Source organism: Paraburkholderia sp. GV068 (assembly GCF_003058125.1).
GTDB lineage: Bacteria > Pseudomonadota > Gammaproteobacteria > Burkholderiales > Burkholderiaceae > Paraburkholderia > Paraburkholderia graminis.
Window position 1 is genome coordinate 1 of the sequence record NZ_QBUB01000022.1, and the last position, 57671, is coordinate 57671.

Consider the following 57671-nt stretch of genomic DNA (forward strand, 5'->3'; position numbering starts at 1 on the left):
CGGTAATGCAGATCGTTGCCGGTCTTGCCGACCGTGCACAGCGCCGTGTTGCCCGCGGTCACGCCGGACAGCGCGACGGATTTTTTCGGTTTGAACGCGCCGGCGTTGGTGGTGCTGGTGCTGTTGTCTGCTTCGCTCATCGTTGTCTCCAGATGCGTTAGGGATTCTCGAACGCGGCCTTAAATGCAAGGAACGGGCCATCGTCGCAGGCTTGCGCTAAGTGCCTGATTTATCACGGCGGACCGCTTTGCGCGAAACGGCGCACGTTTCGACAATGAAATCATGAAATTTCATTTTTGAAACCGACGCGCGCATAATAGCCGGACCCTGCCACTCACCTCGCGCGAGCCGCAACTTGAGCACTCCATCGTTCGATACAGCCCGACGCCCGCGCATCTGGGCGCTCAGCATCAGCCGTCTGCGCGACCTGTTTATCGACATCGCGGGCGAATACGTGGAACGCGCGGATCTGCGCATCGTCGCCCAAGGTTTCGAAGATGCCGTGCGCGAAATCGACGCCGCCGGCGCGGGTCGTCCCGACGTTGTGATCGCGGGCGGCTCCAACGGCGCTTACCTGAAAACGCGCGTCGCGGTGCCGGTCGTGATGATCACGCCGACGGGCTTCGACGTCATGCACGCGCTCGCCCGCGCGCGCCGCGACGGCGCAAAGGTCGCGCTGGTCACGCACGGCAACACGCCCGACGAAGTGCGCCGCTTCGTCACGGCGTTCGGGCTCGACGTGACGTTCGCCTCGCATCAATCCGCGCAGGACGCCGAAAGCGTCGTGCTGGACCTGCGCGATCGCGGCATCGACGTGGTGGTCGGTCCCGGACTCGTCACCGATCTCGCCGCGCACGCCGGCATGGGCGCGGTGTTTCTGTACTCGCGCGATTCGGTGCGCGCCGGCTTCGACACGGCGCTCGAAGTCGCGCAGGCGACGCGGCGCGAAACGATACGCCGTCAACGGCTCGATAATCTGCTGCAACACTTGCGCGACGGCGTCGTCGCGCTCGACGCCGAAGGACGCGTCGAGGCGATGAACCAGCGTCTTGCCGCCGTGCTCGGCGTCGACGCCGCGAATGCAGCCGGCCGCGCGCTGCTCGAACTCGCGCCGGATCTCGCCGGCAGCCTGCCCGACTCCGACGGCGACGCGTTCTGCACCGTGCGCGGCGCGAGCTACGTCGTGCATCGCGGGCCGCTTGCGAGCGGCGGCGCGGCCGCGGGCACCGTGCTGACGTTTCAGGAATCGCGTGCGGTCGAACGGCTGGACCGCACGCTGCGTTCGCGTCAACGCGTGCAGCAGTTCAGCGCGCGTTACCGCCTGGAAGATATGGTCGGCGCGGCGGAATCCATGCAACGCGTGCGCGCGCTCGTGCAGCGTTACGCGAGGTCGGACGCGACCGTGCTGATTCTCGGCGAAAGCGGCACAGGCAAGGAAATGGTCGCGCAGAGCATGCATCAGTTGAGCGCGCGGCGCGACTTCGCCTTCGTCGCAATCAATTGCGGCGCGTTTCCCGAGGCGTTGCTCGAAAGCGAACTGTTCGGCTACGAGGAAGGCGCGTTCACCGGCGCGCGCAAAGGCGGCAAGGCGGGGCTCATCGAAGTCGCGCACCGCGGCACCTTGTTTCTCGATGAAATCGGCGAGATGCCGTTGTCGTTGCAGAGCCGTTTGCTGCGCGTATTGCAGGAGCGCGAAGTCGTGCGGCTCGGTTCGACGGAACCGACGCGCGTCGACATTCGCGTGGTTGCCGCGACGCACCGCGCGTTGACCGAGGGTATCGAAGCAGGCCGCTTTCGCGCCGATCTTTACTACCGGCTCAACATTCTCAGCATTGCGCTGCCGCCGCTGCGCGAGCGTCCAACCGATCTGCTGCCGCTTGCCGCCGAACTGCTGTTGCAAGCCGCGGCGCGTGAGCCGAGGCTCGCCGCGCGCCTGCCCGACGCCGCTGCCGCCGAACGCATTCTGGCCGCGCTCGCCGAGCCGTTGCGGCGTTACGCGTGGCCGGGGAATGTGCGCGAGTTGCAGAACGTGATCGAGCGGATTGCAGTGGAGCTTGCCGAGATGGAGTCAGACGCCGACTCGCCGGCGGAGACGCAACCGCTCATCACGCGAGACATGCTGCGGACCATCGCGCCGGAAATCGTCGAACCGCAGCAACCGCGCGCTCACAAAACGGCGCTGACGTTGCGCGAACGCAGCCGTCATGTCGAAGCCGATGAAATCCGCGCCGCGCTGGCTGCGCACGACGGCGACCGCGATGCGGTGTGCGACGCGCTCGGCATCAGCAAGACGACGTTATGGCGGAAGCTGAACGGGGCGCGCTAACTTTTGCGATGCTCGCGGCGGCGCCGTGCTTGCCCGCATTAACCGCCGCGCGCTGCTGGATGAACATGCTCGGCGTCATGCCGCAGCATCGCTTGAAATGCCGGCCAAAATGGCTCTGATCGAAGAAGCCGACCTCGGTCGCGACCACCGAACCAGGCACGCCTTCGAGCAACAGCATCTGTGCCCGCTGAATCCGCACGCCGCACAAATAGCGATACGGCGACGAGCCGTACTGCTGCCGGAACACGGTCGCAAAGCGCGACACGCTGAGCGCGGACAGCGCCGCGAGTTGCGCGAGCGTCACCGGCTCGTTGAAATGCGCTTCGATAAAAGCCCGCGCGGCGTTGAGGCTGAGGGACTGTTTCATGACGTCGCGATGGGCTCTTTTGCAAAACGCTGGATGGAGAACCTGTCGAGCGGAATCGGCGTGCTGCCCGTATCGACGAGTTCCGCCATCGTCTCGCCGACGCCCGGCCCGATCTGAAAGCCCGAACCGCTGAAGCCGAACGCGTAGAAGAGTCCGTCGACCTTGCTGCTCGGGCCGATCACCGGTTCGCTGTCAGGCAGATAACTTTCCACGCCGCTCCACACGCGGATCACATGCAACGGCGCGAGCGCGGGCACGAGCCGCCGCATCTGCGCGAGCTGGCGCACCGTGTTCTGCGGCAGCACCGACGCGCGGCTCGTCGCGGCATCGGCCGGACCCGCGGGACCGCCGCCGACGATGATATTGCCGCGCGGAATCTGCCGGAAGTAAATGCCCTCCTGCTTGATCGACGTGAACACGCCCATCGACGATTTGAAGACGTACGGCACCGGCTCCGTCACGCACATTTGCGGTCCGCTTACGACGAGCGGCGCGCTTTCGCCGAACTGTTCGGTCAGACGCGTGGCCCATGCGCCCGCGCAGATCACGAGTTGAGCCGCGCGATACACGTCGCCGCGCGCGCTTTCCACGCGAAAGCGATCGCCCTCTTTTTCGACGCGCACGATCTCCGTGTTCTCGATCACCTGCGCGCCGAGCCGCGCGGCCGCGCGTCCGAACGCGGGCGCGGCGAGCCGCGGATTCGCGTGGCCGTCGAGCGGCGAACTGGACGCCGCCAGCACTTCGCGGCTCAGAAACGGAAAGCGCCGGAACAACGCGTCGCCATGCAGCACTTCGAGTTCGAGCCCGTAGGCGCGCGCGTCGATTGCATACTGATCGAAATTCTCGACGTCCTTCTGGTGATAGCACACGCGCGTGTGGCCGACCGGCAAAAATTCGACGTCCTCGCCGAGCAGTTCCGCCGAACGCTGCCAGGTGCGCAGCGCGCGATTGGCCATCGCGAGTTGCGGCAATGCGCGGCCTTGCCGCCGCACGCCGCCGAAGTTCACGCCGCTCGCCTGCTGCCCGGTCAGCCCGCGTTCCAGCAGAATCACCGAGCGATTGCGCTGGCGCAAAAAGAACGTGGTCGTCGTACCCATGATGCCGCCGCCGATCACGATGACATCCGCTTCGTTGCGAGTCGCGCTCATTGCGCTGCCTCCTCGGTGAGCGCCACTGGCAGCGGCTTGACCGGCGCCTGGCCGCGCAGGCGTCCCACGGAAGCGAGCGGCACGCACGCCGCCGCGGCAATGACTTCCGCGCCCGCATGTCCGCAATAACGCCCTTGGCAACGTCCCATGCCGACGCGCGAAAACGCCTTCGCGCGATTGGCTTCCTGCGCGCCGGTTTCGCGAACGACGCGGCGCAATTCGCCCGCCGTGATCGCTTCGCAGCGGCACACAATCGTCTCGTCCGGCAACGCGGCGGCGAATTGCGCGGGCCACGGAAACGCTTCACGCAAGCCCGCGGCAAAGCGCGAGAAGCGCGCGAGCTCGTCGCGCAAACGCTGCATATCGCCGATGCCCGCCGCTTGGACGCCGTGATCCTGCAGCGCGGCGAGCGCGGCGAGGCGGCCCGACCGTTCGGCTGCGTCCGCGCCGCGCACGCGCGCGCCATCGCCCGCGAGATAGACGCCCTTGACGCTGCTGCGGCCATCGCTGTCGATTTGCGCGAGCCACTGCTGCGCGGCGTCGTCGAAGATAAAACGGCAGCCGGCGAGATCCGCGAGCTGCGTTTCCGGGCGCAAGTGATAGCCGAGCGCAACGGCGTCGCACGCGAACTCGATGCGCTTGCCGCCGGCCAATGCGACTTCGACGCCGCTCACACCCGTTTGCGGCGAACCTTTGATTTCGATGGGCTGCACGCCGCGATAAACCGGCACGCCCGCCTTCGACAACACGCGCGTCAACGCAATGCCTTTTTTCAGCGCGGCGGGAATCGCCAAGAGACGCGGCAACGCGGCGATGCGCTGCATGAACGTCGACGTATCGAGCACCGCCGCGATCTGCGCGCCGGCCTTCACGTATTGCGCGGACACGAGGTAGAGCAGCGGCCCGCTGCCCATCATCACGATGCGCGAACCGATCGCGCAGCCCTGCGATTTCAGCGCGACCTGCGCGCCGCCGAGACTATAGGTGCCCGCCTGATGCCAACCCTTGACGGGCATGAGCCGATCGGTCGCGCCGCTGCACACGATGAGCGCGTCGAACGGCAGCGTGCCGTAACGCGTGCCGCTCACCGTATGCACCGCGTTCGCCGAAATATTCCAGACCAGCGTTTCGGGCAAATAGTCGATGCTGCGTTTCAGCGCATCGAAGCTCGTATGCAATGAAGCCGCGCGCTCGGCCTCCGTGCCGTACAGCGTGTCGTAGCTGCGCGAAAAGCCTTCCGGTTGACGCCGGTAGATCTGTCCGCCGTCGCGCCGGCCTTCGTCGATCACAGTCGGGCGCAGACCCGCTTCGACGCATGCCTGAGCGGCGCGCACGCCCGCCGGCCCCGCACCGATGACGACTACACGCGGGGCCATACGCCCTCCCCGGCTTCAGCGAGACTCGTGACGATCGACATGCCCGGCGCCGCCGGCGTGCTGCACGCGCGCACGCGCTCGCCTTGCGCGGTCCACACCCAGCAATCCTGGCACGCGCCCATCAGACAGAAACCGGCGCGGCGGCCGTCGCCGAATTCGGAGTCGCGCAGCGTGGTGCCGTTGGTGAGCAGCGCGACCATCAGCGTGTCGTCTTCGGCGGCCTCGCGCACTACGCCGTCGACGGTAATCGGAAAGGTCTTGCGACCGGTTTCCGCGAGCCGCACAAATCGCTGGTTCATGCCGGGATCGTCTCCACGTTTTGCAAACGGCTCAACTCGGCCGCCGAGTGATGACAAAGAATCTCCGCGCCCGAAGGCAGTTTCTTCAGCGACGGCGGCGTCATGTTGCAGATACCGTCGATGCGCACGGGACAGCGCGAGCGGAACGAACACAGCTCGGGCACGGCGGCGCTCTCGCCCATCGCGGGCAACTTGCAGGCGGCGACGTGGCGGCGCGCATCGAGCCAGCCCGGTTTTAGTTCGGGTACCGAATCAACCAGCAATCCCGTGTACGGGTGATACGGCGGCGCCGCGAGCACGTCGCGCTGTCCGGCTTCGACACGCTGCCCGGCGTACAGCACGATCACTTCGTCGCAGATCGCGCGCACCGTCGAAATGTCGTGGCTAATGAACATGTACGAGACGCCCAGTTCGCGCCGCAATTCCGCGAGCAGATCGAGAATCGCGGCGCCCACTACCGTATCGAGCGCGGACGTGACTTCGTCGCAGAGAATGAGCGCGGGATCGGCGGCAAGCGCGCGCGCGAGGTTCACGCGCTGCTTCTGGCCGCCCGACAGGCCCGCGGGGGTGCGCGTTGCAATCGAAGCCGGCAGTTTCACCAGATCGAGCAACGCGAGCATGCGCTTCTTCGCCGCCGCGCCACGCAGATGGTGATAAAACGCGAGCGGCCGGCCGAGAATATCCGCGATCGAATGGCTCGGATTCAGCGCCGTATCCGCATTCTGGAACACGATCTGAATCTGCCGATACTGCTCCGGCGTGCGGCGCGATAGCTGCGCGGGCAACGGCTCGCCGTTGAACAGCACATCGCCGCGCGCACGGTCGACGAGACCCGCGACCACGCGTGCCAGCGTCGTCTTGCCCGAGCCCGATTCGCCGATCACGCCGAGCGCGCTGCCGCGAGCAATGCTGAGGCTCACGTCGTCGAGCACGCGCACGGCGGGCACGCCGTCACGGCCGATGCGTCCATAGCCCGCCGAGAGGCCGCGAATCTGCAGCAGCGGCGGCACCTGTCCCGCGCCATCCTGCAACGCGGCCGAGGGCGCTTCCGGGCGGCGCGTCGCGGCGAGCAACTGGCGCGTGTAGGCATCCACGGGCGCATCGAGCACTTGCGCGACCGCGCCGTTTTCCTTCACGGCGCCGCCGTTCAGCACGACGATGCGGTCGGCCATCTGCGCGACGACGGCAAGATCGTGCGACACGTACACCGCCGTCGTGCCGAGTTCGCGCACCACCTTCTTGAAGGCCGCGAGCACTTCGATCTGCGTGGTGACATCGAGCGCGGTGGTCGGCTCATCGAACACGACGACCGCCGGATCGGTGATCAACGCCATCGCCGCCATCAGACGCTGCAATTGCCCGCCGGAAACCTGATGCGGATAACGCTCGCCAATCGTATCCGGCGCGGGCAGCGCGAGCGCGCGAAACAGTGCGATCGCTTTGGCGCGCGCGGCGTCTTTCGTCATCAACTGATGCAGCAGCGCGGGCTCGGTCACCTGATCCATGATCGTGCGCGCCGGGTTGAAGCCCGCCGCCGCGCTCTGCGCGACATACGCGACCGTGCGCGCGCGCAACGCGCGGCGTCCTTTGGCATCGAGCGAGAGCACTTCCACCTCGCCGATGCGCACCGAGCCGCCGCTGATCGAACAGCCCGCGCGTGCATAGCCGAGCAGCGACAGCGCAATCGTCGTCTTGCCCGAACCGGATTCGCCGATCAGCGCGAGCACCTCGCCCTTCTTCACCGAAAAGCTGACGCCCTTGACGATCTCCGTCACCGGCCCGTGCGCCGCGCCCGCGACGACACGCAGCCCTTTCACTTCAATCATGTCCCGGTCGGTCATCATGCGTCTCCGTGGCTACGGCTGCGACGCCGCAAGTTGTCGATCAGCAGATTCATGCCGATGGTCAGCGTGGCAATCGCGACGGCCGGCATCAGCACCGCAGGCGCGCCTTCCGATAAGCCGCCGATGTTCTCGCGCACGAGCGAACCCCAGTCGGCGTTCGGCGGCTGCACGCCGAGGCCGAGGAAACTCAGCCCGCTCAGCAGCAGGACGATGAACACGAAGCGCAGGCCGAAATCGGCGAGCATCGGATGGATCATGTTCGGCAATACCTCGACACGCGCGATATATAAGAGCCCTTCGCCGCGAGCCCGCGCAACCTGCACGTATTCGAGTCCCATCAGGTTCAACGCGAGCGAACGCGAGATGCGAAACGCGCCGGGAATGTAGGCGAGCGCCGCGACCGTCGTCAGCATCGGGATCGACGATCCGAATGCCGCGATCACGACGAGCGCAAGCACCTTGCTCGGAATCGAAATGAGCGCGTCGAACAGGCGGCTCAGCACTTCATCGACCCACTTGCCCGACACCGCGGCAAGCAGACCGAAGAACGTGCCGATCACGCTCGCGAGCACGGCCGCCGCGAGCGCGAGGCCGACCGTATAGCGTGCGCCGTAGAGAATGCGGCTCAGCATGTCGCGGCCGAGGTAGTCGGTGCCAAGCGGATACGCCGCGCTGTAACGCCCGAAAATTTCCGTCGACGTCAGCGCGCCGCCCTGGTACGGCGCGACGAGCGGCCCGACGAACGCGACCAGCAGCCAGAACAGCACCATCACGAGGCCGAGCAGGCCGAGCACCGAAAAGCGGTGGACGAGGCGTTGCAGCGGGTTGTACTTCGCCGGTGCGCTCGTGGTTGCGGTATCGGCGGCCAGCGTTTCAGCCGCCATGTCAGCCGGTATATCGGCGACGAGTTCGTCGCGGCTCACGCCGTACAGTTCGGTGCCCGCGTGAGGGACGTGGTGATCAGGTTGGCTCATCATCGACGTAGCCTCGGGTTGGATACGATTTGACACAGGTCCGCGATCAGCACGAGCGCGAGATACGCGGCGCAGAACACCATCACGCAGCCTTGCACGAGCGGCATGTCGCGGTTCGTCACGGCGTCGACCATCAGGCTCGCTAGGCCCGGATAGTTGAAGATGGATTCGACGATCACCACGCCGCCGAACAGGTACGACAGGCTCAGCGCGACCGCATTCGCAATCGGCCCGATGGTGTTCGGCAGCACGTGCCGCAGCACGACGCGCACGGGCGACGCGCCCTTGAGCATCGCCATTTCCACATACGACGAATTGAGCTGGTCGAGTACCGCGGCACGCGTCATGCGAGCCATCTGCGCGACGATCACGCAGCACAGCGTCATGACGGGCATTGCATAGATACGCAATAACGCGCCGAACGAATTCACTTCGGACAGGTAAGACAGCGCGGGCAGCCAGCGCAGCTTCACGGCGAAGATCAGCACGGCGATGGTCGCGACGAGAAACTCGGGTACCGCTACCGTGGAAAGCGTCAGCACATTCAATGTGCGATCGAGCAGCGAGCCGCGGAACATCGCGGACGAAATGCCGATCAGCAGCGCGAGCGGCACCGAGACCACCGCGGTCAAACCGGCGAGCACGAGCGAGTTCGGCAGACGCGTCGCGATCAACTGACTAACGGGCAGATTGTTCGACATCGACGTGCCGAAGTTGCCGGTGACGATATGAAAGAGCCACTGGCCGTAGCGCTGAAGCGCCGGCTGATCGAGCCCGAACTGATGCCGCAATGCGGCGACGGCCTCCGGCGTGGCGGCCTGGCCGAGCGCCTCTTGCGCGGCGTCGCCAGGCAGCAGCCCTGTCACGCCGAACACGATGGCCGACACCAGCAGCAGCGTGAGCAGCGCGAGGCCGAGGCGCGCGGCGATGAGTCGTTGCGCGTGTGCTTTCATTGAAAGTCGCCTCCAGTTGATGCATGCGCGCGGCGTCGCGGCGCCGCGCCAGTGCATGTATTGCGTGTATTGCGCGCAGGTGCGAAGTCGTAGCGCTCCGGCTCAACGAGCCGGAGCGCCTTCGCGTTACGCCTCTAGCCAGACGTTTTCCGCGAATGCAAAACCCATCAGACCGGCAAGCGGAATCGAACCGAGTCCCTTCAGCTTACTCGTATAGCCATCGAGCGAGCTATGAAAGAGCGGAATACCGATGCCGCCGTTTTCATGCACGAGCACCTGCATGTCGCCGTAGATCTTCTTGCGCTTCGCGTCGTCCGGTTCGCCGCGCGCGGCGACGAGCATCTGGTCGAACTTCGGGTTCTTCCAGTTGGCTTCGTTCCACGGCGCATCGGACTTGAAGAACTGCGTGAACAGCACGTCCGCGCTCGGGCGCGCATTGATGTTGCCGAAGCCGAGCGGATGCTTCATCCAGTGATTCGACCAGAAGCCGTCCGAGGGCACGCGGCTTACCTGCAGATTGAGGCCCGCGCGCGGCGCAGCCTGTTGCAGCAGCATCGCCATTTCGACGGAACCGTCCGCAGCCGGAGACGCGAACACTTGCAGCGGCGCCGAGCCGAGCTTGGCCTTCTGGAAATAGAACTTCGCCTTGTCGGGATCGAAGCCGCGTTGCGGCAGGCCGGCGAGATAGTATTTGTTGGTCGGGTCGATCGGCTGATCGTTGCCGATCGCGCCGTAGCCGCGAAACACCGAGCGGCGGATCTGCTCGCGATCCATCAGGTACATCATGCCGCGGCGGAAATCGTCGTTGCCGGTAATGCCGCCCTCGTCGCGAACGATCAGGTCCGTGTAGCCGCCGGTCTTCGTCTCCAGCACCTTGAAACCCGGCGCGGTCTTCAGGCGTTCAGCCGAATTCGGCGTAAGGCCGTTGATCAGTTGCACGTCGCCCGACAGCAACGCGTTCACGCGCGCCGATTCGTCGCCGATACCGATCAACTCGATCTCGTCGAGATACGGCATGCCCGGCTTCCAGTACTTGTCGTTGCGCACGCCGACCGTGCGCACGCCCGGCGAGAATTCCTTGACCTTGTACGGACCCGTGCCGACGGCCGTTTTGAAATCGCTCGTGCCGTCCTTGATGATGAGGAAGTGCGACGTGGCGAGAATCACCGGCAAGTCGGCGTTCGCGCCGTCGAGCGTGATCGTCACTTCGTTCGGGCCGGTGGCCTTCACTTCCTTGATCTGATCGGCGATCGTCTTCGCCTTCGAAGCGGTGGCCGGATCCTTGTGGCGCATGATCGAATACACGACGTCGGCGGGCGCGAGCGACTTGCCGTCGTGGAATTGCACGCCGTTGCGCAGCTTCACAACCCATACGGTCGCGTCCTTCGTCTCGATGGATTCGGCGAGCGCCATCTTTGCGCCGAGATGGGAATCGAGTTCGGTCAGGCCGTTGTAGAACATGTTGCAGCGAACATAGTCGGTGCTGAGCGCGCCCTTCGCCGGATCGAGCGTGTCGGCCGCGGAGGCCGACTGCGTCGCCACGCGAATCTTGCCGCCCTGCTTCGGCTTCGCTTGCGCGAGCGCGGAACCGCTTGCGGCCATCAGCCCGGCGCCCGTCAGCGACATCATCCCGGCCGCGGTCAGCGCGCGCAGCACGTCGCGCCGCGACGCGCCTCTCGCTGTCAATTGCTCGAGCCCGTTGTCGAGGCCAGGAGCGCCGTGGGGTGAGTTTTCCTTATTCATCGAACTTCTCCGCGAGGTAAGGCAGTTGTGGGGGCTGCGTGGGTTTGTAGTTGTCGACTGCAACAGCGGGTGCAACAGCGGGGACTTCAACAGCGGGTGCAACAGCGGGACTTCAGTAGAAGATGTCCTTGATACGGTAGTACGTGCCGACCAGCGGCAAGAACCAGGGCTTGCCGGTGTGCCCAGGAATCGCGGCCCATTCGGACTCGTCCCACGGGTTGCGCTCCGCGCGGCCGTCCATCACATCGGCCATCACCTGACCCATGTGCGTCGACATCTGCGTGCCGTGGCCGCTGTAGCCCATCGAAAAATAGATGCCGTCGTGCTGCCCGGCATGCGGCAGGCGATCGGCGCTGATGTCGACGAGACCGCCCCAGCAATAGTCGATGCGCGCACTCGCGAGCATCGGAAACATCGCGGCGAGACCTTGCTGCAGGATGCGCCCGCTCTTGGCATCGGATGGCCGCTCGGACGCCGTGAAGCGCGCGCGTCCGCCGAACAGCAAGCGCGAATCGGGCGTCACGCGAAAGTAGTTGTGCATCAGCCGCGTGGTCGTGTACGCACGCCGGTTCGGCAACGTCTGCACTAGCAAGGCGGGCGGCAGCGGCTCAGTCACGACGATGAACGAGCCGACCGGCGCAAGCCGCCGCCGATACCAGCCGAACGGTCCATGCCGCGACGGCCCGGTTGCGATCAGCACCTGCTTTGCGCGCACTTCGCCGCGCGCGGTGACGACACGATGCGCGCCGCCGTCTTTCACGATCGACGTAACCGGCGCGTGCTCATACAGTTTTGCTCCGCGCCGAACCGCGGCTTCAGCGAGCCCGACCGCGAACTTGCCCATATGCATCTGGCCGCCGTGACGATGCAGCAGCCCGCCGTAAAAACTGTCCGACTGCACTTCGCCGCGAATCCGCTCGCCGTCGATCAGTTCGATGTCGGGATCCACCGCGCGACGGATCAGATCCGCCGTCTTCTCCAGATGCGCGAAATGATGCGGCTTCGACGCGAGCTTGAGCTTGCCGGTCGCGGCGTAATCGCAGTCGATCTGTTCTTCGTCGATCAGACGCTCGACCGTATCGACCGCATCCGAATACGCGCGATAGCACGCGCTCGCACGCTCGAGGCCGAGTTGCGCAGCGAGCGCGACGAAGTCTTGCGCGACGCCCGTGTTCACCTGGCCGCCGTTGCGGCCCGACGCGCCGCCGCCCACGCGTCCCGCGTCGACCACCACGACCGACGCGCCGCGTTTGCCGAGCGCCAGAGCCGCCGACAAACCCGTGAAGCCCGCGCCGATCACCACCACGTCGGCGTCACCGTCGAGCGGGCCTTCGCACGCCGAGACGAACGGCGGCGCAGTGTCGAGCCAGTAAGAGTCGAGCTTCAAATCGAGCTTCATCCTGTGCGGGTCCATGATTGCAATCAGCGAGGCAACGTGGCGGGCGGCGGGTTCGTCGCGCGCTTACAGGCCGAGTTCGGCGGCCAGTTCCGGAATGCCCTTCACTTCGTAGTACTGGTAGTACGGCGTCGACGGTTCATGGCCGCGGTTGATGAACGCCTTGTGCTTGACGCCCATGTCGTGCACGGTCATCAGGTCGTAGCGCAGGCTCGACGACACATGCAGCACGTCTTCCGGATTGCAGCCGAGCTTGTCGAACATGTACTCGAAGCCTGGCATGCGCGGCTTGTACGACTGCGCCTGCTCGGCGGTGAACACCGCATGGAACGGCGCGCCGAGTTTGTCGACGTTGCTCTGGATCTGATCGTTCGACGCATTCGACAGAATCACGAGCTTGTACTTCTTCGCGAGCCGCGACAGACCTTCGGGCACGTCGGGATGCGGGCCCCACGTCGGCACCGCTTCATAGATCTTTTGCGCGCCGGCTTCGTTGAATTCGACGTTCATGCGCGCGCACGCACGGCGCAGCGCATTGACCACGACGTCGCGATACGGCTTCCATGCACCCAGCACTTCGTCGCGGCGATAGCCGGCGTAGAACGCGACCAGCTTTTCGAGGTCGTCGCTCTTCAGAATGTGGCCGTACAGTTCGCGCGTCATGTCCGCCATGCGGAACTTGGTCAGCGTGCCGTAGCAGTCGAAGGTGATGTATTTCGGTTCGAATTCGATCATGGTGCAGTCGTCCTATCGTGGTAAGGAACTCGGCGTCGAGCTCATTGGCGAAAAGTAAAAGCTGATTCCTGTAAAAGATTTAATCAGCGCAAAAACATAGATGTTCCTGATTCGCGCGCTGCCTGTGACACAAACCATGCGTTTTGAGGCCGTTGCGCAGCAGAGTCTGCCGTGATCCGGCGCAACCCTTAGCCGGCGTGGGTTTGCGGCGTTCTGAAGGGAATCTGTAGGCGTCGGTCAGGCTGCAGGGCGGCTGCAACACCGCCCCTGCATCACTGCCGCAAATCGATCAGCACGCTCTTGAAGCGCAGGTTCGCCTCGTAAGCCTGGCGGCCGAGATCCTTGCCGATGCCGGAGCGCTTGTAGCCGCCCGTCGGGATCATGAAGTCGGACGTGCGGCCATAGCGGTTGACCCACACGGTGCCCGCTTCCAGCGCGCGCACGAAGCGCAGCGCGCGGCCGAGATCGGCGGTATGCACGCCCGCGGCAAGCCCGTACTCGGGATGCTGCGCGAGCGCGAGCGCTTCTTCTTCGCTGTCGAAGGTTTGCAGCGTGAGCACCGGACCGAAGACTTCCTCGCGCACCGCCTCGGACTGAGCGGTGACATCGGTGAGCAAGGTCGGCGTATAGAACGCGCCCGCCGATGCGCCGCGAACCTCGGCACGCTTGCCGCCGTGGCGCAAGGTCGCGCCCGCGTCGAGCGTGCGCCCCACGATACTTTCGATGCGCGCCGCCTGCGGCTCGGAGATGATCGGCGAGAGCGTCGTGCCCGCGGCCCACGTCGCGCCCGGCGTCAGCTCCGCGAAAATTCTGCCGATGCGTTCGGCCAGCGGCTCGGCAAGACTGCGCTCGACCAGCAGCCGCGAGCCCGCGACGCACACCTGCCCCGCGTTGCCGGTGATCGCGCCCGCGATGCGGCGCGCCACATCGTCCAGACGCGGCGCGTCGGCGAAAACGATTTGCGGGCTTTTGCCGCCAAGCTCAAGCGTGACCGGCTTGGTGCCGCTCGCCGCGCAGGCCGCCATGATCGCGGCGCCCGTGCGCGTCGATCCGGTGAACGTGACCTTGCTGATCTTCGGATGACGCACGAGTTCGTCGCCGGTCGTGCGTCCGTCGCCCTGAATCACATTGAAGATGCCGGCGGGCACGCCGGCCTCGACAGCCAGTTCCGCGAGGCGCAGCACGGAGAACGGCGTCATCTCCGAAGGCTTGAGGACGACCGCGTTGCCCGCGGCGAGCGCCGGGGCGATCTTCCACGAAGCCATCACGAGCGGGAAATTCCACGGCGCGATGGCGCCGATCACGCCGTACGGCTCGGCGATCGTCATGCCGAGATGATCGTGGTCGGTGGCCGCGACGTCGCCGCCCAGCTTGTCGGCGAACTCCGCGTAAAAGCGGATGCCCTCGGCGGTGAACGGCACGTCCCACGACACGGCCTGGGCAACCGGCCGCGTCGAGCCGAGTGCTTCCAGGCGGCCGAGCGCGGGTGCGTCGGCTTCGACCAGATCGGCGAAGCGCCGCATGATCCTCGCGCGCTCGCGCGGCGCCATGCGCGCCCAGCCGCTCGTGCGAAACGCCTGCCAGGCGTTCTCGACCGCGCGATCCACCATGTCCGCGTCGGCGACCGGCACGCTCGCGTAGACGACGCCGTCGGACGGGCGCGCCACATCCATGCGGCGCGTGCCCTGCCCGCTGCCTTGCACCCACTCGCCGCCGATGAAATGGCCGCTGCGAATCGCGACGTCGTCCGGATTGAAGCTGTCCATGAGAAAGTGTCCTAGTGAATGACGCTGATGGAAACCGCCTGCGCCGCGCCGTCGCCGCGACGCCCGCCATAAGTAAAATCGTAGAGCCGCGCGCCTGGCATATGTCGCCGACAAAAATCGCCGCGCAGCAGAACCCGCCTGTAATGCGGGCGCATACGGCATGTTTTGCATCGAATTGCGATGCGGCCTTGCGCGGCGCGCCGGATAGAAAGATCGTCCTAGTCACACCGCGCCGTGGATGACACAGTGACGCGTAAGCCTTTAGCCATTCAGGAGCACGGCGTGCCCGATTCGAAGACAGATCCGATAGCTGATCCGATCACATACAGACGCTTCACCCTCGACGACGTTGCCGCGGCGCATGCGTTGACGGTCGAACTCAAATGGCCGCATCGCGCGGACGACTGGAAGTTCGTCGCGCAACTGGGCGTGGGTTTCGTCGCCGAAGATGCGAGCGGCGTGATCGGCACCGCGCTTTGCTGGAAGTACGGCGCGGATTGCGCGTCGCTCGGCATGGTGATCGTGTCGCCGGCGCGGCAAGGGCTCGGCATCGGCAGAAAGCTGATGGAACTGCTGCTCGAGGAACTCGGCGGCCGCATCACCTTCCTGCACGCGACCGCCGCCGGTCAGCCGCTCTATGAAAAGCTCGGCTTTCGCGCGACGGGCACGCTCGATCAGCATCAAGGCGCGGCGTTCCAGCCGCCGCTCGTGTCGTTGCCGGCGGGCGAACGCTTGCGGCCGCTAGGGTCGAGCGACACGGCACGGCTCGTCGAACTGGCCTCACAGGCAAGCGGCCTCGATCGCGGCGAAGTGCTGCCCGCGCTGCTGGAAAACGCCGATGGCATCGCGCTCGACCGCGACGGCGAACTCGTCGGCTTCGCGCTCTTTCGCCGCTTCGGACGCGGCTTTGCGATCGGCCCGGTGGTCGCGCCTGCTTCGGAAGATTCGAGCCGCGCGAAGGCGCTGATCAGCCACTGGCTTGCGCTCAACGAAGGCGTGTTCGTGCGCGTCGACACGCCGGGCGACAGCGGCCTGACCGAATGGCTCGAACAGCTCGGGCTGCCGCGCGTGGACACGGTCGTCAGAATGGTGCGCAGTGCGCAACCGCAGAGCGTGGCGGCCAACGCGACACCTTATGTGCAATACGGCATCATCAATCAGGCGATTTTCTGACCCGTCATGGCCCTACTCTATAAAGCCGACCCGGCGCGCGGCCTGCAATGGGCGAGGCTCTTCGCCGAAAAGGCGCCCGGTTTGCCGTTCCATATCTGGCCCGATCACGGCGATCCCGCTGCGATCCGCTATCTGGTCGCATGGCAGCCGCCCGAAGACCCGACCCGCACGTTTCCCAATCTGGAAGTGGTGTTCTCGGTGGGCGCGGGCGTCGATCAATTCGATCTGTCCGGCGTGCCTGAGCATGTGCCGGTTGTGCGGATGATCGAACCGGGGCTCGTCGAAGGCATGGTCGAATACGTGACGCAGGCGGCGCTCACGATTCACCGCGATCTGTTCGACTACGGGCTTCAGCAGCAACAGCAGGTATGGCGCGAACTGCCGCTGAAGCCGGCCGCGCAACGACGCATCGGCGTGCTCGGGCTCGGCGTGCTCGGCACCGCGGTATTGGAGCGGCTGCGTCTCTTCGGCTTTGCGTGCGCGGGCTGGAGCCGCTCGCCGCGCGAGATCGAAGGCGTCGAATGCTATGCGGGCGAAAGCTCGCTCGATGCTTTCCTCGCCCGCACCGACATCCTGGTTTGCCTGCTGCCGCTCACGCCGGCCACGCGCGGCCTGCTCGATGGACGCCTGTTCGCGAAGCTGCCGCGCGGCGCCTCGCTGATTCAAACGGGCCGCGGCGCGCATCTGAATCAGCAGGACTTGCTGACGGCGCTCGACAGCGGCCAATTGCAGAACGCGATTCTCGATGTGACCGATCCCGAGCCGTTGCCCGCCGGTCATCCGCTGTGGACGCATCCGCGCGTGCGCATCACGCCGCATATCGCCAGCGCCACGCGGCCCGACACCGCCGTCGACGTCGTGCTCGATAACCTGCGCCGCCATCGCGAAGGCCTGCCGATGCTCGGCCAGGTCGACCGCACGCGCGGCTATTGAGCGCTCCCGCATTCCACCGGATACGCGCGCGCCACGGCTTTTCAACGTCCGCAGCACAAAATGCTAAGGGCATGCATCAAAACGCGTCGCGCGCGCTTTTCAGGCAATTGTTTAGGTAAGCGGACCATCGCCGTGGATCAGTAGTATGGAACCGTCAACAGCCCTTTCGCGACGAGAACCCACCATGCCGATCCAATCGCTCATTGAAGCCGACCGCCAGCACCTGATCCATCCTGTCATCAACTACCGTGCGCACGAGGCGCGCGGCGTCACGGTGCTCGAATCCGCGAGCGGCGCCTTTCTGCGCGACGCGGCGGGCAACGAACTGCTCGACGCCTTCTCCGGCTTGTGGTGCGTGAACGTGGGCTACGGCCAGCAGAGCATTGTCGAGGCGGCCACCGCGCAGATGCAGAAACTGCCCTACGCGACGAGCTATTTCCATTTCGGCTGCGAGCCGGCTATCGAACTCGCGCAAAAACTCGCGCAGGTCGCGCCGGCTTCGCTGCAACACGTGTACTTCACGCTCGGCGGCTCGGACGCGGTCGACTCGGCGATCCGCTTCATCACACATTACTTCAATGCGACGGGCCGTCCGTCGAAGAAGCACATCATCGCGCTGCAACGCGGCTATCACGGCTCGTCGAGCATGGGCGCGGGGCTGACCGCGCTGCCCGCGTTCCACCGCAACTTCGATCTGCCGCTGCCGAACCAGCATCACCTGCCGTCGCCGTATGCGTACCGCAATAATTTCGCCGACGACGCCGCGTTGATCGCCGCCTCCGTCGCCGCGCTCGAAGCGAAGGTGGCGGAACTCGGCGCGGATAACGTCGCCGCGTTTTTCTGCGAACCGATTCAGGGCTCGGGCGGCGTGATCGTGCCGCCGGTCGGCTGGCTGAAGGCGATGCGCGAGCGTTGCCGCAAGCTCGGCATTCTGTTTGTCGCCGACGAAGTCATCACCGGCTTTGGCCGCACCGGCCCGCTGTTCGCATGTCAGGGCGAGAACGTCGAGCCGGATCTGATGACGGTCGCCAAGGGTTTGACCGCCGGCTACGCGCCGATGGGCGCCGTGCTGATGTCTGACGAAATCTATCAGGGCATCGCCGATGGCGACGCCGAGGCGATTGTCGGCCACGGTCATACGTATTCGGCGCACCCGGTGAGCGCGGCGATCGGTCTGGAAGTGCTGCGCCTTTATCACGAAGGCGGCTTGCTGGCGAACGGCGTCGCGCGCGCGCCGCGTTTCGCGCGCGGCCTTGATGCATTGCTCGCGCATCCGCTCGTGGGCGATTCGCGTCACCGCGGCCTGCTCGGCGCGCTCGAACTCGTCACCGACAAGGACACCAAGGCGCAGTTCGACCCCGCGCTGAAACTGTCGGAGCGCATTGCCGTCGCGGCCTATGAAAACCGCCTGATTTTCCGTGCGTTCGGCGACAATATTCTCGGCTTTGCGCCCGCGCTTTCGTACACGGAATCGGACTTCGACCTGATGTTCGAGCGGCTCGAGAAAACCCTGGACGACGTGCTTGCACAAGCCGACGTGCGGGCCGCGCTGCGCGGCAAAACCACGGCTAAGCACCAGGCCAAAAGTACCGCCGCTGCATGCTAGAGTAGAGGGCCGCCTGAGTCCCTTTTCTCAACCGCCGGAGCCACAACGTTACGATGAGCAGCGACTGCAAGCTAGACCGTATCGACCTGCGCATACTTTCGCAGTTGCAAAAGAAAGGCCGTATCACCAACGTCGAGCTTGCCGATGCGGTCGGCCTTTCGCCGAGCCCCTGCCTGATTCGCGTCAAGCGGCTGGAAAAGGCCGGCTACATCGTCGGCTATGGCGCGCAGATCCAGCTCGAAAAGCTCGGTGACGTGCAGATCGTTTTCACCGAAGTCACGCTCGCCGATCATCGGCGGGAAGACTTCGTGAAGTTCGTGAATGCGATTCGCGACGTGGACGAAATCGTCGAATGCCATCTGGCGAGCGGCGGCTACGATTACCTGCTGAAGTTCGTCACGCGCAGCGTGAGCCATTATCAGAGCATTATTGAAGGCTTACTGGAACGCGACATCGGCATCGAAAAGTACTTTAGCTACGTGATCATCAAGTCGCCGTTCGTGAAGAGCCACTATCCGCTCGAAACGCTGTTCTCGCAGAATCACCACTAAGCAGTAACCACTAACGGCTAGGCGGTGTCGTCCGGCGGGTTCCACTGCGCGAATTCTTCGCTGAGAAAGTCCACGCAAACCCGCACTTTCGCCGACTGCGCGAGTCGCGCCGGATACACCGCCCACAGGTTCGCCGGCTGCGTCACCTCCGGCAACACCTGCTGCAACTGGCCGCTTTCCAGCAGCGGCCGCACGTCCCACATCGAACGCAGCACGATGCCGCGCCCGGCCAACGCCCATTGCACCGCGACCTCGCCGTGATTGGTCGACAACGGTCCCGTGACCTTGATCGACGCCGCCTCGCCGCGCACGGTCAAACGCCACAAACCGAACGGATGATCGCGCTCCTTGATCGCGAGGCACGCATGCGCCGACAGATCCGCCAGTTGACGCGGCGCGCCTTCTCGCGCGAGATAATCGGGCGACGCGCACAGCACGCGATGATTCGACGCGAGCCGCCGCGCGATCAGATGCGGCGCGATGTCGTCGCCGATGCGAATGTCCAGATCGAAACCTTCGCCGGCGACATCGACGAGACGGTCGAACAGATCGAGCCGCACGCTCAATTGCGGATAACGTTCGGAAAAGCGCGCAAGCGCGGGCGCGACGAAGCGCCGGCCGAAACCGAAGCTGCTCGAAATGCGCAGCTTGCCGCCCGGAATGCGGCGCGTGGTGGACACGTCTTCAACGAGCTGATCGACGTCGTCGAGAATTTTTTCGGCCCACGTGTAGACGCGCTCGCCCGCCTCGGTGATCGCGACGCGGCGCGTGGACCGGTGCAGCAGGCGCGTGCCGAGCGTAGTCTCGAGCACGTTGATACGCTTGCTGACATACGCCGCGGACACCGACAGCGATTCGGCCGCCGCGCTGAAACTGGCTTTGCGCGCGACTTCGCAAAACACGCGCAGGTCGCCGAGATCGGGTGACGGGACGGCGTTCATAGGTCTCTCGATGAGGCTCTGTGGCGTTCCGCTTTGTACACGAATCGTGCACAGTGGCTTAACTAAAGCGACCATTTTATGGCCAAACAGCAGGAATAAAATAACTGTTATCGGATCGGTACAAGCCCTAATGGAGGAGCACAGCATGTCGAAGAAATATCGGATCGCAGTCATTCCCGGCGACGGCATCGGCGTCGAAGTCATGCCCGAGGCGCTGCGCGTGCTCGACGCGGTGAAGACGCGCTTTGGTCTCGAGCTCGAGTATCAGCACATCGAGTGGGCGAGCTGCGACTACTACGCGAAGCACGGCCAGATGATGCCGGACGACTGGAAAGCGCAACTGCAATCGGCCGACGCCATTCTGTTCGGCGCAGTGGGCTGGCCCGACACCGTGCCCGACCACGTTTCGCTGTGGGGATCGCTGCTCAAATTCCGCCGCGAATTCGATCAGTACATCAACCTGCGTCCGGCGCGCCTCTTTGCCGGCGTGCCTTCGCCGCTCGCGGGCCGCAAGGCGGGCGACATCGACTTCTGGATCGTGCGCGAGAACACCGAGGGCGAGTATTCGTCGGTGGGCGGCGTGATGTTCGAAGGCACCGAGCGCGAGTTCGTGTTGCAGGAATCGGTATTCACGCGCCACGGCAGCGAGCGCGTGCTGAAGTTCGCGTTCGATCTCGCGCAGCGCCGCGAGCGCAAGAAGATCACCGTCGCGACCAAGAGCAACGGCATCGCGATCAGCATGCCGTGGTGGGACAAATGCGCGGCCGGCATCGCCGCGCAATATCCCGATGTGACGTGGGACAAGCAGCACATCGACATTCTGTGCGCGCGCTTCGTGCTGAATCCCGATCGCTTCGACGTGGTGGTCGCGACCAATCTGTTCGGCGACATTCTTTCCGACCTCGGCCCTGCATGTACCGGCACGATCGGCCTCGCGCCGTCGGGCAATCTGAATCCGGACCGCAAGTTTCCATCGTTGTTCGAGCCGGTGCACGGCTCGGCGCCGGACATCGCCGGCAAGAACATTGCGAATCCCATTGCGATGATCTGGTCCGCCGCGATGATGCTCGACTTCCTCGGCAACCACGAAGGCAAGGAGCGCGACGCGCACGACGCGATTCTGGCCGCCATCGAAGCAACGCTCGTTGAAGGCCCGCATACTGGCGACCTGGGCGGCAAGGCGAACACCACGCAAGTCGGCGAGGCGATTGCGGCGAGGCTCGGCTGAACATGGAAACCTATCCGATCGAAGTCGCGTTTCCCGATATTTCGGTGCACGAACAATCTGCGTCGGGCATTGCCTACGTTCACACGTTCGACTCCGGCGTGGACGGTCCGCATGTCATGATCAATGCGCTCACGCACGGCAATGAAGTGTGCGGCGCGATCGTCGTGGATGAACTCTTGCGCCTGAAGCTGCGCCCGCGCCGCGGACGGCTCACGCTCGCGTTCGCCAATGTCGATGCCTACCGGAGCTTCGATCCCGCGAAGCCGGACGCGGCCCGTTTCGTCGATCAGGACTTCAACCGCGTGTGGACCGCGGCGGTGCTGGACGATGCCGCGCGCAACTCGAGCGAACTCGCGCGCGCACGGGCGATGCGGCCGGTGATCGACAGCGTTGACGCGCTGCTCGATCTTCATTCGATGCACGAAAAAAGCAAGCCGCTGATCGTGGCCGGGCCGCTGCAAAAAGGCATCGACCTCGCCGTGCAGCTCGGCACGCCTGCTACCGTGATCTGCGACGAAGGCCATCCCGAAGGCCGCCGCATGCGCGACTACGAAGGCTTCGGCGACCCGGCGAGCGCAAAGAACGCGTTGCTGATCGAATGCGGGCAACACTGGGAGGCGAGCGCCGTCGCAGTGGCGCGCGACACCACCGCGCGGTTTTTGCTGCTTGCCGGCGTGATCGACCAAAGCGATCTGCCGCCGGACTGGCTCGCGCCGTTACCGCCCGTGCAGCACATCGTGCGCGTGACGCAACCGGTCGTCGCGACAAGCATGGATTTTCGTTTTGCCGGTCCTTATACCGGGCTCGAAATCTTTCCCGAAGCCGGCGCCGTGATCGGCTGGTCGAACGGCGAAGCCGTCGCCACGCCTTACGACAACTGCATGCTCGTGATGCCCTCGTTGCGGCAATTGCGCCCCGGCGTCACCGTCGTACGACTCGGCAAGGTCGAGCAGACCGTTGCGAACTCATCAACCCGCAGCCTGTGAGCAGGCTGCGTGCATCCATCGGATAAAGGCGCTGAAAGCCATGAAGGTTCAACAAATCAAACAGAGCGTGACTCTGCCGAATCTCGAAGATTGGGGCACGGCCGGCTTGCCGGGCACCACGCCGATCCGCGTGTCGGGTGTGCAGCGCGTACTCAATAGCGCCGAGGCGATCGACACCGGCATCTTCGAATGCTCGGCCGGCACGTATCGCCGCTCGGTGAAGCAGGCGGAGGTGATGCACATTCTCGCCGGACGCGGACGCTTTACGCCGGACAATGAAGAGACGGTCCATTTCGCGGGCGGCGACACGCTATTTTTCGAAGCGAATACTGAGGGTCTCTGGGAAGTCGAGGAGACCATGCGCAAGGTGTACGTCATTCTCTGATTTAAACCGCTGTATCTGATCTTCAGTCTTACCCGGCGCGCGCGAGCGCGCGCCGCGGCTGCCTCGCCCTTCCCCATTGTCCTTTCGACGCCGACCGGCCACAGTGTCGGGTAATCCCGCGTTGACCCGTCGTCGGGAAATTCCTTACAGTGTCGCTTGTTCGCTGAGAGAATCACAGTTCTATATACGAACAAATCAAAACTCATGGCGACAGGCACACCGTCCGCATACCATGCATGAATGAAGCGGACCGTGCGACGCGCATCGTAAGGTAAGACAAGGCTCGCTCCGACGAGCCTTTTTGCAGTCAGGAGACCCATCATGAATCGCAGCGACGCTGTGAACGTTCAGACCTTCCTCAACGAGCATCCGTTTTCGCCGTTCCAGTGGCTGGTCTTTGCCATGTGTTTCGTGATCGTCCTGCTGGATGGTTTCGACACGGCCGCCATCGGCTTCATCGCGCCGTCGTTGCTCGCGGAATGGGGCATCACCAAACCGGCGCTCGCTCCCGTGCTGAGCGCGGCGCTGTTCGGCCTCGCGTGCGGCGCACTGGCCTCCGGGCCGCTGTCCGACCGGCTCGGGCGGCGCTCGATGCTGCTCGGCTCGGTGCTGCTGTTCGGCGCCGCGTGCCTCGGCTCGGCGTTCTCGACGAGCATCGAATATCTGACGGTGCTGCGGTTCGTTACCGGCGTCGGCCTCGGCGCGGCCATGCCGAACGCGGTCACGATGATGGGCGAATACTGCCCGGACAGCCGCCGCGCGACGATCATCAATCTGATGTTTTGCGGCTTTCCGCTCGGTGCGGCATTCGGCGGCTTCCTCGCCGCGTGGATGATTCCGCACTTCGGCTGGCGCAGCGTGCTGCTGCTCGGCGGCATCGCACCGCTCGTGCTCTTCGTGCTGTTGCTGATCAGGATGCCGGAATCGGTGCGCTACATGGTCGCCAACAATCAGCCGGTCGCGCGCATTCGCGCGGCGCTCGGGCGCGTCTCCAGCACGGCCGCCGACGCGGAAGCGTTCACGATGACCGAGACCGCGCCGGCAACCGGCGGCAAGGGCGTGGCTGTCGTGCTGTCGCGCGCGTACATCGTCGGCTCGGTAATGCTGTGGATCACCTACTTCATGGGCCTCGTGATTTTCTACGCGTCGATCAACTGGATGCCGATTCTGCTGAAGGACGCCGGCCTCACGCCGCAACGCGCGACGCTCATTTCCGCGTTGTTCCCGCTGGGCGGCGTGGGCGCCGTGGTGTGCGGCGTGCTGATGGACCGCTTCAACGCGAACCGGATCATCGCGGCCTGCTATGCGCTGACCGCCGTGAGCGTGTACTTCATCGGCCAGGCGGCGGGCAATGTCGGCGCGCTCGTGTTCATCGTGTTCGTCGCGGGCGTGCTGATGAACACCGCGCAATCGTCGATGCCCGCGCTCGCCGCCGCGTTCTACCCGACGCAAGGCCGCGGCACGGGCGTCGCGTGGATGCTCGGCATTGGACGTTTCGGCGGCATTGCGGGCTCGTTCCTCGTGGCCGAACTGACACGCCGTCACTTCACGTTCGCCGGCATCTTTGCGACGATCGCGGTCGCCGGCATCATCGCGTGCATCGCGTTGCTGATCAAGCAGATGGCGCGGCCGTATGTAGCGAACGCGCCGGTGTCGAAGGCGGAATCGTTTGGGCATTGATTGAGGAGCCCAGCGCGCGAGAGCGCGTGCCGGTTTGCTTGCTTCGAGTTTGTTCAAAGCCGCCTTTCGAGGCGGCTTTTTATTTGCAGGTTCAACGTGCGTGAGCGGGCTCGCGGTTTGCTGAAATCATATGGACTCTCTTTTGGAGCGCACGTCATGAACCTGAATCCGATTGCCAATACGCTGCCTGCTCGCCACATTCTGTCGATGATGACAGCCGCCGAATCCGACCCGCCCGCCGGCGAAAACGACGACGACCTCGACGACGAACTCGATGAAACCGGCGCCGTCACGAACAGAAGCAACGGCAAAAGCGGGACGAACACCGAAGCCGAGCCCGACAAGAAATAGCAGCAGCCAGCGACGAATCGACGCGGGCAGCTATCGCTTGCTCGCGCGTAAACTGCGGGCTTTGCGCCCAACAGGATTCGTCGTCATGAAACGCGTAGTCGTATCGGCATTGCTTGCAACGTGTCTCGCACAAGCGGCGACTCAGGCCGCGGCACAAACGGTCAGCAATCAATGCTTTGCAATCGGCGATATTGCCGGTCAAGTGGCGTCATGGCGCGCGCACAAAAAGACCAAAGCGCAGGCGCTCGATCAAGCCGCAAAGTACTATCGCGACGATGCGGACCGCCAGACCTTCGCCGCGATCATCGAGAAGATCTATGCACCGAACGCGCCGCGCATGACGCCGGATCAGGCCAGCATGGCGTTCACATCCGACTGCGTCAAGGCGCGCACGCAGCAGACGTCAGCGCGCTAACGTCTGCCGTGGGTGGCTCGATCAACGTTTAAAGTTTGCGAAACGCATCCAGCGAACTCAGCACGTTGCCGTGAAAATCGAACAACGTGTTGTTGTCCCACTGATCGCCCGCGCCGACTTTCCAGCCGACATTCGGCGTCGGAATCCATTCCGGCTCCCACCAAAACACGCCTTTGCCGTGGCCGTCGGGTATTGCCTTCACGATGTCCGCAACAGCCGCAAGAAACTGCGCCTGGCCCGCGGGCGTTTGCGGGAAAGTCGTTGAACCCGTGTTAGTCATCGCATTCGGCTCGGAGTCGCCGTCGCTCGTCGTCCACGGATACGCGGTCTCCACCACCATCACGTCCTTGCCGTAGCGCGTCGCGAGATCGTTCGCATTGGTTTGCAGATCGCTCAGCGCGCCCTGCCATTGCGGGTAATACGACAAGCCGATCATGTCGAAGCTCACGCCTCGCTGGATCGCGCTGTCGAACCACCAGCGGCTCGTCGCGTTGTTGCCGCCGCTGTCGATATGCAGCATGACCTTGATGCGCTCATCGACCGATTTGACCGCATCATGCCCGGCCTTCAGCAATTGCGCGAGGTTGTCCCACTGATCGTATTTGCCGAGCGGCCACAGCATGCCGCCGGTGATCTCATTGCCCACCTGCACCCACTCGGGACGAACGCCGTCGCGCTTGAGCATATTGAGTACATTCGACGTGTACTCGGACAGCAATGCACAAGTCTCCGTAATGTTCTTGCCGGCCCACGCATGCGGCGGGTACTGCTTGCCCGGATCGGCCCACCAGTCGCTATAGTGAAAGTCGATCAGGATGCGCATGCCGAGCGCCGCGGCACGCCGCGCCAGCACACGCACATGCTCCGCGTTGTTGTAACCGGCGCGCGGGCTTTGATCGGCGGGAAAATAGTTCGGATTGCCAGGATCATTCCAGACCTTGATGCGAATGGAGTCGACGCCGTGACTCCTCAGAAGCAGCAGACAGTCGTGCGGCACGCCATGATCGTAGAACTTCGCGCCGTTCGCTTCGAGTTCGAGCAGCGTGGAAACGTCCGCGCCCTTTGCAAACCGGCCGCTACGTGAAACCGTTTTGACGTCGTCAGCGGCCATTGCCGGCGTGCCGATCATCGAACCCGCGCCGACCGCTGCCGCCGCGGACGCGAGCCATCCCAGCATTTCTCTTCTGTTCATCTGTCATCCTCCATCTATCGAATGGCGACTCGTCCTGGCTCGCCTGGTTCAGATTGAAGCTGCTCAATGCCACTACTGACTTGCTGCTCGGTACTTCATGCGTCTTTCCATGCGCAGACATCGCCGGTGCCTAGTTGCGGCTGTCCAAGCACGAACGTTGCATTGGCCGGTGCGGGGACCTGCACCTGCTGCGCGCCGAAGTTGAACGCGAACGTCAAATCCGCACGACGCCGAATGCGCAAGCCCTCCGGCAGCAATTGCGTCGCAATGCCGGCTTCTTGCGCCGCCCGCTGCAATACCGCGCGATGCAATTCGTGCGAAAGCCAGGCCGCCACGTAACGAACGCGCCCATGAGTGAGAATGGCGGGCCACGTGTCCGCGAACTGCGCATCGACGCGCGTTCCTCCATTGGCGCGCACATGCTCGCGCCAATGCATTGCGATACCGTCGACACCATCAATAGAAACAGCGGGTGCGAGCGATGCACGCAGCGACTCGACTTCGAGTACTTGCATCGGCAGTACACGTTGCAGCGCGCCGGGCGGCAGTTCTTGTGGAATTGCAAACGCCTCGGACTTTGAGCCACTGCGCGGCCCGAATACCCATTGCGCGGAACCACGCTCGATTTGCGCGACCAACGCATCGTCGATCACAGCGAGACTCGGCACGACCACGAGCCGGTATGACGACAGATCGGCCTTACTGGAAACAATGTCCACGTCGAGCCCAAGTTCGCGCAGCGACTCGTAGTAGTCGAACACGAGCGCCTGATAATCGAAGCCCTTGCCGTGACGCTGAATCTCGAACATCCACTGCGTTTCGTAATCGAATACGATTGCAGTCGCCGCACGCGCGGGAGCGTCCAGTCGTGCGAACTCCGGGATAGAAGCAATCTCACGCGCCGCCTGTTGCACTTCCAAACCACCGGGCGACAACTCGTTATTCGGCAGATTGAGGCCCGAATGCATCTGCTCCTGTGCATACGGGCACTGACGCCAACGGAAATACGACACCAGTTCGGCACCGTGCGCGAACGCCTCATAGGCCCAGAGTCTGACCATGCCTTTCGCGGGCACCGGATTCCACGGCGCCCAGTTCACAGGACCCGCCTGCTGCTCCATCACCCAGAAACGCCCGCGTCCGATTGCACGGTAACGGTCGTGATCGAATGCGGATACATCGGGATGCGCGGTGCGCGCGTAACGCGCTTTCTGCTCTTCAGGCAACGCAATCGATTCGGTGCGCGCAATCGGATAGCTGTCCCACGCGGCGACATCGAGTGAATTGTTTTCGGTGAAACGATAGTGATCGAACGTGGTGAAGAAGCCCATGAAGTTATGCAGTACATCGGCCGTAGGTGCATAACGGCGCAATACATCGACTTGCTCGCGATGAAAACTCGCCACTTCGTCGGACATGAAACGGCGAAAGTCGAGCAGATGAATCGGGTTCGCGTCCGTCGGCGTGAGATTCGGCAATTCGATTGCTTCGAACGACGCGTACTCCATGCTCCAGAACACGTTGCCCCATTCACGGTTGAGCGCATCGACCGTTTGATAGCGTCGACGCAGCCATGCATGAAAGCGCTTTAAAGCAGCCGGCGAATAGCTCGGCACGGTTTCATGACAACCAAGTTCGTTATCGGTTTGCCACGCAATGATCGACGCATGCCGTCCGTAACGCTCCGCCATTGCACTGACAATACGCGAGCACTCTCGCCGATAAATCTCACTGCAAACATCGTAATGACGGCGGGAGCCGAAATTCCAGTGCGTGCCGTCGGCGCGCACAGGCAACACGTCCGGATGCGCATCGATCAACCACTTCGGCGGCGACGCGGTAGGTGTGCCGAGCACGAGTTTCAGTCCGGCATTCGCGAGCGTGGCGACCGCTTCGTCGAGCCATTCCCATACGAATTCGCCCGCGCGCGGTTCCATCCGGCTCCACGCGAATTCAGCGATACGTACATGGGTGATGCCGAGTTCGACCATACGCTTCGCGTCGTCGGCCCACATCGTGCGCGGCCATTGTTCGGGGTAGTAGCAAACACCAAGTTGCATGTGAAAGTCTCTTTATGAGTGACGTCGAATAGCCGGTTAGCCCTTGCTTGCACCAAAAGTCAGGCCGGCGACGAAATGCTTTTGCATCGCGAAGAACATCAATACGGAAGGCAATGCGGCAAGTACTGAGCCGGCCGCGACCAGATTCCATGCGGTCGTCCATTGCCCCTTGAGCGCGGCGACGCCGACAGTGATCGGCGCGGCTTCATCGCCTTGTGTGAGACATAGCGCCCAGAAGTAGTCGTTCCAGACGAACGTGAACACGAGAATGCCGAGTGCGGCGAGCGCGGGACGAATCAGCGGCAACACAATGCGCCAGTAGATCGCCCATTCGCTCGCGCCTTCCACTCGTGCGGCCTCGATCATTTCAAACGGCAACTGCTTGATGAAATTGCGCAGAAAGAGCGTGCAAAAGCCGGTCTGAAATGAAACGTGAAAGATCACGAGCGCCCATACGCTATTGAAGAGGCCGAACTTCAGGGCCATGTCGCGCACCGGAATCATCAGGATCTGGATCGGTACGAAATTGCCGGCGACGAAGCCGAACAGGATCACGGTATTGCCGGGGAAACGATAGGTGGCCAATGCAAAGCCCGCCATCGACGCCAGCACGATCGCACCGAGTACTGAAGGCACCGTAATGAGCACGCTGTTCGCGAAGTAATGCAGCATCGGCGTTTGCGTAAGCGCGGTGCCGTAGTTTTCGATCAGCGCAAAGTGTTTGGGCCAGGTCCAGTACTCGCCTTGCGAGAGTTCGTCGGAAGAACGAATCGACGTGACGAGTACAGCAAGCATCGGCAATAGCCAGATCAGCAATGCAATCGGCAAAGACGCTTTATATAGCCTGCGATTGAGGGGTTTCCAGCGCTGTACGGGAAGTGGATACATGACGCGTGGCTCCGGTAATCAACGTTCTTCGCGCAGCATGCGGCGCAAATGGAACACGATGTAGACGAGCATGATGGCGAACAGCACGACGGCAATCGCCGCGGAATAGCCTTCGCGGTAGTACTTGATCGCCTGGTCGTACATGTAATAGGCGAGCACGGTTGAACTGTCGAAAGGACCGCCGCCGCTCATCACCGCAATTAGGTCGAAGCTGCGCAGCGCGCCGATTACCGTCAACACCACCGCCATGAAAGTGGCAGGCCGCAATTGCGGCAAAATCACGTGCCACAAAAGACGCAATCCTTTTGCGCCTTCCATGCGCGCGGCCTCCACTACTTCCGGGTTAATGCCGGTGAGACCGGTGAGATACAGCACCATGCAAAACGGCGTTTGCGGCCACAACGCGGCGAAGATAATGCCGAACGTCACGGTCTTCGGATCGCCGAGCACAGGAATGCCGTGACCGACAATCAGTCGCAGCAGGCCGAAGCCTGGGTCGTAGAACCAGCTAAACACGAGACCGACTACCACGCCCGACAGCACGAACGGCGCGAAGAAAAGCGACTTCACGACACGCATGCCGCGAATGTGCTGATTCAGATAAAGCGCGAACAACAGGCCGAACGGCGGGGCCAGCAGAAATAGCGCGAGCCATAGCAAGTTGTTCTTTAGCGCCGTATAGAAGGTATCCGCGTGGAATAACTCGACGTAGTTGTCGAAGCCGGCGAAGGTCTTCGGCGTCATGCCGTCCCAGTGATAAAAGCTGAGCGAGATGCTGCTGATAATCGGATAAATCACGCATAGACAGAACAACGCGCAGCCCGGCAACAGGAACAGCAATGCGGCGCGATGCTGATGACGGCGCGTCGTGGAGACGTGACGATGCTGGGCCGCGGGTAGGCGGCGCGCTGCGGAATGAGACATGGATCGGGCCTCGTCGAAAGTCGAAGGCGTACGCCGGCGCCGCATGGCGCCGGTGCGGTGGACTTACTTCTTGTAGATACGCTTGCGCGTCGTTTCGAGGCGCGCGAGTATCGCGTCGAGTTGCGACGGATCGCTGTAGAACTGCTGCATCGCTTTCATCCCCTCGTCGGCCATTTCTTTTTGCATGTCGCGATCGTAGAACTGTGCAATGCCGCCCTTCGTATTCGCGAGCGTCTGAAAGCCAACTTTGGAAATTGGATCTTCCGGCTCCGCTGCCTGACTATTCGAAGGCAACTGGCCCCAGCCGCGCGCGAGATCCGCATTGATCTGCGGCTGCTCCATGAAGGCGAGCAGTTTGCGTGCGTCGGTCTTGTTCTTCGCTTTTGCCGGAATCAACAGTACATTGACGGGACCGTCTTCGGCCATTGGCACATTCGCGTCGATCACGGGGAAACGGAAAAAGCCCGTTTGCGGCTTCACGGATGCGGGAATGCTCGCCGAGAAGAATGTGCCCATCAACATCATCGAGGCTTTGCCGCTCACGAGAAACGGTGCAATGGAATCGAGATCATAGGAGAGTGCGTTGTCGATGTAGTAGTGATCGTCGATCAAGGTTTTCCACGCGGTGTAGACCTTTTTCACGCGCGCGTCCGTGTACGGAATCTCGCCCGCCATCAGCTTCTGATGAAACTCGTTGCCGTTGATGCGCAAATCCAGATAGTCGAACCATGCGGCGAGTGTCCAGCTATCGCGAGCAGCGACTGCAATAGGTGCGACGCCACTGGCCTTCAGCTTTTTGCAGGCATCGAGAAATTCATCCCATGTCTTCGGCTCGCTTTTAACGCCCGCCTTCTCGAACAGATCCTTGCGATAGAAGAAGCCATACGCGTCATAGCCGAGCGGCGCCGCGTACTGCTTGCCCTTATAGGTCGATGCTTCCTTCACCGACGCATATTGCTGGGACCAGCCGTTCTTGTTCCAGTCCGGCGTGAGATCTTCCAGCAGGCCGCGCTGCGCGTAATAGGCCATGCGCTCGCCGTCATGCCAGGACACGACATCCGGCGGATCGGTCGCGAGCCAGCCGCCCATCTGCACCTTGTACGCTTCCTCGGTGATGTAAGTCACTTTCAGATCGACATCGGGATTGGCTTTCTTGAACTTGTCGAACGCGTCCTGCCATGTCGAGCGCTGATTGCCGCGCGCCGACACATTGACGGTGAGCGTAGCGGCGTCGGCTGTCACGTAGCCGAGCGTGCCGGCAACGAGCGCGGCTGCAACCGACACGCGCGCTAGACGGCGAAGGCGTAGAGCAATCATCTTTTGTCTCCTTGACTACCTTGTTGGCTGGCAGCGATTCACTGCCAACGTGGTGAACCGCTCTATGGCGGCATCCTGCTTTAAAAAATCGACTACTGTTCGGGGCAAAACATGGATCGCGGCCCGTTCACGCGGCAATGCGCTCAGGGTCGAACGTGCTACGGCGCAGCGCGACACCTTGCGCGTCGAACAGATGACACGCCTGAGGCGGCACGTGAACGCGAATGTGCTCGCCGGAACCGATCGGCGTATCGCCCGGCGCCTTCGCGACAAGCGAGCCGCCTGCATGATCCGCGTGAATGTAGCTGTGTTCGCCGAGTCGTTCCGACAAAACGGTTGCGCACTCAATGAACTGCTCGTTGCCATCGAGACGCAGATGCTCGGGGCGCACGCCAAGCGTGACCGGCTGGCCGCGCTGCAGGCGACGGCCATCCACGTAAGCGGTCAACTGCTCGTCTTGTCGAGCGAGTGTCACCGACACTTTGCCTGGTTCTATCGAGTCGACGACACCGTCGATAAAGTTCATCCGCGGCGAGCCGATAAAGCCCGCGACGAACCGCGAATTCGGGTGGTGGTACAACTCGAGCGGCGCGCCGCTTTGCGCGATGCTGCCGAAGCGCTCGGCATCCGCGCCCGCATGCAGCAGCACGATTCTGTCCGCGAGGGTCATCGCTTCGACCTGATCGTGCGTGACGTACACGACGCTCGCGTCCGCAAACCGCTGATGCAGGCGCGCAATCTCAACACGCGTTTGCCCACGCAATGCGGCGTCGAGATTGGACAGCGGTTCGTCGAAGAGAAACACACCCGGCTCGCGCACGATCGCGCGGCCAATCGCAACGCGCTGACGCTGGCCGCCGGACAGCGCTTTCGGATAGCGGTCAAGCAAGCTGTCGAGTTGCAGAATGCGCGCAGCTTCGCGGACCTTGCTGTCGATCACGCTCTTCGGCTGCTTCGCGAGCTTGAGACCGAACGCCATGTTGTCGAACACCGTTATGTGCGGGAACAGCGCGTAGCTCTGGAACACCATCGCCACTCCGCGGCCGGCTGCGGGCACGTCGTTCATCAGACGGCCGCCGATGCGCAGCTCGCCCGCGCTGAGATCCTCGAGACCCGCGATCATGCGCAGCAACGTCGACTTCCCGCAGCCCGACGGGCCGAGAAACACGCAGAACTCGTGCTGCGCGACTTCGAGGTTGACGCGCCGGATCACCGGCGCGTGGTCGCCGTATGCCTTCTCCACGTCGGTTAAACGAATCGTAGCCATCTTGTCTCCTCTTCATTTAACCGCTTAAATCGCGCGAAAAAAAAGTTCGCCGGGTCTTGCGCAGGCGGCATTTAATCGCTTAAATTCGAGGTCGAGCGGGAAAGCCATTTGACTGTCTCCTTGTTCACCGCGGTTCGTGTGGAAGGCGGCGCTGCGGTTATCGAAGTTGTGTTTTCCAGCAAGTTATCAACGTCGCTCCCTGCTTGCAACATTTGAAGCGCGCTCCCTGAATTTGGGATAAACGAGAAAAATGGTCACCCTGTCCGAAGTCGCGAAGCGCGCGCACGTCACTGCCGCGACGGTCTCCAACGTGTTGCGCAACCGCGAGAAGGTGCGTCCGGAAACAGCGGAGCGCGTGCTGAAGGCCATCGCGGATCTCGGCTACCGGCCGAATCTGAACGCCCGCGCGTTGGCCGAGGGCCGTTCGTCGACGCTCGCGTTGATGCTGTCGAACATCTCGAACCCGTTCTACCCCGAGTTCGTGCTGGCCGCCGAACGTGCGGCGCGCAAAGCCGGCCATTTCCTGATGGTCTGCAATACCGACGACGACGCCGAGATAGGCCGCGCGTATCTGAACCAGATCGCGGGCACGTTGGCGGACGGCGTGCTCGTCATGAACACGGACATCGCGATCAACGACTTGTGCGCGTCGGCCACGCATAGCGCGCCGATCCTGCTGGCGATGTGGGAGCACCCCGAGACGCCGCCCGCGCTGCCGTGCATTGCCGTGGATTTCGCGCGCGCCGGCGAACTCGCCGCGCAGCATTTGCTGGAACTGGGCCATCGCGAAGTCGGGCTGCTGGTCGGCGACGGTTGCGGCGGCTTGCAGGACGCGCGCTCCAATGGTTTTCGCGCGACGATGCGCGCCGCCGGCGTGGAAGCGGACACGGCCGCGGTACTGCAGGTGCGCGACTCGATCGACGCCGGCTACACCGCGTGCATGCAGTTGATGGCCGTGCGGCCGTTCGTCACCGCGATCTTCGCGACCAACGACCTGCTCGCGATCGGCGCGGCGCAGGCCTTGATCACGCTCGGGCGCGCGGTGCCCGACGACGTGTCGGTTATCGGCATCACCGACATTCAACTCGCGCATCAGGTGCACCCCGCGCTGACCACCGTCGCGATCCAAACGGCGCAGATCGCGGAGTTATCGATCAACAGTTTGATCCGCCTGATCCAGACACCCGAGCGGCAACCGCCGATGGTGCTCGGCCCGCCGCCTCAACTCGTCGTGCGCGCGTCGACAGGACCGCGCCGCAGCCGCTGATTGCAACGCTCCTTGCAGCGCTCTTTGCAACGCTCCTTGCAACGCTCTTTGCAGCGCTCTTTGCAACGCTCGCCTCCAACGGCGGGCAACGCATTCAGCAGAAAATGCTGTAGCGGCCTGAAAAAAACCATACGCACACCGTGGGCCGCTTTTTGAGGCGATTCATTGATCGCGCGACACGCGTAGCATCGATCTATCGCATCGCCGTGCATGACCGCATGCATGCCGCCGCGCCGCCCGGCGCAATGGCGAAAAACGCACGCCCGATTCCGTCAAAAGGCCACCAAGGAGCAACGCAATGTCTCTCGCATTGACGCGCAATGAACTGATCCGTCCGCTGAATTTTATCGACGGCAAATGGATCGCCGCCGCGAACGGCGCGCGCTTTCCCGTCACCAATCCTGCGACGGGCGAGACGATCGTCGAGGTCGCGAACAGCAGTGCCGCGGATGCGCGCGCCGCCACCGACGCAGCCGCTCGCGCGCTGCCCGCGTGGCGCGACACGCTGCCGCGCGAGCGCGCGGAGATTCTGCGCCGCTGGCATGCGCTGATCGTCGCGAACACCGAAGATCTCGCGAAGCTGATGTCGACGGAACAAGGCAAGCCGCTCGCGGAAAGCCGCGGCGAAGTCGCTTACGGTGCGTCGTACGTCGCGTGGTTCGCCGACGAAGCCACGCGCATCTACGGCGACATCATTCCGCAGCAGCAGCGCGGCAAGCGCATGAGCGCGGTGAAGGAGCCGATCGGCATCGTGGCCGCCATCACGCCGTGGAATTTCCCGCTCGCGATGATCGCGCGCAAGATCGCGCCCGCGCTCGCGGCCGGTTGCACGGTGATTGCCAAGCCCGCCGAAGACACGCCGCTGACCGCGCTTGCACTCGCCGCGCTCGCGCAGGAAGCCGGCGTGCCCGACGGCGTGCTGAACATGCTGTCGGCTTCGCGCGAACAAGGCATTGAAGCCGTGGCCGACTGGCTCGCCGATGCCCGCGTACGCAAGATCACGTTCACCGGTTCGACGCCGGTCGGTAAGCATCTTGCGCGCGAGTCCGCGGCCACGTTGAAGAAGCTGTCGCTCGAACTGGGCGGCAACGCACCCTTCATCGTATTCGACGATGCGGACCTCGACGCGGCCGTCGCGGGACTGATGGCCGCCAAGTTTCGCAACGGCGGACAGACCTGTGTATGCCCGAATCGCGTCTACGTGCAGGCCGGCGTTTATGAACGTTTCGCCGATCTGCTCGCCAAACGCGTTGGGGCGCTGAAGGTTGCGCCCGCAACGGACGCCGGCGCGCAAATCGGCCCGATGATCAACGAGCGCGCGATCGACAAAATCGCGCGTCACGTAGAAGACGCCGTAAAACAAGGGGCAAACGTGTTGACGGGCGGCAAGCGCCTGACCGAGCTGGGCCCGAATTACTATGCGCCCACCGTGCTGACCAACGCGCAGGACGACATGCTGGTGTGCTGCGAAGAGACCTTTGGACCGGTCGCGCCGCTGTTCCGCTTCAACGACGAAGCCGAAGCGATCCGTCTCGCAAACGACACGCCGTTCGGTCTTGCCGCTTACTTCTATACGCAGGACGTGCGGCGCATCAACCGCGTGGCCGCGCGGCTCGAAGCAGGCGTGATCGGCATCAACGAGGGCGCGGTGTCGAGCGAAGCCGCGCCGTTCGGCGGCGTGAAGGAATCGGGCTATGGCCGCGAAGGCTCGAAGTATGGACTCGACGATTATCTGTCGATCAAGTACTTGTGTCAGGGCGGCCTCGATTGATAGACCTCGATTAATAAGCCTCGCGTAATGCGTCAGCCGGTGGCCGACTGCGCAATGCGCGTCTCGGAGATCGCGCGGACGTCGATGCGGCGCGGCAAGATCGCGTCGCGGTTCGCACTGTCGGCCACTTTCTGAAGCGCGGCGATATCCGCATCGCTGACGAAATGCTGCTTGAGCGACGCGCGGCGCGTGATGGTTCTCGCCGCATCGAGCGGAGAGCGCGTCAGCGTTGCATAGATCTGCGCGTAGGCGTCCGGGTTCGCAAGCGCCCACTCGCCCGCGCGTTGCAGTCTCAACAGAACGTCGGCGATTGCCGCGCGCTTGCGCGTGTCGGCAAGCGACGCGCCCGATGCGGTGATAAAACCGAGTCCGCTATTGATGCCCGTGCCGTCGCGCAAGATGCGCGCGCCGCGTTGCACGGCGATGCCGTAGTACGGATCGAACGTCGCCCACGCTTCGATCGCGCCTGACGCGAACGCCGCGAAGCCATCCACCGGCAAGATGAAGCGCACGGTCACGTCGTCTTTCGACAAGCCTGCTTCAGCAAGCGCGCCGTATAGCTGGAATTGCGAAATGCTGCCGCGCGCCGACGAGACGAACACGCTACGCCCTTTCAGTTGCGCGACGCTGCGTATCGTCGAATCCGGCGCGATCAGAATGCCGAGTTGTGCGCCGGAGCCCACGCGCGTCGCTACGATTTTCAACGTTGGGTCGCCGACCGCTGCGGCGAGCACGGGCAAATCACCTGCGGGCGCGAGATCGACGGCGCCCGCGCGTTGCGCTTCGAAGAGCGGCGCCGCGCCCTGAAAATTAGCCCATCGATACGCATACGGCGCACCGTCGAGCACCTTGGCGGCCTCCACAAGCGCACGCGTGCCGCCGGCCTGGTCGCCGAGTACGAGCGTGGTCGACGCGAGGTCCGCGGCCTGCGCAGAATGCGATTGAAAGAGGCTCGCCGCGGCGAATGCGGGCGCGGCGCCGAGCAGCCTGAGTGCGCGCCGCCGCGTTGAAAACGATGTGGGAACAGACACTGCGATAAGCCCTCGCGTTCGGTTGATGCGTCAGCGTACCGAGCCGCGAGAGCCAAGGGAATGAAGCGATTTTTATAACGTTATCTAGCGACGCTCTTTAGCGTCGACGGACGCGCCACGCGCGCCCATTGCGTTAATGATCGTCGTCGTCGTGCTCGGCTTCGCACACATGCTCATCGTGACCGCGCCCTTTGCCCGCCGCAGCGCCCGTCAGTTTTTGCGCGACGTAGGCCGGCAGATCGCTCGCGTCCCATGCGAAGACGAAGAACTGATTCGGATTGGCAATGCCCGCCGGATGATTCGAATCGGTGACCGTGCCGATAAAGTCGTTGTCGTTAGCGATAAAAAGCGTGTGCTTCTTAACGCCGCCGACCACGACGTCCGGCCCGAATGCGAGCCCTTCGAGCTTCGCGGGAATGTCGTTCGCGCTGTAGCCGTGCGCAGTCAGTTGCGCGACGACATCGAGGAACAGCGTTTTTTGCACCGCATACGGCGCGAGCCCGGCTTGCCCGCTCGTGTTGCTCACGTCCTGCGCGTTCGCCAGATCGATATGGAAAACACGCTTGAAAACAGCGGTCGAATTGTCGCCGAGACCCTTGCCGTCACGCTCGTCCACCAGCAGTTCATGATCGTTCACGGCGACCACGTCGCTGATTGTCGGATACTTCGGTTTCGCGCTCGTGCCGATGTTCGTGAGCGGATACGCGAACTGCGTGGTTTTACCGCTGCGCACGTCGATCCTCACGATGCGCGTGAACGCGCCGTCCGTGCCGCCGTCCTGAATCAACGGGCTTTGCATCGCGCCGAACAGCGTCTTGCCGTCGGGCGAAATGGCGAGACCTTCCATGCCTTTGTTCGCGACGCGCCCCGTCGTGTTCTGCGCAATTTCATTGCTGCCGATCGGGCTCAGCGTGGACACCGCAAACGTGTCGGGCAGCGTGTAGGTGTCGATGCGCCGGCCACTGCGCCGATCGAAACGATAGACGTACGGACCGTATTCGTCGGAGATGAACACGCTCTCGCCGTCATTGCTCACGCGCACGCTTTCGGGATCGAAGCGCGCGTCGCGGTCGTTGGTGGACAGACGCGTGAGATCGAAATTATCCGAACGGCCGGTGAAGTAGTACGTGTGGTTACGGCTGTTGAGCGCGGGCGCGCCATCGGGCACACCCGCGGCGGCGCCCGTGCCATAGACCAGTTTGTCCGACGTATGCAGGAGCGTCGTGGCGATCAGCTTCGGCGCGAGCGAATACGGCAAGGCGGAGCCCGCTGCGTTGTGCTGCAGACGCAGGCGCAAGGTCTGGAAACGGTTGATGTACGACGCCGTGTCGTCGATGGCCGCGTTATACGACACCGCGTTCGGCCCGCGATCGGGCACCGCGACGAACGTATGGCAGCCCGCGTACGCAATGCCCGAACCGAGGCCGCCGAGCAGATTGCCCGCCACGCCGTTCTCCAGCGGCGCCGCCGTTTCCTTCGACAAGTCGCCGGTGAGGCCGCTCAACTGACCGACCGCAATGAGGTCGACCGCGGCGTGTGCGGCCGTCGCGAATAGAAGCGACGAAGCGATTGCCGTCAGTGCAAACAGTCTTGAACGAGACACGATGTCATCCTTAATGGAATGCTTGTTGTAGACGTGTCTGGCGCCGGGCCTCATCCAGAAACTTGCCGGCATGGATGTTCGCAAAACGAGAGGAATAGCCGGCGCGCAGCCGTTGGCCGAGGGATGGCCGTCGGCAATATTGCGCGACGTATGTGACGCAACGGTGACGCAGCAGTGACGCAACGGTGACCGCATGTGTTGTATGTGCGTGCTGCAGTCCACATGCAAAACCGCCAGCAGGTCGCGATGAATGCCGCTTTCGGCTACCTGCGTTTCAGGCTTGCAACGAATCGGTCCGAAGCGAGCCGAAAAAACCGCCGCAAATTAACGGCAGCATTCGCTTTCGGCTCACCTGGGTTAAATCCCTAAGTCTGGGTTTGAAGTCATGCCCATAGCCGACGAGCGCCATATTCCGCAGCGGCAACGATGACCTGCCGATGATGCAGTTCTGAGCCAAGTCGGTCAAATTTCCGCGGGCTGTCATTCGAAAGAAGGCGCTTGTCGGGCTACAAGTCCGATGGCTCCGTGAACCTGACGACGCTGGCCTACTCCTTGCCTTTACCTTTTCACGCAGCCGGCGACATGACACATGACCAGGTCGATGCCGTCGGGGGCTTCTCCGATACATGCCCGCCAACGGCACGGAGAAGAACAATCCGGCTGCGAAAGAAGAAAACAAGGAGTAGTGGAAGATGCACTCTTTCATTCGGATTCAAACGCGGTTGCAAACGCGGTTGCAGACGCGGTTGCAGACGCGCTTGCGGTACGCAGTGCGTTTTGCGCAGCGCCTGATGGCGCTGCATGCCGAAGCGCTCTTCGACGCGATGTTCCCCGCTCTGGCTTGCCGCCAGCTCATCCCGCTGCGTGTCACGCAGCACCATCCTTTGCACACGAATCGCAGCGAGCCGCTTATGGCTCCTGCCCGGCCGCGCTCTCACGGGGCGTCCGCGCGCCATTTCCTGTAGCACCCTGTAGTCAAGCAGCACGCAGTACCCACCGTCGTCATCTGATGACACTTAAGTTAGCCATCCTAAGGGAGATAAACCATGAAATCCATCATCAACAGCACGAAAGCATTCATTCGCGACGAAGACGGCGTGACCGCCATCGAGTACGGCCTGATGGCCGCCCTGATTGCAACGGCAATTCTCGCCGGCTACACCACGCTCGCCAATGCAGTCAGCGCCAAGTTCACCGCAATCGCGGGGAAGCTGGCTTAACCCCGAGCGATGCGACAGACGACTTGGGCCTGCCTGCCCGTCTGTCGCATCACGGCTTTTTGCAACACGCTGCAGCGCTCAACACGCCGTGGCAAGTTCAAATGGAGAGTAATGATGCAATCGTTCATCAACAGCACTGGTGCATTCATTCGCGATGAAGACGGCGTAACCGCCATCGAGTATGGCCTGATGGCCGCACTGATCGCGACGGCAATCCTCGCAGGGTACTCGACCCTCGCGACGGCGGTCAGCGACAAATTCACTGCTATCGCTGGGCACGTGACCTCAGGAACCTGAGAGGAACGGCGGGCGAACCGCCACGCTGGTTCGCCCGCCGCATCCGCGCTTGTCCTGACCGCTGCCCACACCAACGAGGCCTTGTCATGCTCATTGCCGCAACTGCACCACTACCGCCGATCATTCCGTGCGTCATTGCACTGGTGATCGCTGCCGCAAGCACAGACATCCAGTGCCGCCGCATTCCCAACGTACTGGTCGGCGCCGGTCTGCTCGGCGCGCTGCTTGTGCAGTGCTGGCTGCAAGGATTCGCGGGCGGCGTTGTGGCATGGCTGGCGGGCGCTGTCGTCGGACTGCTTCTGTTCCTGCCGCTCTATCTGCTGCGCGGAATGGCTGCGGGAGACGTCAAGCTGCTCGCGATGGTAGGCGCATGGATCGGACCCCTACTGGTTTTTGAGGCCGCACTGGCGACATGTCTGATTGGTGGCGTGTGGCTGCTGGCACTGACTGCGCGACGCCGACAGTTCAAGAAGGCGCTGGGGAACGTGTTGAGCCTGGTCCATCCGGCGATGCGCGGCGGCGGTGTCGCTTCGATCGACTCTGTTGGATCCGTGCCGTACGGAGTCGCGATTGCGACAGGAACCGTAGTCGTGCTGCTCGCGACGGCGGCACAGCTGTAGAACGAAACGTAGAACAAAACGCACAACGAAAGTAAGCCGGCCACATGCGATCCGGCTATCAGAATCACATACCGTGCCGCACCGAAATCGGTGGCGCTGCACCCGGGGAGCGACAGATGGACCAGCACAGCACACAGCAGTCCAAGGCAGAGGGCACGACATACCTCGATGATTCTGCCGCAACGGGCGCCAACCGGGCGCAAACGCCGGCACTTCCGCTACGCGCGCCGCGCACTGTCGCGGACACCGGCCTGCCCCCGCTTTTCATCGCGCATCTGCTACTCAAATCGATTCTGCAGAACGGCAAATCGTCGCTGGGCGATCTCATCGCGAGACACCGTCTGACGGCCGCGGTACTCGACGAAACGATTGGCTTTCTCGTGCGCGAGCATCTCGTCGAGATCGCGCATCGCGGCGCGGCCGATGTCGATATGCATCTGCGCCTCACCGAAGGCGGCCGCGAACTCGCCGCTCACGAAGCGCGCCGCTCGACGTATTGCGGCCCCGCACCGGTCTCGCTCGAAGCGTATATGAGCGTGATCGGCGCGTACTCGGTGAAGCGCATCCACGTCGCGCAATCGGACGTGCGCGCGGCTTTCGCAGACTTCATCGGCGATATGTCGCTGCTCGATTCGGCAGTGGCCGCGTTGAATGCCGGGCGGCCCGTCATGCTGTACGGCCCGGCGGGCAGCGGCAAAACCTATCTCGCCGAACGCCTCGGCAGCTTGCTGCGAGGCGCGGTGCCCGTGCCTTACGCGCTTTATGTCGCCGGCGACGTGATCCAGTTGCACGACCCGCTGATTCACAAGGACGCGGAACCCGGCGCGCTGCCCGCCGCGACGGATCGACGCTGGCGCGTGTGCGAACGGCCTATGGTGATGTCCGGCGGCGAACTGACATTGGCGATGCTCGATCTTCAGTACAACGCCAATAGCGGCTTCTATCAGGCGCCGCCGCATATGAAGGCCAACATGGGCCTCTATGTCGTCGACGACCTCGGCCGTCAGCGCGTCGCGCCAGGCGAACTGCTCAACCGCTGGATCACGCCGCTCGACCGCGGCGTCGATCAGTTCGCGCTGCAATCCGGCGCGCGCTTCGTGAGCGCATTCGACGTGTGGCCCGTCTTCTCGACCAACCTCACGCCCGCCGAACTGAACGACAACGCGTTCCTGCGCAGGCTCGGCTCGAAGATCCATATCGGCGCGCTCAGCGCTGAAGACTATCGACGCCTCTTCGAAACGCAATGCGCGGCGCTCGGTATCGAGATCGCGCCCGGCGCATTCGAGTATCTGCTGCATCAATTGCATCTGCGCAATCGCACGCCGTTTCTCGCGTGTTATCCGGCGGACCTGCTCGGCGTACTGCGCTCGTTCGCGCTGTATCACGGCGACGTGCCGGCCGTCACCGAGTATCAGCTGACGCATGCATGGCACAGCTACTTCGGCAGCGCGCCGGAGCTTGACCAGACGTATTCCTCACACAGCGGGCAATCCGACAAACGATTTGCCGGCGCTTGATCCGCAGCCGCCTAGCACCTGAAAGGAGTCTCACCATGAAAACCAGTCGCGCAATTGTGATGTTAGGGATGGCCTTGCTCGCGGGGCTCGCCGCTGTCGGCTTCGCGTCGCGATGGCTGTTGCAGACGTCGTCGTCGGCTCTGACGCCCGTTGCCGTCGCGACCGCCGAGGTGAGCCTCGGCCAGCCGCTCAATTCGACCATGATCCGCACGGTGAACTGGCCCACCGCGAGCGTGCCGCCCGGCGCGTTCAAGGACCCGAAGGCGCTGGATGGACGCGTCGTGCGCGCGAGCCTCGAACCGGGCGAACCGGTGATCGAGTCGAAGCTCGCACCGCAAGGCACGAAGGGCGGGCTGTCGGCGGTTATCGGCGAAGGCAAGCGCGCGATCACGGTGCGCGTGAACGATGTTGTCGGCGTGGCGGGTTTTGCGCTGCCCGGCAACTACGTCGACGTGATCGTCAACACTCAGGAACCCGAAGCAAAGACGGCCGATCCGCAGCAAAGCATTTCGAAGATCGTCCTCGAAAAGATTCTGGTGCTAGCGGTTGCGCAGCAAGTTAGCCGCGACGACACGCAGCCCAAAGTGGTCAACGCGGTCACGCTCGAAGTCACGCCGGACCAGGCGGAGAAGCTCGACCTCGCGCGCAGTGTCGGCAGCCTGTCGCTCGTGCTGCGCAATCAGATCGACGACCGCGCGTTGCCCACCGGCGGCGCGACCAAGTTCACGCTGCTCGGCAAGCCCGCTGCACCGGCATCGGCACCGGTTGTCGCGGCGGCGCCCACACGCGTGAAATACACGGCGCGGCCGGCGCCGAAGCGCGACTGCGTCGGCGTACTGTCGGGCACGCAAGGCAGTCAGGAATGCTTTTAATTACACACACCATCACGCGATGCCGCAGCGTCTGACGCACGACGGCTCGCTCGCAGCGGGCTACGGGGAGACACGGAAATGAAATCGAATCGGATAAAGATCAAGCAGGGTAGCGCGATGCGCACGGCGTTGCTGACCACAACGGTATGCGCATCCCTGCTCGCCGCAAACGGCGTGCGGGCGCAGGAAGCGGTAGAGAACGCGAGGGCCGGTGCGGCGCCCATGCCGCACGGTCCCGTGCAAATGACCATCAGCATGAATGCCGCGCCGGCTCAGCCCTCGAGCGCCATGCAGAACGCCGCTGCGCGCGGCCCGGCATGCACGCGCACGCAGAGCGAACAGAGCACGGTGGTGGTCCCCGTCGGCAAGTCCACGCTGATGCAAACCGCCGAACCCGTGCGCAACCGCACGCTCGGCAATCCGCTGATTGCGCAGGCAACCATGGTCTCGCCGAAAACACTCTACGTGGTCGGAATGGCCGTGGGCACCACCAACATGATCGTGCAAGGCAAGAGCGGCGCGTGCGAAGTCATCAACGTCGTGGTGAACGCGGACGCCGGCGGCCTGCAAACTTCGTTATCCCAACTGATGCCCGATGAGCCGAACATCCGCGTGTCGACGGTCGCCGGCGATCTCGTGCTGGCCGGCCGCGTATCGAGCGCGCAGGCCGCGGCCCAGGCGCAGGAAATCGCCAAGGCGTATGCGCGCACCACACTGCCAAACCCGAACGGCGCTGCAAACGGAAACGGCAACGGCAAAAGCGCGACCGTGCTGAACATGATGAGCGTCGACTCGCCGCAACAGGTGATGCTCGAAGTGAAGGTCGCCGAAGTCTCGAAGACGGTCCTCAACCAGTTGGGCGCGGCGATGAACATCCAGGGCGGCTTCGGCTCGTGGAGCGGGGCGCTCATCAGCAGCCTGCTCGCGGGCGTGTCGAGCATCGTCGATGTGAACAAGGCGAACAACCGTCCGTTCAATGTCGCGATAGACGCCCAGCACGGCGACAACCTCGTGAAGATTCTCGCCGAGCCGAATCTCGTCACGCTGAGCGGACAGGAAGCGACGTTCCTCGCGGGCGGCAAGGTGTTCATTCCGATTCCGCAGAGCAACCTGAACGGCGTGTCGACCATCATCCTGCAGGAAGAGGAATTCGGCGTCGGCCTGAAGTTCACGCCGACCGTGCTCGCGGGCGGCCGCATCAACCTGAAGGTCGCGCCCGAAGTGTCGGAGCTGTCGTCGACCGGCGTCACGGTCGGCGCGACGAATACCAACAACCTCACGGTGCTGCCGCTCATCACCACGCGCCGCGCATCGACCACAGTGCAGATGAACGACGGCGAGACCTTCGCGATCGGCGGCCTCATCAAGAGCAACGCGGCGGGCACGCTGAAGGCGATACCGGGTGTCGGCGAAGTGCCGGTGCTGGGCGCGCTCTTCAGAAGCACGTCGTATCAGCAGGACCGCACGGAGCTCGTGTTCATCATCACGCCGCATCTGGTGAAGCCGCTGCAAACGGCGACGAATCTGCCGCTGCCCACGGACCATCTGAAGACGCCTAACGAAGCGGACGTCTACCTGATGGGCAACATGGAGGGCCGCGATCCGGCCGGCAGCAAAAAGCCCGCGCCGCCGATGCCTGCCCCGGCGCCCTCGCCCGCAATGGCTCCCGCACCGTCGCAACCGCAGGCTCCGGCCACGCCGAGCGCTGCTGAACCGCCCGTCTCCGCGATGGTGCCGACGCCCGCTGCAAGCGCCGCGCCGCTGCCCGAGCCGCGGGCCGTCACGCCCGCGGATACGGGCAAGCCCAACGACAAGCCCGCCGGCAACGCCACCGATAACGCCACCGCTCGCGCCGCACAAATAGAAGCACGAGCCGCGCAGATCGCCGCACGCGAAGCGCCGCCGTCCGACAAACCGCGCTCGCCGTCCGCACGCGCTCACAACTAATGCACTCCTCGGGAGAACGTCATGACCAATCGCATCCTCTTCTTCTCGCGCTGGACTGCACTGCTCGTGCCGGCGTGCCTCGCGCTCAACGGCTGCATGTCGACGACGCCGAACTTCGACCGGCACTTCGGCGAATCCGTGAAGAGCTTCACGGCGGCGCAGATCATCGATCCGGACGCGGCGACCAAGAATCCGTCGACGCAGGGTGTCGACGGTAAAGCCGCCGTCGGAGCGATGTCGAACTACAACGCGTCGTTCAAGGCGCCGCCCACAACCGCTAACGCCTTCGTGATCGGCGTGGGCGGCAGCGGGGCCGGCGGCGCGGGCGGAGGCGCGGCGATGCCGCCGCCTGCGAACGGCGAATAGCCAACATGGGCGACGCGACGGCGCGAGCCGTCGCAAGACCAACCCCGCAACGATTCCGCGGATGACAACATCATGATCAATATCCTCATCAACTCCGAGCACGCGGGCCGAATGTCCGAGATCGTTCGGCTCCTGACGGACTGCGGCAATTGCACGACGACTCGCACGCAAGGCGCGCCTTCCGCGCTGCTCGAGCGGGGCGACAGTCTCGATGCGTTCGATGTCCTGATCATCGACGCGTCGTCGCCCGAACGCGCCGGGCTCGATTCGGTCAACGCGCTCGTGCATCGCTATCCGCGCCTCACGTGTTTGCTGCTGTTGCCGCAGACGTCGCCCGACACGCTGATCGCCGCGATGCGCGCCGGCATCCGCGACGTGCTGAACTGGCCGCTCGACGCGCGCGCGCTCGGCGCCGCCGTGCAGCGCGCGATGGCTCCGCATGCCGGCGACGCGCGCCACGAAACGCATATGGTGTCGTTCATTTCGTGCAAGGGCGGCGCGGGCACGAGCCTGATCGCGGCCAACGTAGGCCACGCGATCGCGACGCTGCACGGCAAGCGCGTGCTGCTCGTCGATCTGAACCCGATGTTCGCGGACGCCGCGTTTCTCGTCAGCGATCAGGAACCGCCGTCGACGTTGCCGCAAATGTGCGCGCAGATCGAGCGCATCGACGCCGCGTTTCTCGATGCGTCGCTCACGCATGTCACATCGGGTTTTCATGTGCTCGCGGGCGCGGGCGATCCGTTGAAGGCGCTCGAGATTCATGAAGAGCAGCTCGAATGGATTCTCGGCATCGCGGCGCCGCGCTACGACGTCGTGCTGTTCGATCTCGGGCAAAGCATCAATGCATTGTCGATCGTCGCGCTCGATCGCAGCGCGGAGATTCACATGGTGCTGCAGGCGAGCATGCCGTATGTGCGCGCGGCGCGCCGTCTGCAGGACATGCTGGTGTCGCTCGCGTATTCGCCGGAGCGGCTGCGTCTCTTGCTGAACCGGCATCGCCGTCACGACGAGCGGGCCGCGAGCGCGCTCGAACAGGTGCTCGGCAAGCGCCCTTCGCATGTGATCCCCGACGACCCGCACGCGGCGAGCGAAGCCGTGAATCTCGGCGAACCGTTGTTGAAGGTCGCGCGCAACAGCGCGCTCTCGCGCGGCGTGCAAGCGCTCGCGCAAAGCATCGTCAATCAGTCGACGGGCGTCGTGCCGCAGAAGAAACAGGGCGAGCCACTGCTCGGCCGGCTATTCGGCCGCTCAACTACGCAGCGCCAGTCGGCGGCGTCATAACGTCAGCGAGGAGAATTTCATGTCACTACGCGAACAGATGTCGTCACAGGCGGTGCATGCGCTGCCCGACCGCCAGTCAGGCATGCGCGCGCCGTCAGGTCTCGCGCGCGCCGCCTACCAGACGCTCAAGCGCAAGGTTCACGAGGCCGTGCTCGACCGCGTCGAACTCGAACGTCTCGCGCGGCTGCCCGCCGAACAGGTTCGCCAGGAAATCGGCGGACTGATCGCGCGCATCCTCGAAGAAGACAAGGCGCCCGTCAACGATCTCGAACGCCGGCAACTGACCACCGACATTCACGACGAGATGTTCGGCTTCGGCCCGCTCGAAGCGCTGCTGCGCGACCCGACCGTGTCGGACATTCTCGTCAACACGCATCGCACGACTTACGTCGAACGGCGCGGCCGTCTCGAGTTGACGGACGTGACCTTCTACGACGACGCGCATCTGATGAAGGTGATCGAGAAGATCGTCTCGCGCGTCGGACGGCGCATCGACGAGTCGAGTCCGATGGTCGATGCACGGCTGCCCGACGGCTCGCGCGTCAATGCGATCATTCCGCCCTCCGCCGTGGATGGACCGTTGATGTCGATCCGGCGTTTCGCCGTGAATCCGCTGCAAATGAGCGACCTGGTCGCGTCGCAAAGCCTCACGCCGCCGATGGCCGAACTGCTCGACGCGCTCACGCGCGCGAAGGTCAACGTGCTCGTTTCGGGCGGCACAGGCAGCGGCAAGACCACGTTGCTGAACATCCTGTCGGGGTTCATTCCCGAGGGCGAGCGCGTCGTGACCATCGAGGACGCGGCCGAACTGCAATTGCGCCAGCACCATGTGCTGCGCCTCGAAACGCGGCCGCCGAATGTCGAAGGACGCGGCGAAGTCACGCAACGCACGCTTGTGCGCAACGCGCTGCGCATGCGCCCCGATCGCATCATCCTCGGCGAAGTGCGCGGCGCCGAAGCGCTCGACATGCTCAACGCGATGAACACCGGCCACGAAGGCTCGCTCGCGACGATTCACGCGAACACGCCGCGCGACGCGTTGACGCGCCTTGAAAACATGATCAGCCTCGCCGGCCTGTCGTTGCCGCCGAAGAACCTGCGCCAGCAGATTTCGTCGGCGATCTCGGTGGTCGTGCAGGTCGCTCGCCTGACTGACGGACGCCGCAAGGTCGTCAGCATTCAGGAATTGACCGGCATGGAAGGCGAGATGGTGAACATGCAGGAGATCTTCACGTTCAAGCGAACCGGCGTCGATCAGAACGGCGCGGTGCGCGGCCACTTCTGCGCGACCGGCGTGAGACCGAAATTCACGGAGCGGCTGCAGGCGTTCGGCATCGTGCTGCCCGATCAGCTATACGACCCAAACCGGCACTTCGACACCGCATGACGCCGGCCGCCGGCGGCACGCCGCTCACTTTTCCGAGGCTTCCATGAATCCGATCTTCTACGCCTTCGCTTTCCTGCTGTTCATTGCCGTGGTCCTCGGGATCGAGGGGATTTATCAGTGGTGGAACAGTCATCACGGGCCCGCCGCGCGACGCCTCGACCAGCGCATTCGCGCGCTGTCGGCCGGCGCGCATGCGAACGGCGAGCGCCTCTCCATCCTCAAGGAGCGCATGCTGAGCAACTCGGCGTCGGTCCATGCGCTGATGATGCGCGTGCCGCGCATCCATCTGCTCGATCGCATCATTCTTCAGTCCGGCTCGAGCCTCACGGTGGGCCGGCTCGCGACGCATAGCGTGGTGGCGCTTGTGCTCGTTCCGCTCGCAGCGAACTTCTCGCCGGTGCAGGTGCCGACGCTCGTGACCGTGCTCGCCGCCGTTGCAGCTCTCGCCTTTCCGACGCTGCGCATGCTGCGCGCTCGCCGCAAACGTCTGCGGGTTCTCGAACGCCAGTTGCCCGAAGCCGCCGACATGATCAGCCGCGCACTGCGAGCCGGGCATTCGTTCTCAAGCGCCCTCGGCATGCTCGGCAGCGAGTTCGCGGAGCCGATGGCCGGCGAGTTTCGCATCGTCTTCGACGAGATCAATTACGGCGTCACCCTCAATGAAGCGCTCCTGAATCTGGCGACGCGCGTGCCGGTAGGCGACCTGCGCTACTTCGTGATCGCGGTGCTGATCCAGCGCGAAACCGGCGGCAACCTTGCGGAGATTCTGGACAGCATCGCGTCGCTGGTGCGCGCGCGTCTGCAGTTGTTCGACAAGGTGCGGGTCCTGTCCGCCGAGGGACGTCTGTCCGGCTGGATTCTCGCGCTGTTGCCGTTTGCATCCGCTGGCGCCATGCAGGTGGTGAACCCGACTTTCTTTTCGGTGCTGTGGGAAGACCCGGCCGGGCTTCAGATCATCGAAACGATGCTTGTCTCAATGGTATTGGGAATCCTGTGGATGCGGCGCATCGTGCAGATCCGCGTGTGAACGCGGGCCCCTCGCGCACCAACGAACCGGAGAACCGTAATGGAAGCGTTCTATTCAACAAACATGCTGTTGCTTGCGGGTCTGTTTGCAGCGGCATTCTGCAGCGTCGTCGCGCTGATGTGGTGGTTGATGCCACGCGACATGCAGCGGCGCATCGAACAGGCGGGCGGCGTGTCGCTCTCACCGGAAGCGCGGCCTTCGGCCGTGTCGGGATGGGCCGAGAGAATCGCCGACATTTCGCGTCCGATCTCGCAGTTGTCGATTCCGAAGGAAGGTTGGGAAGACTCGCCGCTGCGGCTGCGTTTGATGAATGCGGGCTGGCGTTCGTCGACGGCGGCCGGGCTCTACTTCGCGGCGAAAACCGCCCTTGCGCTGCTGCTGCCTTTGCTCGGCCTCGTCGCGTTGACGCACATGCCGTCGATCAACACAGAGTACACGGTTGTCGCGCTGATTCTCGCGCTGCTTGCCGCGTTCGGCTACTACGTGCCCAACGCCGTGCTCGCACGCTGCCGCGCGCGGCGTCAGCGCAGGATTGTCGAAAGCTTTCCGGATGCGCTCGATCTGCTGACCGTCTGCGTCGAAGCGGGCCTCGGCATGGACGCCGCGCTGATGCGCGTGGCCGACGAAATGACGCTCGCCAGTCCTGAAGTCGCAAACGAACTGCAATTGATGCTGCTCGAACTGCGCTCGGGCTTCACGAAGGAAAAGGCGCTGCGCAACTTCGCGTTGCGCACGGGCGCTGAGGACATCGATACGTTTGCGTCGATGCTGGTGCAGGCGGAACGCTTCGGCACAAGCATCGGCGCTTCGCTGCGCGTGATGTCGGACACGCTGCGCACGCGCCGCAGAATGCGCGCGGAAGAACGCGCCGCGAAGATCGCATTGAAGCTGCTGTTTCCGCTGATCTTCTGCATCTTTCCGGCATTGATGACGGTGCTGATCGGACCGGCCTTCATTCACATCTATCGCGTGCTGTTGCCGACGATGGGAAGCTGATGGTCAGCGGTATTGAGGCATAGAACGCGGCGCTCACCAATCGGATGACCGAACGAGCAGCGCCCAGAGGGGAATAGAAATGAGCCACAAAACGAGACCGTTCGCCGGGCATGCCGCATCGAAAAGTTCGGCTGCATCACGTCATGCGCCTGCGCTGCACGCGTCGGGCCGGCGACGATCGCGCCGTCAGGCAGGCGTGGCCGCAGTGGAATTCGCGTTGATCCTGCCGCTGTTGCTGCTGCTCATTTTCGGAACCGTCGAACTGGGGATTGCGCTTTACGACAAGGCGGTGATTACGAATGCCAGTCGCGAAGGAGCCCGTGCGGGGATTGTGCTCAAGAGCCCGAAGCCCACCAGCGCGGACATTAAAAACGTCGTCCAGAGCTACACGTCTTCCTTTCTGGTGACATTCGGAACGGCCAACACGCCGACGGTCACGCAGACAGGCCAGGGCGGCGCCTTTGGTACGCCACTCTCGGTGACGGTTTCCTATCAGTATGCCGGGCTAGGACTGGGCGCAATGCTATCCGCGGTGACGGGGCCGATCACGCTGACCGCCACCACGGTCATGAACAACGAATAAGGGGACTGTCATGCGCACGGGAAAAAGCAGACGGAAACAGGAAGGGGCAGTGGCCGTCACTGTCGCGCTTTGCATGCTATTCCTGTTGGGGATTGCAGCTCTTGCCATCGACATCGGCAATCTGCTGGTTGCACGCAGCCAGCTTCAGAATGCGGCTGACGCCGCGGCGATGGCCGGCGCCGGATGCCTGATGCGGCGCACGGAATGCGGGAACACCACTGCCACGCAGCCGGATTGGATCACGGCATCCGCAAAAGCGTCGTCGTTTTCGACGTCGACCGCGACAAACCAGGTGCAAGCTGCCTACGTAAAAGCCAGTACGGTAGCGACCGGCTACTGGAACGCCACGGGGACGCCATACGGTCTCGAGTCGCTGCCGTTCACACCCGGCGCGTCCGACTTGCCGGCGGTTCAGGTGACCATCCACAAAGATGGCTCGAACGCGAACGGAGCAGTGCCGGTGTTTTTCGGCAGCGTGCTTGGCGTCCAGATTCTGAAAGCCAGTGCGGTGGCGACGGCGGTGCTTTCCACGCCCGGTAATGTGGGCCCTGGCGGATTGTTTCCGTTGGCCATGTCCAAGTGCCTATATGACAACTACTGGAACGCGGCCACCAGTTCCCCGAAGTTGTCGCCGAATAACAATACGTTGCCTGGGACAAGCGTTGCACAACAACAGGGCCAACCTTACTTCTTTCAGATCGGATCGAGTTACCACTACGGCGCCTGTGAGTCGGGACAGTGGACCACGTTTAATGTCAATGACCAGAGTGCCAGCTATGCCAGAGGACTCTTGACGAGTGGCAACAGTACGACTTTCTCCATTGGCGCTTCACCGGGTACGTGGATCCAGAGCGGCACGGAAAATACGCTCTTTAAGGGCGCGGGCGACTGTAGTGCCGCCGGCAATGGGCAGTGCGCGTGGGCGACCGTGGCGGTGGTGAACGATCCGGCGACCAGCGGATTTCAGCCCGTCGTGGCGTTCGCCTGCGTGCACATTCTGGATGCGAAGAATGGCTCGAGTCCCTACGTTCTCGTGCAGATGTCGAACGACATGAGCCATTGCCGCACGCCCAACTCGGGAGGAGTGGGACCGAATTACGGCGCCTACACTCCCCCAAGGCTGGTGCAGTAGGAGTGACACCTTCGCAGCGAACCCACCTGCCGGGAACGTTCGCTGCGGAGATCAATCAGGAACCCGCGTTCGCGACGGCGCAAGCCGCCCGCGAACCCCAGGCGCCAGTCACTTTTTTCAACGCTTCATGTAAGGCTTTCACGGGCGCTTTGGCGTGTCATTAACGGCAGGAGTATCGATATGCAAAACGCGGAACAGAATCCCACCCAGAAGCAGCAGAACGAGATGGCCGCAAAAAGTCCGGCGCAAACGCCCGCCACCGGCACGGCTTCTCCCGACGCCCGCACCCAGGCGAAGGAGTTCGGCAGCACGAGCAACGCCGGCGCGGCCGAGCCGACGGGACGCACGAACAACGCGGCGAATCTGCCGCCCATCGATCTCGATGCAATCACCACCGATTCTCCCGATCCGGTGCAACGCGCGAAGAGCCGCACGGTTTCCGTCGACGCCGCGAACACCGCTTCGACCGACAACACCGTCGACACCGACGGCAAGAGTCTCGAAGCCGCCAAAGAACAGTCGTCGTGGCACGACAATGTGATTTCATCGAACGCGACGCTCGAGAACAATGTGCCGGCGCCGGCGGCAGGACTTGGCGGCATCGACAGCCGACCCGGCGGCAATTTTCCTCTCGTCGCGCCGCGCGACGGCTGGCGCGTCAGCTATCACGGCACGGTGTATATCGAGCGAAGAAACGGCTCGTTGGCGGAGCACGTCATTCAGTTCGACTCGACAGGCGCGATCGACGATACCGCCAGGTAAGCGCACGACTCACGCCCCGCCCCAAGGCATGCCCCTTGCGCAACTCCTTCGCCGGACACATGGAACCCTTTCCCGCATGGAAGGAAAACCTGTCGCCTGCCGGCGCGCAAGTTCGGGAAGGGCACCATGGAACTCGTCGACCACAGCGATCGGGGCCGCGCGAGCCGCGTGCGCGGGCGGCGGCATTCGCGCGTTCTGTCGCGCTACGCCGGCCGGCCGATTCGTCTCATCTGGCGCTACATCGCGCGCCGTAAAACGGCTCACGCCATCGTGCTCGCGAGTGTCGTCGCCGCGGTCGGCTTCGCGCTGGCGTCGCAATACGGCATCCGCAATCTGATCGACGCACTGCCTCAGGGACGCGCGCATCCGCAGACGGTCGCGTATGCGTTCGCCGTGCTCGTCGGGCTCATTTTTGCGGACAACCTGATGTGGCGCGTCGCCGGCTGGGTCTCCTCGCGCGCGTTCGTGCGCGTGACGGGCGACATTCGCCAGGACATGTTCGACTATCTGATGGGCCACGCGCCGACCTTCTTCGCGGACAAGCAACCGGGCGTGCTGTCGAGCCGCGTGTCGGCCACGGCGAACGCGGTCTACGTAATCGAAAACACGGTGGCGTGGACCGCATTGCCGCCGACGCTCACCGTGATCGGCGCGATCGTCATGGTCGCAACCGTAAGCCTGCCGATGAGCATCGCGCTCGTCGCCATTTCGGCGCTGCTCACCGCGTGTCTGTTCTGGCTCGCGCGCAAAGGCACCTCGCGGCATGAAGCGTTCGCGAGCCAGGCCGCTTCGGTGGACGGCGAACTCGTCGACGTGATCGGCAATATGGGCCTGGTGCGCGCGTTCAGCGCGGTGCCCGCGGAGTTGCGGCGCTTCGACGGCCATCTCGAAGCCGAAGCCGTGGCACGCAGGCGCAGTCTGTTGTATCTAGAGAAGCTGCGTCTCGTGCACGCGTTCGCGACTGCGTTGCTGTCGGCGGCATTGCTCGGCTGGACGATCTGGCTGTGGACGCAAGGCCGCGCGACCACCGGCGATGTGGTTCTGGTCGGCTCCTTAGGCTTCGCGATTCTGCACGGTTCGCGCGATGTCGCCGTGGCATTCGTCGATTTGACGCAGCACGTGGCGCGTCTCGCGGAAGCATCGCAAACCTTGCTGACGCCTCACGCGATGCCCGAAGCGCCGAAAGCGATACCGCTGATCGTGCGCGAGGCGACCGTCGACTTCGACAACGTTTCGTTCGCTTATCCGGGGCGCAGGCGTGTATTGAGCGACCTCACACTGCATATCGAAGCAGGCGAGCGCGTGGGACTGGTCGGGCCGTCCGGCGCGGGCAAATCGACGGTGCTCGCGCTGCTTCAGCGCTTCTACGATCCCGCCAACGGATGCGTGCGCATTTCGGATCAAGACATCTCTTACGTGACGTTGCAGAGTCTGCAGGCGGCGATTTCCGTCGTGCCTCAGGACGTCACGCTGTTTCATCGCTCGCTGCTCGATAACATCCGCTACGGCTGTCCCGATGCAACGGAAGCCGACGTGAAGCGCGCGTGCGAGGACGCGAGCTGCATGGACTTCATCGCCGCATTGCCGGACGGCCTGAACACGATAGCGGGCGATCGCGGCACGAAGTTGTCCGGCGGACAGCGTCAGCGCATTGCGATTGCGCGCGCGATCCTGAAGGACTCGCCGATCCTGCTGCTCGACGAGGCAACGTCCGCGCTCGACACCGCATCGGAGATCGTCATTCAGGCCGCGCTCGAACGCCTCATGAAAAATCGCACGGTGATTGCGATCGCGCATCGACTGTCGACGTTGCAGTCGTTCGACCGGATCATCGTGATGAATCGCGGCCGCGTCGTTCAGGAAGGCACGCCCGCGAAACTGGCGATGGTGCCGGGCATCTATCGCGATACGCTTGCGCGCCATAACCGCCGGACACCCGCGCCTACGATGAATTGACTGCCGCGCATCGGGGCTCGCGGCGCGCATTAATCGCCGATGCGTTCGCCCTCTGTCCTGATCAACTCGATCAGGCGTTTCGCAGGCATCCGGTAACTGGTCTGCTGCTGCACGCCCCATTCGGAACGCTCGGTTTCCACGAGCAGAACGAACTCGCCGTCAGGGCTCGCTTCAAGATGCTGCATGTTGAGCATTTCCTCGCCGGCAACGTCTTTTTCGTGCCCCAACGTCATGACACCCTTCGCGCCGCATCCCATGTCACGCCTCCATGCCCGAGGTTCGGCTTGCCGCCCGCATCGACCCGAACTGAAGGCAGCAAAGCGCGTACCGGCGAGGCACTTTCCGACGATTGACGGATAATCGCGGCTGCGCTCGCGCACTTGCTGCACCGCACGAGGCGCTTCATGGTTTACCGCACTACTGCCCTCGTGTGGCCGGGGTCAGCATCGGGAACACTTCACAACGAACAGCGAACCAGACTTCACATGCGCATTCCGCCCGTCAAAGCCATCATCGCTTTCGAGAGCGTGGCCCGCACCGGGAGCGTCAACCGCGCGTCGGAAGAACTCGGCCTGACTGCTTCGGCGGTGAGCCATCAGATCAGCAATCTCGAGTCGGTCATCGGCCAGGCGCTGTTCTATCGCTCGGGCCGCGGCCTCGTGCTGACACCGACGGGCGAGCGCTATCTATCCGACGTGACCGGTTCTCTCGCGGATTTGAGCCGCGCGACCGAACGCGCATCGAGCCGCACCGAGGTCGAAATTCTGCGCGTGCATTCGAGCCCGAGCTTCGGGCTCATGTGGCTGCTGCCGCGGCTTGCATCGTTTCAGGAAGCCAATGGCGATATCCAGTTGAATCTCGCGTGCTCGTATGAAGACGTTTCGTTCACGAGCGGCTATTACGACATCGACATACGGCACGGCTACGCGAACTGGCGCGATCTCGAAGTCCGCACGCTGCGCAACGAATTCATCGCGCCGCTCGCGTCGCCCGCTTATCTGCGCGAGCACCCGGTCAACGCGCCGGAAGATCTGCTTGCGCATCGGCTGATTTACTCCGAAACACCGCTCGTTCAGTGGAAGCAATGGTTCGGGCGCACCGGCGTGCCGGCCGCGCATAAGACCTTCGATTTCTCGTTCGACCGCTCGTATATGTCGCTCGAAACGGCGGCGCTCGGGCTCGGCATCGCGCTCGAAAGTCTGATGCTCGCGTCGGTTCGCATCCGCGAAGGCGCGCTCGTGCCGGTGTTCGACCATTCGCATGCGGTCGAAGTCGGCGCGCATCATCTGGTTTATCCGCCGCAAAATGCGGAGCTGCCGCGAGTCGCACGATTCATCGCGTGGATCGAGCGGGAAATCGGTCATCAGGCGCGCGCGGCCTGACAATCGCGGGCGTTTCGGCACCAGGGTATTCCATCATCGCCCGTACACCGCTTGCTGCCTTGCTGCCTTGCTGCCCGCAAACCGCCGCGCAGCAAGCGTCGCGCTTCCCCGCACGAACACCTGAAAATTTCTCAAGCATAGTTGAGCCGTACCGCGTTGATGCGGGTTGCGGCCTGCCGGACACTTGCGCCATCACATCAACATTCAGGAGACAAGTGATGCTGCTCGAGAACAAGGTGGTTATCGTCACGGGCGCGGCTTCGCCGCGCGGCATCGGCAAGGCGACGGCGAAAGCGCTGGCCGCGCAAGGCGCGCATGTCGTGATCCTCGATCTGCGCGAAGAAGATGCGAAAGCGGCGGCCGCCGACCTCGGCGCCGGACATCTCGGCCTCGCCTGCGACGTCACCGACAAAGCCGCCTGCGTCAGGGCCGCGAAGGCGGCGCTCGAACGCTATGGCCGCATCGACGGTCTCGTCAACAACGCGGGCATCACGCAGCCGGTGCGCACACTCGACATCAGCGCCGAAGGCTTCGACGCGATCGTCGACGTCAATCTGCGCGGCACGCTGTACATGTCGCAAGCGGTGTTGCCTGCGATGAAGGAACAGAAAAGCGGCAGCATCGTGTGCATGTCGTCGGTGTCGGCGCAGCGCGGCGGCGGCATTTTCGGCGGCCCGCATTACAGCGCGGCGAAGGCCGGCGTGCTCGGTCTCGCGCGAGCGATGGCTCGCGAATTCGGTCCCGACAGCATCCGCGTGAACTCGATCACGCCGGGCCTGATCCAGACCGACATCACCGGCGACAAACTCACGCCCGAGATGCGCACCGACATCATCAAGGGCATTCCGCTCGGCCGGCTTGGCGATGCGGCCGACGTCGCGAACGCGTGCCTCTTTCTCGTGAGCGATCTGTCCACCTATCTCACGGGCATCACGCTCGACGTGAACGGCGGCATGCTCATTCATTGACGGACGCCTCGCACCCGGGACTCACCCAGGGCACATGGAAGGAGACAAACATGAAATCGAAATACACCGCCTCGCCTATCGACGGCGAGCTGCTCGCGAACGCGGACTCGACGAGCTTCGAGTCGCGAACCTACGCGAAAGTCAGCCGCCGGCTGATTCCGTTTCTGATGCTGTGCTATCTCGGCGCGTATCTGGATCGCGTGAACGTGGGCTTCGCGAAGCTGCAAATGCTCAACGATCTGCGCTTTAGCGAAACCGTCTACGGCATGGGCGCGGGCATCTTCTTTCTCGGCTACTTTCTGTTCGAGGTGCCAAGCAATCTGATTCTTCATCGTGTCGGCGCGCGCAAGTGGCTCGCGCGAATCATGCTGACATGGGCGGTGATTTCGGCGTCGTTCGTTTTCGTGAAGACGCCCACCGCGTTCTACGCGCTGCGCTTTCTGCTCGGCGTCGCCGAAGCGGGCTTTGCGCCCGGCGTGATTCTTTATCTGACGTACTGGTTTCCCGCCACGCGCAGAGCGAAGGCGCTGTCGCTCTTTTTCATGGCGATTCCGCTTGCCGGCATACTCGGCGGCCCGCTGTCCGGATGGATCATGCATTCGCTTCACGGCGCGATGAATATGTCCGGCTGGAAGTGGCTGTTCCTGCTCGAAGCGCTGCCTTCGCTCGTGCTGGGCGTCGCGATTCTGCTGTATCTCGACGACAGCATCGCGAAAGCGAAGTGGCTCACCGAGTCGGAAAAGAATCTGCTTGCCCGCAATGTGGCCGGCGACAACGCGCATACCACCGCTCATGTTTCGATTCGCTCGTTCATCGGCGACCGCCGTTTGTGGCTGATGGCCGCGATTTACTTCTGCGT

General features: G+C 63.6%; 52 protein-coding genes and 1 pseudogene (1 of these 53 running past the window's edge). 31 read left to right on the plus strand and 22 right to left on the minus strand.

Annotation, left to right across the window (positions count from 1 at the left end; translation table 11 throughout):
* Positions 1-140 (minus strand): annotated as a pseudogene (locus tag C8K18_RS29845) (2-methylcitrate synthase); the annotation flags it as partial.
* A 215-nt stretch (positions 141-355) separates the two neighbouring features.
* Here C8K18_RS29845 and prpR point away from each other — a divergent pair.
* Positions 356-2326 (plus strand): propionate catabolism operon regulatory protein PrpR, encoded by a 1971-nt coding sequence (gene prpR / locus C8K18_RS29850; RefSeq protein ID WP_029966546.1) that lies wholly within the window; start codon positions 356-358, stop codon positions 2324-2326.
* Here prpR and C8K18_RS29855 read toward each other — a convergent pair.
* The 11 genes from C8K18_RS29855 to C8K18_RS29905 all read right to left on the minus strand — a co-directional run bounded on the left by C8K18_RS29855 (position 2283) and on the right by C8K18_RS29905 (position 14927).
* On the minus strand, positions 2283-2693 hold the full coding sequence (locus C8K18_RS29855; protein ID WP_107710733.1) for an AraC family transcriptional regulator: 411 nt from the start codon (positions 2691-2693) through the stop codon (positions 2283-2285). The two genes, prpR and C8K18_RS29855, sit on opposite strands and share 44 nt — an antisense overlap.
* Complete coding sequence (locus C8K18_RS29860; protein WP_053859581.1) at positions 2690-3841, minus strand: FAD-binding oxidoreductase; 1152 nt, start codon at positions 3839-3841, stop codon at positions 2690-2692. Before C8K18_RS29860 ends, C8K18_RS29855 begins: the two co-directional genes overlap by 4 nt.
* Positions 3838-5217 (minus strand): NAD(P)/FAD-dependent oxidoreductase, encoded by a 1380-nt coding sequence (locus tag C8K18_RS29865; protein WP_107710734.1) that lies wholly within the window; start codon positions 5215-5217, stop codon positions 3838-3840. Before C8K18_RS29865 ends, C8K18_RS29860 begins: the two co-directional genes overlap by 4 nt.
* Positions 5202-5516, minus strand: coding sequence for a (2Fe-2S)-binding protein (locus C8K18_RS29870; RefSeq protein WP_107710735.1), 315 nt, complete (start codon positions 5514-5516; stop codon positions 5202-5204). The genes C8K18_RS29865 and C8K18_RS29870 overlap by 16 nt, the downstream gene beginning before the upstream one ends.
* Positions 5513-7357 (minus strand): ABC transporter ATP-binding protein, encoded by a 1845-nt coding sequence (locus tag C8K18_RS29875; protein WP_107710736.1) that lies wholly within the window; start codon positions 7355-7357, stop codon positions 5513-5515. The genes C8K18_RS29870 and C8K18_RS29875 overlap by 4 nt, the downstream gene beginning before the upstream one ends.
* Positions 7357-8337 carry an ABC transporter permease gene (locus tag C8K18_RS29880; protein WP_171800007.1) on the minus strand — a complete coding sequence of 327 codons (981 nt, stop codon included), beginning with the start codon at positions 8335-8337 and terminating at the stop codon, positions 7357-7359. Before C8K18_RS29880 ends, C8K18_RS29875 begins: the two co-directional genes overlap by 1 nt.
* Entirely contained in the window at positions 8334-9287 is a 954-nt protein-coding gene (locus C8K18_RS29885; RefSeq protein ID WP_107710770.1) for an ABC transporter permease, read from the minus strand. Before C8K18_RS29885 ends, C8K18_RS29880 begins: the two co-directional genes overlap by 4 nt.
* A gap of 126 nt (positions 9288-9413) precedes the next feature.
* Positions 9414-11030 (minus strand): ABC transporter substrate-binding protein, encoded by a 1617-nt coding sequence (locus C8K18_RS29890; protein WP_006049129.1) that lies wholly within the window; start codon positions 11028-11030, stop codon positions 9414-9416.
* Positions 11031-11142: 112 nt separating this feature from the next.
* A complete protein-coding gene (locus C8K18_RS29895) occupies positions 11143-12417 on the minus strand; it encodes an FAD-binding oxidoreductase (RefSeq protein WP_107710771.1) in 1275 nt (424 codons plus the stop codon).
* A gap of 75 nt (positions 12418-12492) precedes the next feature.
* The gene (locus C8K18_RS29900) at positions 12493-13161 is read right to left on the minus strand and encodes a haloacid dehalogenase type II (protein ID WP_006049127.1); all 669 of its coding nucleotides are present in this window, start codon (positions 13159-13161) and stop codon (positions 12493-12495) included.
* 272 nt (positions 13162-13433) lie between these two features.
* Positions 13434-14927 carry an aldehyde dehydrogenase gene (locus C8K18_RS29905; protein ID WP_107710737.1) on the minus strand — a complete coding sequence of 498 codons (1494 nt, stop codon included), beginning with the start codon at positions 14925-14927 and terminating at the stop codon, positions 13434-13436.
* Positions 14928-15233: 306 nt separating this feature from the next.
* Here C8K18_RS29905 and C8K18_RS29910 point away from each other — a divergent pair, with 306 nt between their 5' ends.
* The 4 genes from C8K18_RS29910 to C8K18_RS29925 all read left to right on the plus strand — a co-directional run bounded on the left by C8K18_RS29910 (position 15234) and on the right by C8K18_RS29925 (position 19190).
* On the plus strand, positions 15234-16100 hold the full coding sequence (locus C8K18_RS29910) for a GNAT family N-acetyltransferase (protein WP_044021029.1): 867 nt from the start codon (positions 15234-15236) through the stop codon (positions 16098-16100).
* 6 nt (positions 16101-16106) lie between these two features.
* The gene (locus C8K18_RS29915) at positions 16107-17033 is read left to right on the plus strand and encodes a glyoxylate/hydroxypyruvate reductase A (RefSeq protein WP_006049124.1); all 927 of its coding nucleotides are present in this window, start codon (positions 16107-16109) and stop codon (positions 17031-17033) included.
* A 184-nt stretch (positions 17034-17217) separates the two neighbouring features.
* Positions 17218-18639 (plus strand): aspartate aminotransferase family protein, encoded by a 1422-nt coding sequence (locus C8K18_RS29920; protein ID WP_006049123.1) that lies wholly within the window; start codon positions 17218-17220, stop codon positions 18637-18639.
* A gap of 53 nt (positions 18640-18692) precedes the next feature.
* Positions 18693-19190, plus strand: coding sequence for an Lrp/AsnC family transcriptional regulator (locus C8K18_RS29925; protein WP_006049122.1), 498 nt, complete (start codon positions 18693-18695; stop codon positions 19188-19190).
* Between the two features lie 17 nt (positions 19191-19207).
* On the opposite strand, the gene C8K18_RS29930 is transcribed toward C8K18_RS29925, so the two are convergent.
* Positions 19208-20131: a LysR substrate-binding domain-containing protein gene (locus C8K18_RS29930; RefSeq protein ID WP_029966558.1), complete on the minus strand. Its 924-nt coding sequence runs from the start codon at positions 20129-20131 to the stop codon at positions 19208-19210.
* 145 nt (positions 20132-20276) lie between these two features.
* On the opposite strand from C8K18_RS29930, the gene C8K18_RS29935 reads away from it, so the two are divergent.
* The 6 genes from C8K18_RS29935 (at position 20277) to C8K18_RS29960 (ending at position 25176) form a co-directional block, all read left to right on the plus strand.
* Positions 20277-21359: a tartrate dehydrogenase gene (locus C8K18_RS29935; RefSeq protein ID WP_107710772.1), complete on the plus strand. Its 1083-nt coding sequence runs from the start codon at positions 20277-20279 to the stop codon at positions 21357-21359.
* 2 nt (positions 21360-21361) lie between these two features.
* On the plus strand, positions 21362-22345 hold the full coding sequence (locus C8K18_RS29940; protein WP_375135825.1) for a succinylglutamate desuccinylase/aspartoacylase family protein: 984 nt from the start codon (positions 21362-21364) through the stop codon (positions 22343-22345).
* Positions 22346-22385: 40 nt separating this feature from the next.
* Positions 22386-22730 (plus strand): cupin domain-containing protein, encoded by a 345-nt coding sequence (locus C8K18_RS29945; RefSeq protein ID WP_107710739.1) that lies wholly within the window; start codon positions 22386-22388, stop codon positions 22728-22730.
* A gap of 321 nt (positions 22731-23051) precedes the next feature.
* Positions 23052-24410 carry an MFS transporter gene (locus C8K18_RS29950; RefSeq protein ID WP_053859589.1) on the plus strand — a complete coding sequence of 453 codons (1359 nt, stop codon included), beginning with the start codon at positions 23052-23054 and terminating at the stop codon, positions 24408-24410.
* Between the two features lie 156 nt (positions 24411-24566).
* Positions 24567-24761: a hypothetical protein gene (locus C8K18_RS29955; protein WP_107710740.1), complete on the plus strand. Its 195-nt coding sequence runs from the start codon at positions 24567-24569 to the stop codon at positions 24759-24761.
* A gap of 85 nt (positions 24762-24846) precedes the next feature.
* Positions 24847-25176: a hypothetical protein gene (locus C8K18_RS29960; protein ID WP_006049114.1), complete on the plus strand. Its 330-nt coding sequence runs from the start codon at positions 24847-24849 to the stop codon at positions 25174-25176.
* A gap of 28 nt (positions 25177-25204) precedes the next feature.
* On the opposite strand, the gene C8K18_RS29965 is transcribed toward C8K18_RS29960, so the two are convergent.
* From C8K18_RS29965 to C8K18_RS29990, 6 genes are all read right to left on the minus strand, one after another.
* Positions 25205-26368 (minus strand): arabinogalactan endo-1,4-beta-galactosidase, encoded by a 1164-nt coding sequence (locus C8K18_RS29965; protein WP_107710741.1) that lies wholly within the window; start codon positions 26366-26368, stop codon positions 25205-25207.
* A gap of 95 nt (positions 26369-26463) precedes the next feature.
* A complete protein-coding gene (locus C8K18_RS29970) occupies positions 26464-28428 on the minus strand; it encodes a beta-galactosidase (protein ID WP_107710742.1) in 1965 nt (654 codons plus the stop codon).
* A gap of 36 nt (positions 28429-28464) precedes the next feature.
* Positions 28465-29316, minus strand: a complete 852-nt coding sequence (locus tag C8K18_RS29975) for a carbohydrate ABC transporter permease (protein WP_006049111.1) — start codon at positions 29314-29316, stop codon at positions 28465-28467.
* A gap of 18 nt (positions 29317-29334) precedes the next feature.
* Positions 29335-30240, minus strand: a complete 906-nt coding sequence (locus C8K18_RS29980) for a carbohydrate ABC transporter permease (RefSeq protein WP_107710743.1) — start codon at positions 30238-30240, stop codon at positions 29335-29337.
* Between the two features lie 63 nt (positions 30241-30303).
* Positions 30304-31557, minus strand: coding sequence for an ABC transporter substrate-binding protein (locus C8K18_RS29985; protein WP_029966569.1), 1254 nt, complete (start codon positions 31555-31557; stop codon positions 30304-30306).
* 127 nt (positions 31558-31684) lie between these two features.
* On the minus strand, positions 31685-32824 hold the full coding sequence (locus tag C8K18_RS29990; protein ID WP_107710744.1) for an ABC transporter ATP-binding protein: 1140 nt from the start codon (positions 32822-32824) through the stop codon (positions 31685-31687).
* Between the two features lie 250 nt (positions 32825-33074).
* Here C8K18_RS29990 and C8K18_RS29995 point away from each other — a divergent pair, with 250 nt between their 5' ends.
* Positions 33075-34091, plus strand: coding sequence for a LacI family DNA-binding transcriptional regulator (locus tag C8K18_RS29995; protein ID WP_107710745.1), 1017 nt, complete (start codon positions 33075-33077; stop codon positions 34089-34091).
* A 298-nt stretch (positions 34092-34389) separates the two neighbouring features.
* The gene (locus tag C8K18_RS30000; RefSeq protein WP_029966575.1) at positions 34390-35862 is read left to right on the plus strand and encodes an NAD-dependent succinate-semialdehyde dehydrogenase; all 1473 of its coding nucleotides are present in this window, start codon (positions 34390-34392) and stop codon (positions 35860-35862) included.
* A gap of 32 nt (positions 35863-35894) precedes the next feature.
* On the opposite strand, the gene C8K18_RS30005 is transcribed toward C8K18_RS30000, so the two are convergent.
* Together C8K18_RS30005 and C8K18_RS30010 are read right to left on the minus strand one after the other, a co-directional pair.
* The gene (locus C8K18_RS30005; RefSeq protein ID WP_107710746.1) at positions 35895-36899 is read right to left on the minus strand and encodes an ABC transporter substrate-binding protein; all 1005 of its coding nucleotides are present in this window, start codon (positions 36897-36899) and stop codon (positions 35895-35897) included.
* A gap of 127 nt (positions 36900-37026) precedes the next feature.
* Positions 37027-38496 carry an esterase-like activity of phytase family protein gene (locus C8K18_RS30010; protein WP_107710773.1) on the minus strand — a complete coding sequence of 490 codons (1470 nt, stop codon included), beginning with the start codon at positions 38494-38496 and terminating at the stop codon, positions 37027-37029.
* A 1046-nt stretch (positions 38497-39542) separates the two neighbouring features.
* Between C8K18_RS30010 and C8K18_RS30020 the strand changes: the two genes are divergently transcribed.
* The 15 genes from C8K18_RS30020 (at position 39543) to C8K18_RS30090 (ending at position 54462) form a co-directional block, all read left to right on the plus strand.
* Positions 39543-39716: a Flp family type IVb pilin gene (locus C8K18_RS30020; protein ID WP_006049101.1), complete on the plus strand. Its 174-nt coding sequence runs from the start codon at positions 39543-39545 to the stop codon at positions 39714-39716.
* 114 nt (positions 39717-39830) lie between these two features.
* Positions 39831-40013 carry a Flp family type IVb pilin gene (locus tag C8K18_RS30025; RefSeq protein ID WP_006049100.1) on the plus strand — a complete coding sequence of 61 codons (183 nt, stop codon included), beginning with the start codon at positions 39831-39833 and terminating at the stop codon, positions 40011-40013.
* 86 nt (positions 40014-40099) lie between these two features.
* Entirely contained in the window at positions 40100-40633 is a 534-nt protein-coding gene (locus C8K18_RS30030; protein ID WP_107710748.1) for a prepilin peptidase, read from the plus strand.
* 116 nt (positions 40634-40749) lie between these two features.
* A complete protein-coding gene (locus C8K18_RS30035; protein WP_107710749.1) occupies positions 40750-42150 on the plus strand; it encodes an ATPase in 1401 nt (466 codons plus the stop codon).
* Between the two features lie 35 nt (positions 42151-42185).
* Positions 42186-43022, plus strand: a complete 837-nt coding sequence (gene cpaB, locus C8K18_RS30040) for a Flp pilus assembly protein CpaB (protein WP_006049097.1) — start codon at positions 42186-42188, stop codon at positions 43020-43022.
* 78 nt (positions 43023-43100) lie between these two features.
* Positions 43101-44969 (plus strand): type II and III secretion system protein family protein, encoded by a 1869-nt coding sequence (locus tag C8K18_RS30045; RefSeq protein WP_107710750.1) that lies wholly within the window; start codon positions 43101-43103, stop codon positions 44967-44969.
* Between the two features lie 21 nt (positions 44970-44990).
* On the plus strand, positions 44991-45335 hold the full coding sequence (locus C8K18_RS30050; RefSeq protein WP_107710751.1) for a hypothetical protein: 345 nt from the start codon (positions 44991-44993) through the stop codon (positions 45333-45335).
* Between the two features lie 72 nt (positions 45336-45407).
* Positions 45408-46619 (plus strand): AAA family ATPase, encoded by a 1212-nt coding sequence (locus C8K18_RS30055; RefSeq protein WP_107710752.1) that lies wholly within the window; start codon positions 45408-45410, stop codon positions 46617-46619.
* Positions 46620-46638: 19 nt separating this feature from the next.
* On the plus strand, positions 46639-48006 hold the full coding sequence (locus C8K18_RS30060) for a CpaF family protein (protein ID WP_107710753.1): 1368 nt from the start codon (positions 46639-46641) through the stop codon (positions 48004-48006).
* A gap of 43 nt (positions 48007-48049) precedes the next feature.
* Positions 48050-49033: a type II secretion system F family protein gene (locus tag C8K18_RS30065; RefSeq protein ID WP_107710754.1), complete on the plus strand. Its 984-nt coding sequence runs from the start codon at positions 48050-48052 to the stop codon at positions 49031-49033.
* A gap of 39 nt (positions 49034-49072) precedes the next feature.
* Complete coding sequence (locus C8K18_RS30070; RefSeq protein ID WP_053859603.1) at positions 49073-50029, plus strand: type II secretion system F family protein; 957 nt, start codon at positions 49073-49075, stop codon at positions 50027-50029.
* A gap of 79 nt (positions 50030-50108) precedes the next feature.
* Positions 50109-50612, plus strand: a complete 504-nt coding sequence (locus C8K18_RS30075) for a TadE/TadG family type IV pilus assembly protein (RefSeq protein ID WP_107710755.1) — start codon at positions 50109-50111, stop codon at positions 50610-50612.
* A gap of 49 nt (positions 50613-50661) precedes the next feature.
* Complete coding sequence (locus C8K18_RS30080; RefSeq protein ID WP_308810925.1) at positions 50662-51744, plus strand: TadG family pilus assembly protein; 1083 nt, start codon at positions 50662-50664, stop codon at positions 51742-51744.
* A 180-nt stretch (positions 51745-51924) separates the two neighbouring features.
* Positions 51925-52506 (plus strand): DUF3005 domain-containing protein, encoded by a 582-nt coding sequence (locus C8K18_RS30085; protein WP_107710756.1) that lies wholly within the window; start codon positions 51925-51927, stop codon positions 52504-52506.
* A gap of 126 nt (positions 52507-52632) precedes the next feature.
* Complete coding sequence (locus tag C8K18_RS30090) at positions 52633-54462, plus strand: ABC transporter ATP-binding protein (protein WP_029966597.1); 1830 nt, start codon at positions 52633-52635, stop codon at positions 54460-54462.
* Between the two features lie 29 nt (positions 54463-54491).
* Here C8K18_RS30090 and C8K18_RS30095 read toward each other — a convergent pair whose 3' ends face one another.
* Positions 54492-54695 (minus strand): hypothetical protein, encoded by a 204-nt coding sequence (locus C8K18_RS30095; RefSeq protein ID WP_258196219.1) that lies wholly within the window; start codon positions 54693-54695, stop codon positions 54492-54494.
* A 252-nt stretch (positions 54696-54947) separates the two neighbouring features.
* Here C8K18_RS30095 and C8K18_RS30100 point away from each other — a divergent pair, with 252 nt between their 5' ends.
* The 3 genes from C8K18_RS30100 to C8K18_RS30110 all read left to right on the plus strand — a co-directional run.
* Positions 54948-55844: a LysR substrate-binding domain-containing protein gene (locus tag C8K18_RS30100; RefSeq protein WP_107710757.1), complete on the plus strand. Its 897-nt coding sequence runs from the start codon at positions 54948-54950 to the stop codon at positions 55842-55844.
* Positions 55845-56062: 218 nt separating this feature from the next.
* A complete protein-coding gene (locus C8K18_RS30105) occupies positions 56063-56812 on the plus strand; it encodes an SDR family NAD(P)-dependent oxidoreductase (protein ID WP_029966600.1) in 750 nt (249 codons plus the stop codon).
* 50 nt (positions 56813-56862) lie between these two features.
* A protein-coding gene (locus tag C8K18_RS30110) for an MFS transporter (protein WP_107710758.1) crosses the window boundary here: on the plus strand, positions 56863-57671 show its 5' portion. 520 nt of this gene lie beyond the right edge of the window; the window shows 809 of its 1329 coding nt (coding positions 1-809); the start codon lies at positions 56863-56865; the stop codon falls past the right edge of the window.

Bases quoted from the DNA above. Each gene is read 5' to 3' on its own strand.
- C8K18_RS29855 (WP_107710733.1), bottom strand. From the start codon at position 2,693: ATGAAACAGTCCCTCAGCCTCAACGCCGCGCGGGCTTTTATCGAAGCG.
- C8K18_RS29860 (WP_053859581.1), bottom strand. From the start codon at position 3,841: ATGAGCGCGACTCGCAACGAAGCGGATGTCATCGTGATCGGCGGCGGC.
- C8K18_RS29865 (WP_107710734.1), bottom strand. From the start codon at position 5,217: ATGGCCCCGCGTGTAGTCGTCATCGGTGCGGGGCCGGCGGGCGTGCGC.
- C8K18_RS29870 (WP_107710735.1), bottom strand. From the start codon at position 5,516: ATGAACCAGCGATTTGTGCGGCTCGCGGAAACCGGTCGCAAGACCTTT.
- C8K18_RS29875 (WP_107710736.1), bottom strand. From the start codon at position 7,357: ATGACCGACCGGGACATGATTGAAGTGAAAGGGCTGCGTGTCGTCGCG.
- C8K18_RS29880 (WP_171800007.1), bottom strand. From the start codon at position 8,337: ATGATGAGCCAACCTGATCACCACGTCCCTCACGCGGGCACCGAACTG.
- C8K18_RS29885 (WP_107710770.1), bottom strand. From the start codon at position 9,287: ATGAAAGCACACGCGCAACGACTCATCGCCGCGCGCCTCGGCCTCGCG.
- C8K18_RS29890 (WP_006049129.1), bottom strand. From the start codon at position 11,030: ATGAATAAGGAAAACTCACCCCACGGCGCTCCTGGCCTCGACAACGGG.
- C8K18_RS29900 (WP_006049127.1), bottom strand. From the start codon at position 13,161: ATGATCGAATTCGAACCGAAATACATCACCTTCGACTGCTACGGCACG.
- C8K18_RS29905 (WP_107710737.1), bottom strand. From the start codon at position 14,927: ATGGACAGCTTCAATCCGGACGACGTCGCGATTCGCAGCGGCCATTTC.
- C8K18_RS29915 (WP_006049124.1), top strand. From the start codon at position 16,107: ATGGCCCTACTCTATAAAGCCGACCCGGCGCGCGGCCTGCAATGGGCG.
- C8K18_RS29920 (WP_006049123.1), top strand. From the start codon at position 17,218: ATGCCGATCCAATCGCTCATTGAAGCCGACCGCCAGCACCTGATCCAT.
- C8K18_RS29925 (WP_006049122.1), top strand. From the start codon at position 18,693: ATGAGCAGCGACTGCAAGCTAGACCGTATCGACCTGCGCATACTTTCG.
- C8K18_RS29930 (WP_029966558.1), bottom strand. From the start codon at position 20,131: ATGAACGCCGTCCCGTCACCCGATCTCGGCGACCTGCGCGTGTTTTGC.
- C8K18_RS29935 (WP_107710772.1), top strand. From the start codon at position 20,277: ATGTCGAAGAAATATCGGATCGCAGTCATTCCCGGCGACGGCATCGGC.
- C8K18_RS29940 (WP_375135825.1), top strand. From the start codon at position 21,362: ATGGAAACCTATCCGATCGAAGTCGCGTTTCCCGATATTTCGGTGCAC.
- C8K18_RS29945 (WP_107710739.1), top strand. From the start codon at position 22,386: ATGAAGGTTCAACAAATCAAACAGAGCGTGACTCTGCCGAATCTCGAA.
- C8K18_RS29950 (WP_053859589.1), top strand. From the start codon at position 23,052: ATGAATCGCAGCGACGCTGTGAACGTTCAGACCTTCCTCAACGAGCAT.
- C8K18_RS29955 (WP_107710740.1), top strand. From the start codon at position 24,567: ATGAACCTGAATCCGATTGCCAATACGCTGCCTGCTCGCCACATTCTG.
- C8K18_RS29960 (WP_006049114.1), top strand. From the start codon at position 24,847: ATGAAACGCGTAGTCGTATCGGCATTGCTTGCAACGTGTCTCGCACAA.
- C8K18_RS29965 (WP_107710741.1), bottom strand. From the start codon at position 26,368: ATGAACAGAAGAGAAATGCTGGGATGGCTCGCGTCCGCGGCGGCAGCG.
- C8K18_RS29970 (WP_107710742.1), bottom strand. From the start codon at position 28,428: ATGCAACTTGGTGTTTGCTACTACCCCGAACAATGGCCGCGCACGATG.
- C8K18_RS29975 (WP_006049111.1), bottom strand. From the start codon at position 29,316: ATGTATCCACTTCCCGTACAGCGCTGGAAACCCCTCAATCGCAGGCTA.
- C8K18_RS29980 (WP_107710743.1), bottom strand. From the start codon at position 30,240: ATGTCTCATTCCGCAGCGCGCCGCCTACCCGCGGCCCAGCATCGTCAC.
- C8K18_RS29985 (WP_029966569.1), bottom strand. From the start codon at position 31,557: ATGATTGCTCTACGCCTTCGCCGTCTAGCGCGCGTGTCGGTTGCAGCC.
- C8K18_RS29990 (WP_107710744.1), bottom strand. From the start codon at position 32,824: ATGGCTACGATTCGTTTAACCGACGTGGAGAAGGCATACGGCGACCAC.
- C8K18_RS29995 (WP_107710745.1), top strand. From the start codon at position 33,075: ATGGTCACCCTGTCCGAAGTCGCGAAGCGCGCGCACGTCACTGCCGCG.
- C8K18_RS30000 (WP_029966575.1), top strand. From the start codon at position 34,390: ATGTCTCTCGCATTGACGCGCAATGAACTGATCCGTCCGCTGAATTTT.
- C8K18_RS30020 (WP_006049101.1), top strand. From the start codon at position 39,543: ATGAAATCCATCATCAACAGCACGAAAGCATTCATTCGCGACGAAGAC.
- C8K18_RS30025 (WP_006049100.1), top strand. From the start codon at position 39,831: ATGCAATCGTTCATCAACAGCACTGGTGCATTCATTCGCGATGAAGAC.
- C8K18_RS30030 (WP_107710748.1), top strand. From the start codon at position 40,100: ATGCTCATTGCCGCAACTGCACCACTACCGCCGATCATTCCGTGCGTC.
- C8K18_RS30035 (WP_107710749.1), top strand. From the start codon at position 40,750: ATGGACCAGCACAGCACACAGCAGTCCAAGGCAGAGGGCACGACATAC.
- cpaB (WP_006049097.1), top strand. From the start codon at position 42,186: ATGAAAACCAGTCGCGCAATTGTGATGTTAGGGATGGCCTTGCTCGCG.
- C8K18_RS30045 (WP_107710750.1), top strand. From the start codon at position 43,101: ATGAAATCGAATCGGATAAAGATCAAGCAGGGTAGCGCGATGCGCACG.
- C8K18_RS30050 (WP_107710751.1), top strand. From the start codon at position 44,991: ATGACCAATCGCATCCTCTTCTTCTCGCGCTGGACTGCACTGCTCGTG.
- C8K18_RS30055 (WP_107710752.1), top strand. From the start codon at position 45,408: ATGATCAATATCCTCATCAACTCCGAGCACGCGGGCCGAATGTCCGAG.
- C8K18_RS30060 (WP_107710753.1), top strand. From the start codon at position 46,639: ATGTCACTACGCGAACAGATGTCGTCACAGGCGGTGCATGCGCTGCCC.
- C8K18_RS30065 (WP_107710754.1), top strand. From the start codon at position 48,050: ATGAATCCGATCTTCTACGCCTTCGCTTTCCTGCTGTTCATTGCCGTG.
- C8K18_RS30070 (WP_053859603.1), top strand. From the start codon at position 49,073: ATGGAAGCGTTCTATTCAACAAACATGCTGTTGCTTGCGGGTCTGTTT.
- C8K18_RS30075 (WP_107710755.1), top strand. From the start codon at position 50,109: ATGAGCCACAAAACGAGACCGTTCGCCGGGCATGCCGCATCGAAAAGT.
- C8K18_RS30085 (WP_107710756.1), top strand. From the start codon at position 51,925: ATGCAAAACGCGGAACAGAATCCCACCCAGAAGCAGCAGAACGAGATG.
- C8K18_RS30090 (WP_029966597.1), top strand. From the start codon at position 52,633: ATGGAACTCGTCGACCACAGCGATCGGGGCCGCGCGAGCCGCGTGCGC.
- C8K18_RS30095 (WP_258196219.1), bottom strand. From the start codon at position 54,695: ATGACGTTGGGGCACGAAAAAGACGTTGCCGGCGAGGAAATGCTCAAC.
- C8K18_RS30100 (WP_107710757.1), top strand. From the start codon at position 54,948: ATGCGCATTCCGCCCGTCAAAGCCATCATCGCTTTCGAGAGCGTGGCC.
- C8K18_RS30105 (WP_029966600.1), top strand. From the start codon at position 56,063: ATGCTGCTCGAGAACAAGGTGGTTATCGTCACGGGCGCGGCTTCGCCG.